At 65.9% G+C, this 45,847-nt stretch carries 41 protein-coding genes, 2 tRNA genes and 1 rRNA gene; 28 read left to right on the top strand and 16 right to left on the bottom strand.

Features of this window, described 5'->3' with window-relative positions:
* Positions 1-97 (top strand): 5S ribosomal RNA (gene rrf / locus CH296_RS18750); the annotation flags it as partial.
* A 388-nt stretch (positions 98-485) separates the two neighbouring features.
* On the opposite strand, the gene CH296_RS18755 is transcribed toward rrf, so the two are convergent.
* Positions 486-2,075, bottom strand: a complete 1,590-nt coding sequence (locus CH296_RS18755; protein ID WP_045199496.1) for an adenylate/guanylate cyclase domain-containing protein — start codon at positions 2,073-2,075, stop codon at positions 486-488.
* A gap of 42 nt (positions 2,076-2,117) precedes the next feature.
* Between CH296_RS18755 and nucS the strand changes: the two genes are divergently transcribed.
* Both nucS and CH296_RS18765 read left to right on the top strand, forming a co-directional pair.
* Entirely contained in the window at positions 2,118-2,789 is a 672-nt protein-coding gene (gene nucS / locus CH296_RS18760) for an endonuclease NucS (protein ID WP_032394670.1), read from the top strand.
* Positions 2,790-2,830: 41 nt separating this feature from the next.
* The gene (locus CH296_RS18765; protein WP_045194504.1) at positions 2,831-3,148 is read left to right on the top strand and encodes a hypothetical protein; all 318 of its coding nucleotides are present in this window, start codon (positions 2,831-2,833) and stop codon (positions 3,146-3,148) included.
* 30 nt (positions 3,149-3,178) lie between these two features.
* Here CH296_RS18765 and CH296_RS18770 read toward each other — a convergent pair whose 3' ends face one another.
* Both CH296_RS18770 and mce read right to left on the bottom strand, forming a co-directional pair.
* The gene (locus CH296_RS18770; RefSeq protein WP_032394669.1) at positions 3,179-4,129 is read right to left on the bottom strand and encodes a hypothetical protein; all 951 of its coding nucleotides are present in this window, start codon (positions 4,127-4,129) and stop codon (positions 3,179-3,181) included.
* 59 nt (positions 4,130-4,188) lie between these two features.
* Positions 4,189-4,671 (bottom strand): methylmalonyl-CoA epimerase, encoded by a 483-nt coding sequence (gene mce, locus CH296_RS18775; RefSeq protein ID WP_373453929.1) that lies wholly within the window; start codon positions 4,669-4,671, stop codon positions 4,189-4,191.
* Positions 4,672-4,776: 105 nt separating this feature from the next.
* On the opposite strand from mce, the gene CH296_RS18780 reads away from it, so the two are divergent.
* The 3 genes from CH296_RS18780 (at position 4,777) to CH296_RS18790 (ending at position 7,409) form a co-directional block, all read left to right on the top strand.
* A complete protein-coding gene (locus tag CH296_RS18780) occupies positions 4,777-5,967 on the top strand; it encodes an acetyl-CoA C-acetyltransferase (protein WP_032394813.1) in 1,191 nt (396 codons plus the stop codon).
* 68 nt (positions 5,968-6,035) lie between these two features.
* Complete coding sequence (locus tag CH296_RS18785) at positions 6,036-6,407, top strand: DUF3817 domain-containing protein (protein ID WP_176459279.1); 372 nt, start codon at positions 6,036-6,038, stop codon at positions 6,405-6,407.
* 114 nt (positions 6,408-6,521) lie between these two features.
* The gene (locus CH296_RS18790) at positions 6,522-7,409 is read left to right on the top strand and encodes a tetratricopeptide repeat protein (protein ID WP_094685507.1); all 888 of its coding nucleotides are present in this window, start codon (positions 6,522-6,524) and stop codon (positions 7,407-7,409) included.
* A gap of 9 nt (positions 7,410-7,418) precedes the next feature.
* Here the strand turns inward: CH296_RS18790 and CH296_RS18795 are convergent, their stop codons facing one another.
* From CH296_RS18795 to CH296_RS18805, 3 genes are read right to left on the bottom strand one after another with little or no spacing between them, the layout of a single operon-like run.
* Positions 7,419-8,867 (bottom strand): metallopeptidase, encoded by a 1,449-nt coding sequence (locus tag CH296_RS18795; RefSeq protein WP_094685498.1) that lies wholly within the window; start codon positions 8,865-8,867, stop codon positions 7,419-7,421.
* Entirely contained in the window at positions 8,868-11,069 is a 2,202-nt protein-coding gene (gene glgB, locus CH296_RS18800; protein ID WP_094685508.1) for a 1,4-alpha-glucan branching protein GlgB, read from the bottom strand.
* A gap of 11 nt (positions 11,070-11,080) precedes the next feature.
* Positions 11,081-13,087, bottom strand: coding sequence for an alpha-1,4-glucan--maltose-1-phosphate maltosyltransferase (locus tag CH296_RS18805; RefSeq protein ID WP_032394666.1), 2,007 nt, complete (start codon positions 13,085-13,087; stop codon positions 11,081-11,083).
* A 205-nt stretch (positions 13,088-13,292) separates the two neighbouring features.
* On the opposite strand from CH296_RS18805, the gene glgP reads away from it, so the two are divergent.
* Positions 13,293-15,815, top strand: a complete 2,523-nt coding sequence (gene glgP / locus CH296_RS18810; protein WP_094685499.1) for an alpha-glucan family phosphorylase — start codon at positions 13,293-13,295, stop codon at positions 15,813-15,815.
* A 9-nt stretch (positions 15,816-15,824) separates the two neighbouring features.
* Here glgP and CH296_RS18815 read toward each other — a convergent pair whose 3' ends face one another.
* Both CH296_RS18815 and CH296_RS18820 read right to left on the bottom strand, forming a co-directional pair.
* Positions 15,825-17,873, bottom strand: coding sequence for an ATP-dependent DNA helicase (locus tag CH296_RS18815; protein WP_032394664.1), 2,049 nt, complete (start codon positions 17,871-17,873; stop codon positions 15,825-15,827).
* A 50-nt stretch (positions 17,874-17,923) separates the two neighbouring features.
* Positions 17,924-19,273: a nicotinate phosphoribosyltransferase gene (locus CH296_RS18820; protein ID WP_045194510.1), complete on the bottom strand. Its 1,350-nt coding sequence runs from the start codon at positions 19,271-19,273 to the stop codon at positions 17,924-17,926.
* A gap of 58 nt (positions 19,274-19,331) precedes the next feature.
* Between CH296_RS18820 and clpS the strand changes: the two genes are divergently transcribed.
* From clpS to CH296_RS18860, 8 genes are all read left to right on the top strand, one after another.
* The gene (clpS, locus tag CH296_RS18825) at positions 19,332-19,691 is read left to right on the top strand and encodes an ATP-dependent Clp protease adapter ClpS (protein ID WP_176459275.1); all 360 of its coding nucleotides are present in this window, start codon (positions 19,332-19,334) and stop codon (positions 19,689-19,691) included.
* A 41-nt stretch (positions 19,692-19,732) separates the two neighbouring features.
* Positions 19,733-20,302, top strand: a complete 570-nt coding sequence (locus tag CH296_RS18830) for a DUF2017 domain-containing protein (protein ID WP_032394662.1) — start codon at positions 19,733-19,735, stop codon at positions 20,300-20,302.
* 9 nt (positions 20,303-20,311) lie between these two features.
* Entirely contained in the window at positions 20,312-21,397 is a 1,086-nt protein-coding gene (locus CH296_RS18835; protein WP_094685500.1) for a P1 family peptidase, read from the top strand.
* Between the two features lie 59 nt (positions 21,398-21,456).
* Complete coding sequence (locus CH296_RS18840) at positions 21,457-22,086, top strand: rhomboid family intramembrane serine protease (RefSeq protein ID WP_094685509.1); 630 nt, start codon at positions 21,457-21,459, stop codon at positions 22,084-22,086.
* Between the two features lie 112 nt (positions 22,087-22,198).
* On the top strand, positions 22,199-22,957 hold the full coding sequence (locus CH296_RS18845; protein WP_179277772.1) for a cyclic nucleotide-degrading phosphodiesterase: 759 nt from the start codon (positions 22,199-22,201) through the stop codon (positions 22,955-22,957).
* 21 nt (positions 22,958-22,978) lie between these two features.
* A complete protein-coding gene (rph, locus tag CH296_RS18850) occupies positions 22,979-23,764 on the top strand; it encodes a ribonuclease PH (protein WP_045194515.1) in 786 nt (261 codons plus the stop codon).
* Positions 23,757-24,371 (top strand): RdgB/HAM1 family non-canonical purine NTP pyrophosphatase, encoded by a 615-nt coding sequence (gene rdgB / locus CH296_RS18855; RefSeq protein ID WP_094631379.1) that lies wholly within the window; start codon positions 23,757-23,759, stop codon positions 24,369-24,371. Before rph ends, rdgB begins: the two co-directional genes overlap by 8 nt.
* Positions 24,372-24,380: 9 nt before the next feature.
* Positions 24,381-25,187, top strand: coding sequence for a triacylglycerol lipase (locus tag CH296_RS18860; RefSeq protein ID WP_094631394.1), 807 nt, complete (start codon positions 24,381-24,383; stop codon positions 25,185-25,187).
* A 2-nt stretch (positions 25,188-25,189) separates the two neighbouring features.
* On the opposite strand, the gene CH296_RS18865 is transcribed toward CH296_RS18860, so the two are convergent.
* The 4 genes from CH296_RS18865 to CH296_RS18880 all read right to left on the bottom strand — a co-directional run bounded on the left by CH296_RS18865 (position 25,190) and on the right by CH296_RS18880 (position 26,837).
* A complete protein-coding gene (locus CH296_RS18865) occupies positions 25,190-25,543 on the bottom strand; it encodes a DUF3817 domain-containing protein (RefSeq protein WP_032394657.1) in 354 nt (117 codons plus the stop codon).
* The gene (locus CH296_RS18870; RefSeq protein ID WP_032394656.1) at positions 25,540-25,941 is read right to left on the bottom strand and encodes a glucitol operon activator; all 402 of its coding nucleotides are present in this window, start codon (positions 25,939-25,941) and stop codon (positions 25,540-25,542) included. Before CH296_RS18870 ends, CH296_RS18865 begins: the two co-directional genes overlap by 4 nt.
* A gap of 89 nt (positions 25,942-26,030) precedes the next feature.
* Positions 26,031-26,690, bottom strand: coding sequence for a maleylpyruvate isomerase family mycothiol-dependent enzyme (locus CH296_RS18875; protein WP_094685511.1), 660 nt, complete (start codon positions 26,688-26,690; stop codon positions 26,031-26,033).
* Between the two features lie 65 nt (positions 26,691-26,755).
* A tRNA-Leu gene (locus CH296_RS18880) sits at positions 26,756-26,837 on the bottom strand.
* A gap of 93 nt (positions 26,838-26,930) precedes the next feature.
* Between CH296_RS18880 and CH296_RS18885 the strand changes: the two genes are divergently transcribed.
* Positions 26,931-27,722 carry a TetR/AcrR family transcriptional regulator gene (locus CH296_RS18885; RefSeq protein WP_094647406.1) on the top strand — a complete coding sequence of 264 codons (792 nt, stop codon included), beginning with the start codon at positions 26,931-26,933 and terminating at the stop codon, positions 27,720-27,722.
* Here CH296_RS18885 and CH296_RS18890 read toward each other — a convergent pair.
* A complete protein-coding gene (locus tag CH296_RS18890; RefSeq protein ID WP_094647407.1) occupies positions 27,689-28,420 on the bottom strand; it encodes a hypothetical protein in 732 nt (243 codons plus the stop codon). The two genes, CH296_RS18885 and CH296_RS18890, sit on opposite strands and share 34 nt — an antisense overlap.
* Before the next feature lie 436 nt (positions 28,421-28,856).
* Here CH296_RS18890 and CH296_RS18895 point away from each other — a divergent pair, with 436 nt between their 5' ends.
* Both CH296_RS18895 and CH296_RS18900 read left to right on the top strand, forming a co-directional pair.
* Positions 28,857-38,162: a type I polyketide synthase gene (locus CH296_RS18895; protein WP_094685501.1), complete on the top strand. Its 9,306-nt coding sequence runs from the start codon at positions 28,857-28,859 to the stop codon at positions 38,160-38,162.
* Positions 38,162-38,554: a holo-ACP synthase gene (locus CH296_RS18900; RefSeq protein ID WP_008715184.1), complete on the top strand. Its 393-nt coding sequence runs from the start codon at positions 38,162-38,164 to the stop codon at positions 38,552-38,554. The genes CH296_RS18895 and CH296_RS18900 overlap by 1 nt, the downstream gene beginning before the upstream one ends.
* A 77-nt stretch (positions 38,555-38,631) precedes the next feature.
* On the opposite strand, the gene CH296_RS18905 is transcribed toward CH296_RS18900, so the two are convergent.
* Positions 38,632-39,273: a TetR/AcrR family transcriptional regulator gene (locus tag CH296_RS18905; protein WP_373453980.1), complete on the bottom strand. Its 642-nt coding sequence runs from the start codon at positions 39,271-39,273 to the stop codon at positions 38,632-38,634.
* Between the two features lie 380 nt (positions 39,274-39,653).
* Here CH296_RS18905 and CH296_RS18910 point away from each other — a divergent pair, with 380 nt between their 5' ends.
* Together CH296_RS18910 and CH296_RS18915 are read left to right on the top strand one after the other, a co-directional pair.
* Positions 39,654-41,015: a hypothetical protein gene (locus CH296_RS18910; RefSeq protein ID WP_254924326.1), complete on the top strand. Its 1,362-nt coding sequence runs from the start codon at positions 39,654-39,656 to the stop codon at positions 41,013-41,015.
* Between the two features lie 75 nt (positions 41,016-41,090).
* A complete protein-coding gene (locus CH296_RS18915; protein ID WP_094682694.1) occupies positions 41,091-42,470 on the top strand; it encodes a dipeptidase in 1,380 nt (459 codons plus the stop codon).
* Here CH296_RS18915 and bcp read toward each other — a convergent pair.
* Positions 42,459-42,932 carry a thioredoxin-dependent thiol peroxidase gene (gene bcp / locus CH296_RS18920; RefSeq protein ID WP_032375973.1) on the bottom strand — a complete coding sequence of 158 codons (474 nt, stop codon included), beginning with the start codon at positions 42,930-42,932 and terminating at the stop codon, positions 42,459-42,461. The genes CH296_RS18915 and bcp overlap by 12 nt on opposite strands.
* 77 nt (positions 42,933-43,009) lie before the next feature.
* Between bcp and CH296_RS18925 the strand changes: the two genes are divergently transcribed.
* Complete coding sequence (locus CH296_RS18925; RefSeq protein WP_032375974.1) at positions 43,010-43,231, top strand: DUF3618 domain-containing protein; 222 nt, start codon at positions 43,010-43,012, stop codon at positions 43,229-43,231.
* 92 nt (positions 43,232-43,323) lie between these two features.
* Positions 43,324-43,397 (top strand) — tRNA-Lys (locus CH296_RS18930).
* Here CH296_RS18930 and CH296_RS18935 read toward each other — a convergent pair.
* Positions 43,363-43,683, bottom strand: coding sequence for a helix-turn-helix transcriptional regulator (locus CH296_RS18935; protein ID WP_094685502.1), 321 nt, complete (start codon positions 43,681-43,683; stop codon positions 43,363-43,365). The genes CH296_RS18930 and CH296_RS18935 overlap by 35 nt on opposite strands.
* Positions 43,684-43,800: 117 nt before the next feature.
* On the opposite strand from CH296_RS18935, the gene CH296_RS18940 reads away from it, so the two are divergent.
* The 6 genes from CH296_RS18940 to CH296_RS18960 all read left to right on the top strand — a co-directional run bounded on the left by CH296_RS18940 (position 43,801) and on the right by CH296_RS18960 (position 45,731).
* Positions 43,801-43,998: a helix-turn-helix domain-containing protein gene (locus tag CH296_RS18940; RefSeq protein ID WP_094685503.1), complete on the top strand. Its 198-nt coding sequence runs from the start codon at positions 43,801-43,803 to the stop codon at positions 43,996-43,998.
* A complete protein-coding gene (locus tag CH296_RS29005; RefSeq protein WP_179277773.1) occupies positions 43,995-44,135 on the top strand; it encodes a hypothetical protein in 141 nt (46 codons plus the stop codon). The genes CH296_RS18940 and CH296_RS29005 overlap by 4 nt, the downstream gene beginning before the upstream one ends.
* Positions 44,132-44,800, top strand: coding sequence for a hypothetical protein (locus CH296_RS18945; RefSeq protein WP_094685504.1), 669 nt, complete (start codon positions 44,132-44,134; stop codon positions 44,798-44,800). Before CH296_RS29005 ends, CH296_RS18945 begins: the two co-directional genes overlap by 4 nt.
* Before the next feature lie 113 nt (positions 44,801-44,913).
* Positions 44,914-45,261 (top strand): hypothetical protein, encoded by a 348-nt coding sequence (locus CH296_RS18950; RefSeq protein ID WP_094685505.1) that lies wholly within the window; start codon positions 44,914-44,916, stop codon positions 45,259-45,261.
* A complete protein-coding gene (locus tag CH296_RS18955) occupies positions 45,254-45,490 on the top strand; it encodes a hypothetical protein (RefSeq protein WP_094650267.1) in 237 nt (78 codons plus the stop codon). Before CH296_RS18950 ends, CH296_RS18955 begins: the two co-directional genes overlap by 8 nt.
* Position 45,491: 1 nt before the next feature.
* The gene (locus CH296_RS18960; protein WP_094685506.1) at positions 45,492-45,731 is read left to right on the top strand and encodes a hypothetical protein; all 240 of its coding nucleotides are present in this window, start codon (positions 45,492-45,494) and stop codon (positions 45,729-45,731) included.
* Positions 45,732-45,847: the final 116 nt, after the last annotated feature.

Here is a 45,847-nt window from a genome sequence, read left to right on the forward strand (position 1 = left end):
GGAAACGCCCGGTCCCATTCCGAACCCGGAAGCTAAGCCCTCCAGCGCCGATGGTACTGCACTCGACAGGGTGTGGGAGAGTAGGACACCGCCGAACACAATTTCCCAGAACACCCCCAGACCACCCGGTCCGGGGGTGTTCTGCATTTCGAAACCACACCACAACAGCCCATATCCCCGCGACAAACGCGCACGCAGTCGTCATACGCGCGCACAACCGCACCCCAACCACCCACCAATCCCCGCACACCCGACGAACGCGCGCGCATTTGCGACGAGCGGGGTCGCGGCCTGAACTCGGGTGCGGGCAGACGACGCGCTGCGGACCGCGAATACGAGCGCAAAGGCGCGCGCAATCGCCAACCGCGCTCACAATCGCACCCCAACCACCCACCAATCCCTGCGCAGCTGACGAACGCGCGCGCATTTGCGAAATGCGGTACCGACGCGACGGGCTGCGGAACTGCAAGGACCGGTAATGCGAGTCAGGCGTGCACGGCAACAGGCTCGTCGGCGGTGACTTTCACATCCTTGGGGTTCGCGAGGACCGTCTCGGCGGATCGACCTCGGAGCGTCACGCGATCGCCGAATTCCCAACGCTGCGCCTCGTCGTCCGAGGCGCCGTCCACGGCGGTCTTCGATGCAAGGATCGCTCCGGGGGAATTTTTCGCCAGCTCGGACAGGCGAGCGGCTTCGTTCACTGGGTCTCCGATGACCGTGTACTCGAATCGGGACTTCGCACCGACGTTGCCGGCGACAGCGCGTCCCGCCGCGACGCCGACCGCGGCGCTGCATTCGGGAACTTCGACCACGAGTCGTCGGGCAATTGCTCGTGCCGCAGCCAGCGCCGAGCCGCAGTGGTCGGGAATTTCGTTGGGGGCTCCGAAGATGGCCAGAGCCGCGTCGCCCTCGAACTTGTTGATGAAGCCGCCGTGCTCGTCCACCTCGTCGACCACCACGGCGAAGAACCGGTTGAGCAGGTCCACGACCTCGGTAGGGGGTCGGGATGCTGCCAGCTCCGTCGATCCCACGAGGTCGATGAAGAACACGGCGATATCGCGTTCCTGTCCGCCGAGCTCGCTCTCGGACTGCAGGGCCTTCTCGGCGACCTCGTGTCCTACGTGTCTTCCGAAGAGGTCTCGAATCTTCTCCCGATCGCGCACTCCGTCGGCCATGCGATTGAACCCACTCTGCAGCTCGCCGAGCTCGGTGCCGTCGTACACCGCAAGGCGGACATCCATGTTGCCCTTCTCCACCTCGGCCATGCCTGCCCGCACATTGTTGATCGGGGACGTCGTCGCGAAACCACCGAGCACGGTCAGCGCAAGGCCGAAAACGATGGTGATTCCTCCGAGGGACAGGATGCAGACCGCGAGCTGTGTCGCTGTCGTTTCGGGGTTGATGAAGCGGAAGATGGCGATGATCATCAATCCGCTGACCGGCACGCCGGTGCCCAACAGCCACGACAGAATCGATCGGCCCATGACTCCGGCAATACGGATTCGACGAGGATCCCCGGCTTCGAGGGCCCGAGCGGCAGCGGGACGAAGCGCAAATTCACTGAGTAGGTAGCTGAACGCGCAGACGACGGTGCCACCTGCCGCGATCGTGAACGCAACCTTGGGAATCGACGCCGCGTCGATGATGCCGTCGATCGTGGTGAGCAGCAGCAAGGCTCCTATCCAGAGCAGAATCTGGATTCGGGTCAGACGCCACGGCATTGCGAGGGTCGCGACCTGCTCCTCGCGGCTGGGTTGACGGTCCTCGATTGCCCACCGCAGGCTTCGCAGAGCGTGCGTGGTGCCCCAGACGGCACCGACGACGAAAGCCACGAACACGTATACCGGGACGACGATGAAATTCACCCACCAGTACTGATCCGTTCGCAGAACGTCCGGTCCGGGCACCACTACGCTGATCAGAACCCCCACGATGACTGCACCGATGAGGTTCGACAGGATCAGAAACACCGTCAGCAACAGCTGGATTCGGATCCGTCGTCGACGCGGCGACTCGGAGGTGTCGCCGAGCAGGCGGGAACCCAGGGGAGCGGCAGATCGTCTCAATTGCGGCATGGTCGTCACAGACTAACGGGGCTCCTGCCTTAAGGTGGTCGAGTGCGTCTAGTTATTGCTCGTTGCCAAGTCGACTACGTCGGCCGCCTCACCGCACATCTCCCGTCCGCTCGTCGCCTGCTTCTCGTCAAGTCCGACGGATCGGTCAGCGTGCATGCGGACGACAGGGCCTACAAGCCGCTGAACTGGATGTCGCCGCCCTGCTGGACGGTAGAAACCACCGAGGGCGAGACGATCAAGTGGGTCGTCACCAACAAGGCCGGCGAAGAACTTCGTATCACCATCGATGACGTCGAACTCGACTCGAGCCACGAGTTGGGCATCGATCCCGGATTGGTGAAAGACGGTGTGGAGGCCCATCTTCAGGAGCTGCTGGCCGAGCATGTCAGTACCTTGGGTGACGGTTACACGCTCGTGCGGCGCGAATACATGACGGCTATCGGACCGGTGGATCTGCTGTGCCGCAACGCTGATGGCGGAACTGTGGCGGTCGAGATCAAGCGACGTGGCGAGATCGACGGCGTCGAGCAGTTGACCCGGTACTTGGAGCTTCTCAACCGTGACCCGCTGCTGGCTCCGGTGAGCGGTGTCTTCGCTGCCCAGGTGATCAAGCCTCAGGCGAAGACGCTCGCCACCGATCGCGGCATTCGTTGTCTCACACTCGACTACGACGTCCTGCGCGGAACCGACAGCACCGAGTTCAGGCTTTTCTGACGACCGTCCGTGTCCGCCGGCGTGTTCTCTACACTGGACGGGTGCCCCGTCGTAATCAGCCCCGCAGAGCGAATCGGAGCGGCCCGAGTGTTCTCGGCCCGCCGACCGATTCCGTGCTGGGCGGCAATCGGGTCGAGGTCGGTCCGGACGGAGACACGTACACGACTCGGATGATCCCCGGTGCCAAGGCGGTCAAGACGTATCGCTGCCCCGGCTGCGATCACGAGGTGCGGCCGGGCGTCGCACACATCGTGGCGTGGCCGTCGGACGATTTCGGCGGTGCCGACAATCGTCGGCATTGGCACACCGGGTGTTGGTCCGGGCGAAACACGCGAGGCCTCACCCGTAGATGGTCGTAGCGGGGGAGGCCAGGCGCAGGATCAGCCGAATCAGGACGAGGAGTCGGCCGATTCCTTCTGTTCCTCGGCCTTCGCGGCCGCTTTCTCTTCTTCCTTCTTCAGGATGGCCGTCGGGTCTGGATTGTCGAGCAGCTCGCTTTCGCGATTGACCGAGGCGAGCATCGCCGGAACCGAATCGAGCTGGCCCCGGATTCCGAGCAGCTGGGCCAGTACGCGGCTGCGCAGCACACGCAGCTCCTCGGCCAGTTCCTTGGAGTGCGCGATCCGCCTTTCGGCCTGTTCACTGGCGGACTGAAGCCGTCGAGCAGCCTCGGTCGTCGCCTCTTCGATGCGTCGGGCGGCATCGGCCTTGCTGGACGCCTCTAGTTCCTCGAGGGCGGTGAGCACCTTGGTTCGGCGCTCGGCCATCGTGATCTCGAAGTCTTCCTGAACCTTGGCGCGCTTGGCCTCGGATTCTGCGGCCAACTTGTCGCGCTCGGCCTGCGCGGCCTCGACCACTCGGGCCGCCTCCGTGCGCGCCTGAGCCATGGTCTGCTCATGTTCGGCTTCGAGTGCCGTTCGGCGCTCTTCGAGTTCGGCCACCAGTGACTCGTGCCGTCCGCGCAGTCGGGCACTCTCCTGCTGCGCAACGGAGATCATTTCCTCGGACTCCGAGTGCGCCTTGGCGCGTACCTCGGATGCCTCGTCCGAGGCCAACCGCAGCATGCGTGAGATTCGATCGCTCATCCCCTCCGCCGTGGTGGGCGGAACCGACAGGCGATCGATGTCCTTGCGCAGTTCGTCGATCTCGTCGCGAGCGTCGTCGAGCTGCTTGGCCAGATCACGAGCCTGCGCTGCGGCCGCATCACGATCTGCAGTCGTCAGCCGTAGTTCGGCGTCGAATCGCTCGAAGTAGTTGGTGACTTCGTCGCGATCGAACCCTTTCCGGACGATGGAAAAGGGAAGTTGCACCGTGGAAGTGCGTTCATGATCGATGGCCATGGCCGTCAATTTACCGGTGAGTCAAGTAGAGGGCCATACGGTTCACTCACCGAGTTCGCTCAGTGCGAATTGTGATCAGGTTCGACGAGTTCGATGAGCACTCCACCGGCGTCCTTGGGATGGACGAAGTTGATCCGAGAATCGGCGGTGCCGCGGCGCGGGGCGTCGTACAGCAACCGAACTCCGCGAGCGCGCAACTCTGTCGAGATCTCTTCGATGTCGGTGACGCGGTAGGCCAACTGCTGCAGTCCCGGGCCGTTGCGGCCGATGAACTTGGCGATGGTGGACGACTCGTCGATCGGTGCCAGCAACTGCAGTGCAGCGGACTTCTCCGTCGCTCCGGGGAAGGAGAGCATCGCCTCGCGGACACCCTGTTCCTCGTTGATCTCCTCGTGCACGGCAATCATGCCGAGGTGGTCTGTGTACCAGGCGATCGCGGCATCGAGATCGGGCACCGCGACACCCACGTGGTCGATAGCCGTCACCAGGTCGGAGCGCAGCGGGGCTCCCGTGTAAGACTGCGTGCTGGAGGTCATGGCCATGACGTTAGCGCCAGCTGCGTTTCGGTGTTCCGCCCGGCCGGTATCGGAAGGGAGCGTCGGAGCGTTGATCTCGACAAGGCCGTCTTCACACTTTCGGAGGAAATCGTGACCACAACAGTCATCGTCGCCGGTGCTCGTACGCCCGTCGGGCGCTTCTCGGGTGCACTCAAGGACTTCTCGGGATCGGACCTCGGCGGTATCGCCATCAAGGGCGCACTCGAGAAGGCCGGTGTTGCTCCGGATCAGGTCGACTACGTCATCATGGGCCAGGTTCTCACCGCCGGTGCGGGCCAGATTCCAGCCCGTCAGGCTGCGGTTGCTGCTGGTATTCCGATGACCGTGCCTGCCCTGACGATCAACAAGGTGTGCCTGTCCGGAGTCGACGCCATCGCATTGGCCGACCAGCTGATTCGTGCCGGTGAATTCGAGATCGTCGTCGCCGGTGGCCAGGAGTCGATGACCCAGGCACCGCACATGCTCGAGAAGTCGCGCGCCGGGTTCAAGTACGGCGATGTCACAATGCGTGACCACCTCGCGTACGACGGTCTGTACGACATCTTCACCGATCAGGCCATGGGTGCGCTGACCGAGCAGCGCAACCAGAGCACCGAGGTCATCACTCGCGAGGAGCAGGACACCTTTGCCGCCGCGTCGCATCAGAAAGCCGCAGCGGCCTGGAAGAACGGCGTCTTCGACGACGAGGTGGTTCCGGTCTCGATCCCGCAGCGCAAGGGTGAGCCGATTCAGTTCACCGCAGACGAAGGCATCCGCGCCGACACCACCGTCGACTCCCTCGGCAAGCTTCGCCCCGCATTCGACAAGGCCGGCACCGTGACCGCCGGATCGGCGTCACAGATTTCCGACGGTGCCGCCGCCGTCGTGGTGATGAGCAAGGAGAAGGCGGAGTCGCTCGGTCTGACCTGGCTCGCCGAGATCGGTGCCCACGGAGTGGTCGCCGGTCCCGACTCCACACTGCAGTCACAGCCGGCTCGCGCGATCGTCAAGGCATGCGAGAAGGACGGCATCGACCCGAAGGATCTCGACGTCGTCGAGATCAACGAGGCGTTCGCAGCGGTCGGAATCGCGTCGACGCGTGAGCTGGGCATCGATCCCGAGATCGTGAACGTCAACGGCGGAGCGATCTCGATCGGGCATCCCCTCGGCATGTCGGGAGCTCGCATCGCCTTGCATCTGGCTCTCGAGCTGCAGCGACGCGGCGGCGGAGTGGGCGCGGCCGCCCTGTGCGGCGGCGGTGGACAGGGCGACGCCCTCATCGTTCGAGTCCCGAAGCAGTAGGCGCGTGGTGGCTCTGGCGCGGGACTGAGACCAGAGCCACTACGTTCCGTCGTAGCAAACCGGGCACAATAGCGGGTATGACCAACTTCTTCGACCTGAGCAGTACAGCCAAACGCTTCCGCTTCGTCGCTGTGCTCGAAGCGTTCACCTGGCTGGGTCTGCTGATCGGAATGGCGTTCAAGTACATCCCTGCCGATGGCAACGAAATCGGCGTGAAGATCTTCGGGCCCATCCACGGCGGCGTGTTCGTCGTGTATCTGGCCGTCGCCGTGTTGACGGCGGTCAAGCTCAAATGGGACATCAAGGCGACCCTGCTGGCGCTCGTCGCGGCGTTCCCCCCGTTCGGCACCGTGATCTTCGAGATCTGGGCCGCGCGCACCGGCCGTCTCGCCGAGTTGAGCACCGGCAGGCCTGCAGCCGATGCCAAGGTTCTGTCCTGACCGACCTGCACCGCCCGCCAGTGGATGACGCATCGCGTTAGTGACAAACTGTAGGGCGTGACTCGACCCGGTTCCCGTCCTCCCGTCCGCCCGTCAGCTGTTGTTCCCGCATCCATCGCCGGTGCCGTCGACCTGTCCGTTCTCAAGGACCGTCCGGCACCTGCACCCGCGGCCGAATCCGCAGGCGACGCGGGAGGACTGGCACCGATCGTGGACGTGACCGCGGCTACGTTCGAGGCCGAGGTTCTGCAACGGTCCACGCAGGTTCCGGTGATCGTCGACCTGGGGTCTGCTCGTTCGCCGCAGTCCCAGGCGTTGACGCGTCAGCTCGGACAGCTGGCAGTCGAGGCCGCGGGAACGTGGGTGCTCGCGCGGGTCGACGTGGACTCCAACCCGCAGATCGCGCAGGCATTCGGCGTTCAGGCCATTCCGACGGTCGTTGCCGTGGCAGCGGGCCAGCCTCTGGCCGACTTCCAGGGCACCCAGTCGGACGAGCAGTTGCGTCAGTGGCTGCAGGCAGTGGAGCAGGCCACGGCCGGCAAGCTCAGTGGCCCGCCCGGAGTCGCGGCTGCCGAACCGGAACCCGATATCGAGGATCCGCGGATCGTCGCAGCCGAAGAGGCCATCGACGAGGGTGATTTCGTGAAGGCAGAAGTTGCCTACCAGGCGATCATCGACGCCGAACCGAAGAACACCGAGGCCGTCGCCGCACTGCGTCAGGTCAAATTCCTTGCGCGTGTGCAGAATCTGGCACCGGACGCGATTGCACTCGCCGACGCCGACGCCGCCAACGTTCAGGCTCGGATCGATGCCGCAGACGCCGAGATGGCCGGTCAACAACCGGAGCAGGCTTTTGCGCGGCTGATCGACGGTATCAAGATCAGCGCCGGCGACGACCGAACTGCGCTGCGCACCCGTCTGCTCGAGCTGTTCGAGTTGTTCGATTCGGCCGATCCGCTGGTGGTTTCTGCGCGACGCAAGCTTGCGTCGGCCCTGTACTGACAGCGGTACTCAGCTGTAGCGTGCGTCGCACCGTTCCTTGCCGCCGAGAACTCCCGAACGGAAGGCATCGACTCGGGAGAAGCCGGACGGCAGGGTCGTACCGTTGACGTCGCTGGCGGCGAGGCCGTCACTGAGCAGTCCGGACACGGCCTCGTCGAGATCGCCGGGGGAGAGCCAGACTTCGAGGTCCGTCGTGCCGCTCTCGAGGCTCATCGCCGAGGTGATCACTCCGGACAGACAGGCCGATCGCAGGGCGGCCTGCGGATCGTCGAGCGACTGGCCTGCTTCCTTCTGCACCGCGAGCGTGTAGCGCGAGGCGAACAGCACGTAGGCGCTGTAGTCGCCGGAAACGTTGAGCGGCAGGATATCTCCGCGTCGGGGTGTCTCGGGCTGTCCGACTTCGGCCAGGTCCTCGACGTCGACACCGATGGTGTTGGTCGACGGGCAGTACGACACCGGCGCGGTGGGCTCGGCGTCGGAGCACCCGGTATCCGAACCGGAATAGTCGATGTTCGGTGGAACGGCGACGGGCAGCACGGTTTCGAAGGACCGAGTGAAGGCTCCGAGGGTGTCCTCGGTGACCGGTAGCTCACCGGAGTCGTCCGGGTCGCTGAACTTCTGCGGCAACGATGCTCGACGCGAATCGATCTCGGCCTCGTCGATACCGGTGCAGATTGCCGCGCCGTCGGTGAAGCCGAGCTGCACTGCGGTGACGCGCTCGAAGGCAGAGCCGTGTACCGATTCCGGATCGTTGGGGTCGACGTCGCGCACGGCGACTGTCGCGGCGAGAACTCCGTTGAGTCCGTCCGAGGTGTTGATGGTGAAGTGCGGTGCATCGTCTTCGGCGACGTGGCGGATGAACGCGCCGGCGAAGCAGTCGGCCTGTTGCTCGGCAACGATGGTCGGGGTGTCGTCGCCGACGAGGCCCGATTGATGCTGAATGGCGTGGCCGTATTCGTGGGCGATCACCATCACCACCGACATCGGTCCGAACGCGTCGACGAGAGCCGGGAGCAGAATGGTGCGATCCCACCCGATCGAGTCGTCGCGAGTGCAGTACGCGGCGTTGGGAATACCGCCGGTGCGGTCTCCGCAGAATCTGATGCCCGATCCCTCGTCCTCGGACGCGTCCCACGAGACGACCTTCGAGACCGGGGTGAACGAGCCCTTGAACAAGTTGGGGTACTGCTCGGCCCAGAACTGCTGGATGTCGTCGATCGCGTTCGTACCGAGAATGTCCGAGTCGGTGCCCTCGGCGTTCTCCACGGTGATCGTCGAATCGGGGACACCGGGACGGGGCCCGCTCGGCCCGTTCGTGACCGGAAGTCCGGCGACGGTGAACGGGTTCTCGTAGATCGATACCGCGTTTCCGCTGACGGTCTGTGCGCACGAGGTCAGCAGGAGCAGCCCTGCAGTGGCGGCCGCGGCCAGAAGTCGGGGTGTGCGGCCGCCACTCATCTATCGCTCCAGTTTTATCCAGATCGCCCCGTTGGCAGGAAGGGCGACCTGGCCTGACGCCGGTCGACCGTGCCACGAGTGCGATGTAGCCGTCACTTCACCCAGGTTGCCCACGCCGGAGCCCCCGTACTCCGTTGCATCGGTGTTGAGGATCTCGATCCAGCGGCCGGGTTCCGGTAGTCCCACACGATAGCTGCCGTGCTCGTTTCCGGAGAAGTTGAAAATACACGCGATGACCGAACCGTCGGATCCGTACCGCAGAAAGCTCAGCACGTTGTTCTCGGTGTCGTTGGCGTCGATCCACGAGTATCCACTCGGCGAGGTGTCGAGCGTCCACAGCGCCGGATGGGTCTTGTACGTCGAGTTCAGATCGGACACAAGGGTTTTCACGCCGTTGTGCAGAGGTTCCTCGTCGATCTGATACCAGTCGAGACCGCGTTCCTCGGACCACTCACGGGTCTGCCCGAACTCCTGTCCCATGAACAGCAGTTGCTTACCGGGGTGCGCCCACATGTAGGCGAGCATTCCGCGCAGCCCTGCTGCCTTGGCGTAGTCGTCTCCGGGCATCCGAGTCCACAAAGTGCCCTTGCCGTGTACCACCTCGTCGTGGCTGATGGGGAGCAGGTAGTTCTCACTCCACGCATAGACCAGGGAGAAGGTGATCTCGTGGTGGTGGTAGCTGCGGTGGATGGGGTCACGCCCGAGGAAGCCGAGGGTGTCGTGCATCCAGCCCATGTTCCACTTCATGTTGAACCCGAGTCCGCCGACGTTCGTCGGGCGGGTGACGCCGGGCCATGCGGTCGACTCCTCTGCCACCGTGACGACACCGCGGTGCTTCTTGTGCACCGTCGCGTTCATCTCCTGCAGGAAGGTCACGGCCTCGAGGTTCTCGCGGCCGCCGTAGATGTTCGGCGACCAGCCGCCCTCGGGACGGGAGTAGTCCAGGTACAGCATCGACGCCACGGCGTCGACGCGCAGTCCGTCGATGTGGAACTCGTCGATCCAGTACAGCGCGTTCGCGACCAGGAAGTTGCGCACCTCGCGCCGCCCGAAGTCGAAGACCAAAGTGCCCCAGTCGAGTTGCTCGCCGCGCTGCGGGTCACCGTGCTCGTAGAGCGGGCCGCCGTCGAACCGAGCCAGGGCCCATTCGTCCTTGGGGAAGTGGGCGGGAACCCAGTCGACGATGACACCGATTCCGGCACTGTGGAGGTGGTCGACGAAGTAGCGGAAATCGTCGGGGCCGCCGAAGCGAGAGGTCGGTGCGTAGTACGAGGTCACCTGATATCCCCAGGACCCGCCGAACGGGTGCTCGGCGACCGGGAGCAGCTCGACGTGGGTGAAGCCGGTTTCGGTGACGTATTCGGCCAACTGCTCGGCGAGTTCGCGGTACCCCAGTCCCGGCCGCCAGGACGCCAGGTGGATCTCGTAGACGCTCATCGGTGCCTGCGTCGGCTCGATGCCGGCCCTCGTATCGAGCCAGGACTCGTCGTTCCAGGTGTACGAGGATGCGGTCACCACCGAGGCCGTCGACGGTGGAACCTCGGTGGCGAAGGCCATCGGGTCGGCCTTGTCCTTGACCGAGCCGTCGGAGCCGTGGACGCGGAACTTGTACAGCGCGCCCGGCGCGATGTCGGGCGCGAAGATCTCCCACACTCCGGTCGAGCCCAGTACGCGCATCGGCCATGTGCGGCCGGTCCAGCCGTCGAAATCGCCGACCAGCGTGACGCCCTGGGCTGCGGGTGCCCAGACCGCGAACGACGTGCCGGTGACGGGGCCGTCGGGTGTCGCGTACGACTGTTGGTGCGCGCCCAGAATGTCCCACAGACGCTCGTGTCTGCCCTCACCGAACAGGTGCAGATCGAGTTCGCCGAGAGTGGGCAGGAAGCGGTATCCGTCGGCGGATTCGGAGACGTGTCCACCGGGCCACGTCACCACGAGGCGGTAGTCGATCAGGTCCTCGAACGGGAGAAGAGCAGAGAAGACTCCGTGCGCGACGTGGGTCAGCTCGTGGTCGACGCCACCGATGCGGGCGACGACCTTCTCGGCGTCGGGCTTGAGGGCCCGGATCGCGGTTCCGCCCGGCACCGGGTGGGCACCGAGGACGGAATGCGGGTTGTAGTGCCGCCCTGCAGCGATGAGTTCGAGATCGTTGTCGGGCGGGGCTGCGACGGTGTCTTCGGGCGTCGTCGGATTCTCGGTCACGTTGAATCCCTTCACTTTCGGTTGCCGCGGTAGGCCAGTTCGATTCGTGCCGGGTACGGGATGTGGGGGAGCGTGAAGATGTGCGCCACCGACGTCCAGGGCTCGAGCCGAACGAAATTGGTGTGGCCCCAGTCGTAGTGAACGCCGCTCACTTCGTCCTTGATCGTGAGGGTGTCCTGCCAGTCGTGACCGAGGGCGGGCATGTCCAGGTGGATCGTGCCTTCCTCGGCTCCGAAGGGATTGAGGTTGATCACCACCAGGATCGAGTCACCGGTCTGCGGGTCGAACTTGGAGTATCCGATCAGCGCCTCGTTGTCGATGGTGTGGAAGTGGATGTTGCGGAGTTGCTGCAGCGCCGGATGCGCACGCCTGATCGCGTTCAGCGTGGTGATCCACGGTTCGAGCGACTCGCCGCGGGCGAGTGCACCCTCGAAGTCGCGCGGACGCAGCTGGTACTTCTCCGAGTCCAGGTACTCCTCGCTGCCCTCTCGCACGGCTTGGTGCTCGAACAGCTCGTAGCCCGAGTAGACGCCCCAGGTGGGAGCCATCGTCGCCGCGAGAGCTGCTCGGAGAGCGAACATTCCGGGCCCGCCGTGCTGCAGGCTCTCGTGCAGGATGTCCGGGGTGTTGACGAACAGGTTCGGCCGCGCGTCGTCGGCGCGTCGAGCGTGTTCCTCGGCGAACTCGGTGAGCTCCCATTTCGCGGTACGCCACGTGAAGTAGGTGTACGACTGCGTGAAACCGCGCTGCGCCAACCCGTACATACGCACCGGGCGGGTGAACGCCTCGGCCAAGAACAGCACGTCCGGGTCGGTCTTCTTCACCTCGGCGATCAACCATTCCCAGAAGTCCGGCGGCTTGGTGTGTGGATTGTCGACTCGGAAGACCTTGACGCCCAGCGAAATCCAGTATCGGACAACGCGGAGCACCTCTTCGTAGATGCCGCGTCGGTCGTTGTCGAAGTTGACCGGGTAGATGTCCTGGTACTTCTTCGGAGGGTTCTCGGCGTAGGCGATGGTGCCGTCCGGAAGGACGGTGAACCACTCGGAATGTGTTGCAGCCCAGGGATGATCGGGAGCAGCCTGGAGAGCGAGATCGAGCGCCACTTCGAGGTTGTGTTCCTGCGCGGCGGCGACGAACGCGCGGAAGTCGTCCTCGGTGCCCAGTTCGGGATGGATGGCGTCGTGCCCGCCGTCCTTCGAGCCGATGGCCCACGGCGACCCGACGTCCTCGGGGCCGGGCGTCAGCGTGTTGTTCGGGCCCTTGCGGTTGATGGTGCCGATCGGGTGGATGGGCGGCAGGTAGACGATGTCGAATCCCATCCGCTCGATGCGGGGCAACTGCTCGATCGACGTCGCGAACGTGCCGTGCCGAGGCGAACCGTCCTCGTTCCACCCACCGGTCGACCGGGGGAAGAACTCGTACCACGCACCGTTGAGCGCGAGATTGCGATCGACCCACACATTGACCGCGCGAGATCGAGTCACCAATTCGCGCAGCGGATGCGCGAACAGCAGTTCGGCGACCGCCGGCGCGAACGCCGAGGACACGCGAGCCGGCAGCGGGCGGTCGGTATCGCGCAGCGCGGCGGCGACATCGGCCAGCATCTGCCTGCTCTCGGCCGGAACTCCGGTGGCGGCCCGCAGGAACAACCGGGCCCCGATCTCGAGATCGTTGGCGAGTTCGTGGGCACTCTGGCCCACTCCGAGCTTGGCTTCGACGGCGTGACGCCAGGTGCTGATCGGATCGCTCCACGCTTCGATGCGGCAGATCCAGTAACCCGGCCGAGAGGGGACGAACACCGCGTCGAACGTGTCGGGTTCGCGGCCCGGTGTCATCGGGATGCGTTCGAGTTTGCCTCCAGGCCCGCGCACCGACAGTGTCGCGGCCACCGCATCGTGACCCTCGCGCCAGACGTCGGCGGAGACTGGAAACGTCTCGCCCACCACCGCTTTCGCGGGGTACTTCCCGGTCGTCGTATCTGGAAGGACATTGTCGATACCAAGTCGACCTGTCACTTCACACTCCATTCTTCGCTAGAGGTATGGCTGCGCGGGCGCAACCTCTGATCGAACCGATATTGGTGTGCTTCTACTCGTCAACCGTAGTGCAGCAATGCAGATGGCGCGTGCGCCGACGCATACTGCCCGCGGTGGGCACTACATCTCGGATTTCGTCCAAGCCGCCCATCGACACAGATGTGCGTGGGTAGGGTTCGACCCTGTGAAAGCTTTGCGTCGATTCACCGTCCGAGCCCACCTTCCCGCCCGCCTGAATGCCCTCGCCGAGCTCTCGACAAACCTCAGGTGGTCGTGGCACCCGTCGACGCAGGATCTGTTCGAGCACATCGATCCACTGTTGTGGACCGAGCTCGAGCGCGATCCGGTGGCCGTATTGGGAGCCGTCGCACCTGCGCGTCTCGAGGAACTCGCGGCCGACGAGCACTTCCTGGCCGAGTTGGACGCCGCCGAGGCCGATCTCCACGACTACCTCGCTCGACGGCTCTGGTACCAGAACGAGCTGGCCGAGGGGCGTGCTCTGCCGTCGGGCATCGGGTATTTCTCGATGGAGTTCGGTGTCACCGAGGTCCTGCCGAACTACTCCGGCGGGCTCGGAATCCTCGCCGGCGACCACCTCAAGGCTGCCTCGGACCTGGGCCTGCCGTTGATCGGTGTCGGGCTGCTCTACCGCTCGGGCTACTTCCGTCAGTCGCTGACGGCCGACGGCTGGCAGGCCGAACGCTATCCGTCCCTCGACCGGCACGGTCTGCCACTGCGGTTGCTCACCGACGACGGCGACTCTCCGGTGCTGATCCACGTCTCGATGCCCGGATCTCGGGTGCTGCGAGCGCGGGTGTGGATCGCCCAGGTGGGACGCGTCCCGCTGCTGCTGCTCGATTCCGATATCGCCGACAACGACCCGGAGCTGCGCGGGGTCACCGACCGGTTGTACGGCGGCGACCAGGATCACCGCATCAAGCAGGAGATACTCGCCGGTATCGGCGGAGTCAGGGCGATCCGGGCCTACACCCGTGCACACGGGCTGCCCGATCCCGAGGTGTTCCACATGAACGAGGGCCACGCCGGATTCCTCGGCGTCGAACGGATACGCGAACTCGTGACCTCGGGAACACTGGACTTCGATGCAGCGCTGGCGGCGGTGCGAGCGGGTACCGTCTTCACCACCCACACCCCGGTCCCCGCCGGAATCGACCGGTTTCCGGCCGATCTGGTGCGGCACTACTTCGCAAGTGCGGACGGCGGCGCGGACTCGGCGCTGCTGCCGGGGTTGCCGATGGATCGAATTCTCGCCCTCGGCGGCGAGGCCGACGCCTCGGTGTTCAACATGGCGCACATGGGACTGCGGCTGGGGCAACGTGCCAACGGGGTGTCGAAGTTGCACGGCATCGTCAGCCGCGAGATGTTCAACGACCTGTGGCCGGGATTCGACGCATCCGAGGTGCCGATCGGATCGGTCACCAACGGCGTTCATGCTCCGACGTGGTCTGCCCGGGAATGGGCGGAGTCGGGACCGATGTCCTCGGACGAGGTGTGGTCCACGCGCAACGCTCTGCGGGCGCAATTGGTGGACGAGGTGCGGCGTCGGGTGCGGCGCTCGGCCCTCGAACGTGGCTCGACCGAGGCCGAGATCAGTTGGACAGCAAACGTTTTCGATCCCAATGTCCTCACCGTCGGATTTGCTCGACGAGTGCCGACGTACAAGCGCCTGACCTTGATGCTCCGCGAACCCGAGCGACTGCGCGCCATGTTGCTCGATCCGGTTCGCCCGGTCCAGTTGGTGGTCGCGGGCAAGTCGCACCCCGCCGACGACGGCGGAAAGGCGCTGATCCAGCAGATCGTCAGATTCGCCGACCAGGCCGACGTACGGCACCGCATCGTGTTCCTGCCCGACTACGACATGTCCATGGCTCGATTCCTGTACTGGGGATGCGACGTGTGGCTGAACAATCCGTTGCGACCGCTCGAAGCCTGCGGTACCTCGGGCATGAAGTCCGCGCTCAACGGCGGCCTGAACCTGTCGATCCGCGACGGGTGGTGGGACGAGATGTACGACGGGGAGAACGGCTGGGCGATCCCCACCGCGGACGGCGTCACCGACGACAATCGGCGGGACGATCTCGAAGCCGCTGCTCTGTACGAACTGCTCGAACAGGCGGTACTACCCAAGTTCTACGACCGCGGTGACGACGGGGTACCGAGTCGCTGGATCGAAATGGTGCGGCACACCCTCGAGCAGCTGGGCCCGAAAGTGCTGGCGTCGAGAATGGTTCAGGACTACACGCTGGGTTACTACGCCCCCGCTGCCGAGTCCGCCCGCGCGGCTTCGGCCGAGAACAACCGCGGTGCCTCGGATGTCGCGTCGTACCGCCGGCGCGTCGAACAGGCGTGGAGCGCAGTCAAAGTCACCCGGGTCGACAGTGACGGTCTGCCGGACACCCCGGTGATCGGCGCGGATCTCTCGCTGCGCGCCGACGTCGATCTCGGCGGACTCGACCCGTCGGACGTCGTGGTGCAGGCGGTCGTGGGACGCGTCGACGAGGAGGAGAACCTCACCGACATCCGCACGACGGCCATGACGCACGTGGGTACCGAGGGTGGTGAGCACATCTACGCGGGCGAGACGCTGCTGCCGCACAGCGGCGCAGTGGGATACACGGTGCGGGTGCTACCTCACCACCACGGTCTCGCCTCGGATGCCGAGCTCGGTCTGGTGGCGACTCCGTAGCCGGGCGCGTTACTTTCCGGCCAGCCGGGTGAGCGCCTTGCGCACTACCTCCGGATCCGAGGTCTCCCAGAACGGCGGCAGCGAGGCGCGTAGGTAGCCGCCGTAGCGGGCAGTGGCAAGTCGTGAATCGAGAACGGCGACAACACCTTTGTCGTCGACGCTGCGGAGCAGTCGGCCGACGCCCTGCGCCAGGAGCAGGGCTGCGTGGTTGGCGGCGACCGCGAGAAAGCCGTTGCCGCCCCGGGATTCGACGGCCTGCTGCCGGGCGACCAACAGCGGATCGTCGGGCCGCGGGAACGGAATGCGGTCCAGGATCACCAGGCTCAGCGATGGGCCGGGGACGTCGACGCCCTGCCACAGCGACAGCGTCCCGAACAGGGAAGTGGCCTCGTCGTCGGCGAACTTCTGGACCAGTGCGCCGGTGGAGTCGTCGCCCTGGCACAGAATCGGGGTGTCGAGGCGCTCGCGCATCTCCTCGGCGGCGGCTTTCGCGGCCCGCATGGACGAGAAGAGTCCGAGCGTGCGACCACCGGCGGCGCTGACCAGCGACTCGATCTCGTCCAGAGAGGACTTCGAGAGGCCGTCGCGTCCGGGCGGAGACAGATGCTTGGCGATGTACATGATGCCTGCCCGGGCATGGTCGAACGGCGAGCCGACGTCGAGCGAATTCCACCGGATCGACCCGGTGTCGGACGGCGGTTCCACACCCGACGCCATCGCGGTGTCACTGCGCGAGGGCTTCTCTGCAGGCAGGCCCCAATTGACGGCCAACCCGTCGAACGATCCGCCGACGGTCAAGGTCGCCGAGGTGAGCACCACGGTGGACTCGGCGAACAGGCGAGCCCGCAGCAGTCCGCCCACCGACAGCGGCGCGATACGGACCGTGCGTTTGACGTTGCCGCGAAAGTCGTCGACGGCATGCCAGACGACGTCCTTGCGCTTGGCCGGATCTGGTTCGTCGAACGCCGTGAGGACACGAACCGCGCTGTCGTGAACCTCGTCGACCGCGACCAGAGCCGCGCTACGAGCCGCGGCAGCCTCGGGATCGCTCGCTGCCATGCCCTGCTTGTTGGGGCCGATCGCGGTGCGCACTGCCCAGGCGGCATCACGAATCGAAGCCAGTGCTGGGCCGACGCCGTCGGGTAGGGACTGCCACCGGCTCGGCGGAAGCTCGTCCAGAATCGCGGCCCAGTTCTCGGCGGCACCCTCGAGCTGATCGACCGTCTCCTCTTCGATCAACTTGGCGCTCCGCCGAGCCGCGGCGGTGACGGTTGCGGCCGACAGCTCCTCCGTGGCCACACCGGTCACCCGGTCGACCAGTTCGTGGGCCTCGTCGACGACCACGACGTCGTGCTCGGGCAGGATCTGGATTCCGGTGATCGCGTCGATCGCGAGCAGCGCGTGATTGGTCACCACGACGTCGACCTGGGCGGCCTCGGTGCGGGCGCGTTCGGCGAAGCAGTCCTCGCCGACGGGGCAGCGGGACTTGCCCAGGCATTCGCGGGCGGTGACGCTGACCTGCCGCCAGGCCTGATCGCTGACCCCGGGCACGACGTCGTCGCGGTCGCCGGTCTCGGTCTCGGACGACCACTTGGTCAGCCGTACCACCTCGCGGCCCATGCGTGAGACGGCGAAGGGGTCGAACAGTTCCGCATCCGGGGCCTCCTGCGCAGCACCGGTGTGGATCTTGTTCATGCACAGATAATTGTTGCGGCCCTTGAGGATTGCGAATTTCGGTCGACGGCCGACAGCCTCGGTCAGGGCGTCGGACAGGCGCGGGAGATCGCGGTCGACCAGCTGCCGTTGCAGTGCGATGGTGGCCGTGGAGACGATGACGGTCCTGCCCGATTCCACAGCGTGCCGGATGCTGGGAACGAGATAGGCAAGAGACTTGCCGGTTCCGGTGCCTGCCTGCACCGCCAGATGCTCACCGGTGTCGATCGAGTGCGCCACCGCCGAGGCCATCGTCAGCTGATTGCTGCGCTCCTTGCCGCCGAGCGAGTGCACCGCGACCTGCAGGAGAGCGGGAACGGTTGGCAACTCGGTCTTCGACGGCACCGAAGCAGACTACTGCCGATCGCCCACTCGCTTCGGTACCGACACCGCTGTCACCCCTCGACGAAGCGGGTGGGTATGGCCGGTTCGCCCTGAGACAGTTTCAGACCCTCCCATGGGAGGCTGACGAGGCGTCGGGCCAGCAGGTCACGGCCGTCGGCGAGCGTGGGGAGGTCGGCGACTCGTTCTCCGCCGCGGACCAACGGCGTGGTCAACGTCTCCACCGTCAGATCGCTCTCGACGGTCGGCGGAGCGTCGAACGGGTGGACGATCTCCTCGACTGCGGTGCCGGTGCTCCGCGCGGTGCGCAGCGCCGCTTTGGTACCGCCGCGCGATTCCTTGTGACTGCTGCGCTTGGCGACGGGGATTCCGTCGACGGTGACCAGTTTGTAGACCATGCCCGCAGTCGGGGCACCGGAACCGGTCACCAGAGACGTTCCGACGCCGTAGGAGTCGACCGGCTCGGCCCGCAGCGCGGCGATGGCGTACTCGTCGAGGTCGCCCGAGACGACGATCCTGGTCTTCGGCGCTCCCAGGGCGTCCAGTTGGTCGCGGACCTGGCGCGCGAGCACGCCGAGGTCGCCGGAGTCGATGCGCACACCGCCGAGTTCGGGTCCGGCGACCTCGATGGCGTTGGCGACACCCTGGGTGATGTCGTAGGTGTCGACGAGCAGGGTGGTGGCCACTCCGAGAGCGCGTATCTGAGCCGCGAATGCGGACCGTTCGTCGGGGCCGTCGGCGGTGGTGTGCAGCAATGTGAAGGCATGCGCCGACGTGCCCGCGCCTGGAACGCCGTGCCTGCGGACGGCTTCGAGGTTGGACGTCGCAGTGAATCCCGCGAGGTACGCCGCGCGCGAGGCGGCGACGGCGGCTTCCTCGTGGGTGCGACGCGATCCCATCTCGATGATCGGACGGGACTTCGCGGACGCCACCATCCGTGCTGCCGCGGATGCGATCGCACTGTCGTGATTGAGGATGGAGAGCACGAGCGTTTCGAGGACGACGCACTCGGCGAAGGTGCCGCGAACGGTCAGAACGGGAGAGCCCGGGAAGTACAGCTCACCCTCGCGGTAGCCGTCGATGTCGCCGGTGAAGCGGTAGTTGCGCAGCCATTCGACGGTCTCGGCGTCGAGGAATTCGGCGACGATCCGCAACTCCTCCTGGCCGAAGCGGAAACGTGCAATCGCATCGAGGATGCGTCCGGTGCCCGCGACGACTCCGTATCGGCGACCGCCGGGCAACCTGCGCGCGAACACCTCGAAGCTGCAGATTCGATCTGCGTAACCGCTGGCCAGGGCCGCCGACAGCATCGTGTACTCGTACTGATCGGTCAGCAGTGCTGTGCTGGCACCGTCGCCGGGATTCGCGTGATCTGTGGTCGCATCGTTGCTCACCTCGCCCACACTACGAGCGAAGGGGCGAGCGTGGGACGCTGGCCCGATACGCCGTACCCTGTTGGGCATGCCTTGGTTGACGGTGGATGGATCGCTTCTGCCCGTGGACGGCTTCTCGGCAGGGGACGTCGTCGCCGCGTCTCCGCAAGCGGTCCCGGCACAGACCGAGGCCGTCGCGGCCGACGAAGCGCACGACACCCCCTGGGTCACCATCGTCTGGGACGATCCGGTCAACCTGATGCACTACGTCACCTATGTGTTCCAGAAGCTGTTCGGCTACAGCAAGGCCAAGGCCACCGAGCTGATGATGCAGGTGCACTCCGAGGGCAAGGCCGTGGTGTCGAGCGGAGAGCGCGACGCGATGGAGAACGATGTTCGACGGCTGCACGCGGCCGGTCTGTGGGCCACCATGCAGCAGGACAAGTAACCAGCTCACCACCTCTTCGTCAGTGAAGGACATCAGCAACAGTGCGCACGTGGACGAGACGGAATTCGTTGTCCGGGGTCAAGATAAAATCCGAGATCGATGCGCGTGAGGCTGCCGTGCTTCGGTCTCTCGTCGGCTCGGTTCTCGGCTTGCTGCGTGACCGTTCCGCCGCCGCTCCCACCGACGAGCTCGCAGCGCTGACCGGTCTGCGGACCGGCCACAACAGTCCGCCCGAGGATGCCGCACTGGCCCGGCTGCTGCCGGACTTCCATCGCGCCGATCCCGACCGCGACGAGGAGGATCCGACCGATCTCAACGGGGCTCTCCGAGGACTTCACGAGCCCGAGATCATCGACGAGAAATTGGCTGCCGGATCGATGATCCTGGCCACTGTTCCCGAGTCGGGTGGCAAGATCGTGCTGACCCAGGAGCAGGCGGACGCATGGTTGACCGGCCTCAACGACGTGAGGCTGGCGCTCGGCACGACGCTGGGGATCAGCGCGGACACGCCCGACGTCCTCGACGAGGGTGATCCTCGCGCTCCGCATCTCGACGTGTATCACTGGCTGACCTGGATGCAGGATTCACTCGTACAGGTCCTCATTCCCTAGGACGCGCGCGTGACCGCTGCATTCCAGACACCCGGACCACGGGACAGCCTGACCGATGTGACAGGTCTGCTGGTTGGTCATCATCACGACCTCGACGACGACGCCACGATGGGGTCCGGTTCGGCGACCGGCTGCACCGTCGTACGCGCTCTCGGAGGTGCCACGGCCGCGGTCGACGTTCGCGGCGGGGGGCCGGGAACGCGCGAGACCGATCTGCTCGATCCGAGCCATTCCGTGCAGCACGTCAACGCGATTCTGCTGACCGCGGGCAGTGCCTACGGGCTGGCGGCCGCGGACGGCGTCATGCGATGGCTGGAAGAGCACGGCCAGGGCATTCCGATGGGCAGTCCCGATCATGTCGTTCCGATCGTGCCGGCCGCAGTGATCTTCGATCTTCCGGTAGGCGACTGGGCGGCGCGTCCGACGGCGGAGTTCGGTTACCTCGCTGCCGCCGCAGCAGCAACCGAATTCGAGACCGGATCGGTCGGAGCAGGAGTCGGTGCTCGCGCCGGAGTGCTCAAGGGCGGCGTCGGTACCGCCAGCACGGTGATCGAGGGTGGCCCTGCCGACGGAGTCACCGTGGCGGCACTGATGGTGGCCAATCCGGTGGGGGCCGTGTTCGATCCGCGCACGGGGCTGTTGTGGGGAACCGGCACGCTCGGGCCCGCGGCGTTCGGTATGCGCAAGCCCGATGTGAACCAGCTGTGGGCCGCGCTCGCCCTCGAACCCAAGGGCACCGCGCTCAACACCACGATCGGTGTTGTCGCCACCGATGCTGCGCTGTCGTCGGCGTCGTGCAAGAGGATCGCCGTCGCCGGTCACGACGGTCTGGCGCGTGCCGTTCGACCGGCACATTCCCCACTCGACGGCGACACGATCTTCGCCGTGTCCACCGGCACCAGACCCGTCGGCCCGGAGTCCTCGGTACCCGCCGCGTTCTCGGTGGAACTTCCGGTACTGGCCGCGGTCACCGAGGCCGCGGCGATCGTCGTCGAGCGCGCCATCGTCCGGGCCCTGCTCGACGCCACCTCGGTGGCCGGCATTCCTACGTATCGCCAGATCTTCACGACCGCGTTCGGTGGCTCGGGAGTCTGAGGGACGCGGGCCTGTCACCTCTGTTCGGTACCGTGGTGGGACCGAATTCGGAGGCGATCATGAGCGAGATCAGTAACCGTCCTGCCCAGCGTGAGCGGCCGGTCTGGATGCAGGCCGCCATGCTGGTGGGAGCATTCACGGTGCTGCTGTGGGTCATCGAGCTCATCGATGTGGCCAGCGGATCGAGACTCGAACGCAACGGTATCGAGCCGCGCTCGGTCGAGGGGTTGTGGGGCATTCTGTTCGCGCCCGTGCTGCACGACGACTGGCAGCATCTGATCGCCAACACCGTGCCCATCGTCGTACTCGGGTTTCTGGTGCTGCTGTCCGGACCGGCGCGTGGGCTGGCGGCCACCGGGGTCATCTGGGTGGTCGGTGGGTTCGGTACCTGGCTCACGGCCTCTTCGTACACCAATACGATCGGTGCCTCGATCCTGATTTTCGGCTTCATCGCCTACCTGCTCGTCCGCGGCTTCTTCACCCGCAGACTCGGCCAACTCGCGATCGGCGTCGTGGTGTTCGTCCTGTACGGCAGCGCCCTGTGGGGCATCCTTCCGAGCGAGCCGAACGTCTCGTGGCAGGGACATCTGTTCGGCGCGGTGGGCGGAGTGGTTGCCGCTCGACTGTTGTCCGCCGATGCGCGGGCCGAGCGGGCGCGGATGAAGTCGCTCGACCGGCCCACTCCGTAGGCGCTGGGTAACTACGGACACAGCTGTCGCCTACGGTGAATTTCGCCGACTCGCGCTGTGAATACTGCCCGAACGTTTCGAGCGATGCGCTCGGCGTGGCAGCATGGCTTTCATGCGAATTACCGTCCTGGGATGTTCGGGCAGTGTGTCCGGACCCGATTCGCCCGCGTCGGGCTACTTGCTGGAAGAAGAGGAGACCTCCCCGGTCGTCCTCGACTTAGGTCCCGGCATCCTCGGGGCATTGCAGCGCTACGCCGATCCGGGAGATGTGAGTGTTCTGCTCTCACATCTGCATGCCGATCACTGCCTCGACGTTCCGGGGCTGCTGGTGTGGCGGCGCTACCATCCCACTCCGCCGGAGGGACGAGCGATCGTCTACGGACCGAAGGACACGGCGTTCCGGCTCGGCGTCGCCTCGGCCGAGTGCGGTGGGCAGATCGACGACATGTCGGACACCATCGACCTGCGTCGCTGGGTGGACGGCCGCACCGTGGAGTTCGGAAAGTTGTCGATTCTGGCTCGGCAGGTGTTCCATCCGCCGGAGTCCTACGGCATGCGTGTCACCACCGCGCAAGGCCGCACGTTCGCGTACAGCGGAGACACGGGAATGTGCCAGGCGGTGCGAGAACTGGCGGACGGAGCCGACGTGTTCCTGTGCGAGGCGTCCTGGACCGACAGTCCCGAGCGGCCGGAGGGAGTGCACCTGTCCGGAACCGAGGCCGGCCGAATCGCGCGAGATGCAGGGGTGGGGGAGCTGCTGCTCACGCATATTCCGCCGTGGACCTCACGGGAGGATGTCATCGCCGAGGCGAAGGCAGAGTTCAGCGGACCGGTGCACGCGGTACTGCCAGGGGACGTCTTCACCGTCTGACGACGCGCTAGGCTTCGAGTCGTGTCCAGACGAGAAGACGGCAGGGCGGACGACGAGCTCCGCACCATCAAGATCACCCGCGGATTCACCAGCCACCCGGCAGGGTCGGTGCTGGTCGAGTTCGGCAACACCAGGGTGATGTGCACGGCCAGTGTCGAGGAGGGTGTGCCGCGCTGGCGAAAGGGATCCGGTCTCGGCTGGCTCACTGCCGAATACGCGATGCTCCCCGCTGCAACCCACACCCGTAACGGCCGCGAGTCCGTCAAGGGCAAGGTCGGCGGCCGCACCCAGGAAATCTCTCGATTGGTCGGACGCTCACTGCGAGCATGCATCGATCTCGCTGCGATCGGCGAGAACACCATCGCCCTCGACTGCGATGTACTCCAAGCCGACGGTGGTACCCGCACCGCGGCTGTGACCGGCGCGTTCGTCGCTCTCAACGACGCAGTCACCTATCTGCGCGCCGCGGGACGACTGGCCGATCCGCAGCCGATCTCGTGCATGATCGCCGCGGTCAGCGTCGGCGTCGTCGACGGCCGAGTGCGCCTCGATCTGCCCTACGAAGAAGATTCGCGCGCCGAGGTCGACATGAACGTCGTCGCCACCGACACCGGCACGCTGGTGGAAATCCAGGGAACCGGGGAGGGCGCGACGTTCCCGCGCACCACACTCGACAAGTTGCTCGACTCCGCGTTCGTCGGTATCGAGAAATTGTTCGAGGTGCAGAAGGAAGCCTTGGCGTTGCCGTATCCCGGCGAACTGCCCGAGCCTGCAGCCGCGGAATCGAAGAAGAAGTTCGGTGCCTGAGTCGAAGCTTCTGGTAGCGAGCCGGAACGCGAAGAAATTGCGCGAACTCCGGCGGGTGCTCGACGCCGCCGGAGTGGCCGGAATCGAACTGGTGGGCCTGGACGAGGTGCCGCCGTTCCCGGAGGCTCCCGAGACCGGAGCGACCTTCGAGGAGAATGCGCTCGCCAAGGCGCGTGACGGCGCGGCGGCCACCGGAATGCCTTGTGTGGCAGACGATTCCGGGATCGAGATCGATGCCCTGAACGCGATGCCCGGGGTGCTCTCGGCGCGCTGGTCCGGTACGCACGGGCAGGACGAGGCCAACACCGCACTGGTTCTGGCGCAGTTGAGTGACACCCCGGACGAGCGTCGCGGAGCCGCATTCGTCTCGGCGTGTGCCCTGGTGATTCCGGGCGGCACCGAGACGGTGGTCCGGGGCGAATGGCGCGGGGTAGTGGGCCGAGAGCCAATGGGGGAGAACGGCTTCGGCTACGACCCCATCTTCGTGCCCGAGGGCGACGGCCGCAGCGCCGCGCAGCTGAGCCCGGAAGAGAAGGACGCCGCCTCGCATCGTGGTCGCGCGCTTCGCATGCTCGTTCCGAGCCTCGGCGAGCTGGCGAGGCGGTAGCTCGTGGCGATGCGAACCGTTTCGATGCGGACGTCGGTTGTGTTCGCCGCCGCAGCCGCACTGTGCCTGGCGGGCACCCCGGCCGACGCGGCACCCGCAGCCGGCTCCTTCGCCGAGGCTCTCGCCTATTCGATCGCGCATCCTGGCGTGACGCCTCCGGGCGCGAACGATTTCTCGTGTGTTCCGAGTGCGCAGCATCCCGAGCCGGTGGTGCTGGTGCACGGATTCCTGGAGAATTCCTACGACAACTGGGCATCGCTGTCGCCGACGCTGGCCGAGGCCGGATACTGCGTGTTCGCCATCGACTACGGCAACACCGGGCCGGTTCGGGCGTTCGGTGCGCTCGAACCCATTCCCGAGAGTGCCGCGGAACTGTCGATGTTCGTCGATTCCGTACTGGAGGCGACGGGCGCGCAGAAGGTGTCGATCGTGGGGCACTCGAAGGGCGGCACCGTGCCGCGCTACTACGCCCGCTTCCTCGGCGGAGATCGAACGGTGGCACGGATCGTGGCGTTGTCTCCACCGAACCACCCGACGGCGGGCCCGCCGACGCAGGACGACGTGCTCGAGCGTCTGAACGAGGGCAGCGACACCGTCTCGGGTATCGACTACACCACCATCGTCACCCGGTACGACCAGATCGTCGTTCCGTACACGGCCTCGCTGCTCAGCGGCGCGGGAAACACCAACGTGGTGTTGCAGGACCTGTGCCCGGCCAACGTCGTCGAGCACACGGGAATCTCGTACGATCCGCTGGCTCAGCGGCTGGTGCAGAACGCATTGGATCCGGAGAACGCGCAGCCGGTCGACTGCTGACGTCAGACGCCGAAGTCGGCTTTGACCTGCTTGGTGCGCTTGTGCTCGACGTAGAAGGACAGGAACGGGATGGTCCCGGCGAGCAGTGTGCCGATCGTGCGGGCGGCGGGCCACCGCACCTTGATGGCGAGATCCACCGTGAGCACGAGGTACACGAGGTAGACCCAACCGTGCACGACGGCAATCCAATTGGGCACGTTCTCGACCTTGAAAACGTACTTGGCGACCATCTCGGTCACGAGAACGAGCAGCCAGATTCCCGTGGCGTAGGCCAGAACGCGATAGCGCAGCAACGCGGAAGCGATCTTCTGGGTCTTGTTCGCAGACGCCTGCGTCTTGTCCGGTGCCGAACTCACGTGGTGCTCCTGTCGGTCCCGCGGGATTCGTTCAGCTCCGCGAGGTAGCTGTTGTATTCGAGCAGTTGCCTGGCTTCGGGATCGTCGAGGTCCCTGGCGTCGGCCGCCGGGGCCTGCCGCTGGGGGAGCAGGTCGAGGGGCACCTCGGTGGGTCCGTCGGGCCGCACTGCCGCCGCCTCGTCGGAGTCCTCGTCCTCGAGGCGGACGAACTTGCGGTAGGCGTAGACCACGAACACTGCGAACAGGGGCCATTGGAACGCGTATCCGAGGTTCTGACCGTTGCCGCCTACTGCCTCGAAGCGTTCCCACTGCCACCAGCCGAGTCCCAGGCAAACCGCCGCGGACACGATGACCAGCGCAATCAATGCTGGCCGACGGTTCGGGCGGGAAGAAGTCACCCTTCGACGGTACCGGAGGTACTACTACTGGAGGTAGTCGCGTGCTGCGGCCCGGCGGTGATTCTCACCATGGACGGCTCGGATGCGACTCATGCCCGACGACGGTTGGCCCGTGCCTGGGCGAGTTGCTCGGCCCCGGGCCCGGCCACGTCGGCGAGCGCGCTGCTCCGTCCGGTCAGAACCAGTGCCAGGGTGCCGGCCGTTCCTTCGATGACCGGGCCCTCGCCTCGGCTCCAGTCGAGATCGGTCGCGCGCCATTGCATCCGAAGTTCGGGGCCTTTGAACGGTGCCGCGCCGGTTGCGGGTACCAGGGAGTCGAGCATGGTGATCATGCGTTGCTCGGGGACGTGGTGTTCGATGCCCAGCGGCCTGCACACGTCGAGTCCGTGCACGATGACGTCGGACAAGGGGGCAAGCGGACCGTGGCCGGGCGGGGTGAATTTCTTGTCTGCGTGAGCGGTGAGCAAGGCGGGCAAGTCGTCCTCGTGCTCGCGACGAACGCGCGTGGTCATCAGTTGATTGGCGCGGTCGAAGTTGCCGCGCGTACGCACCATGACCAGTCCGAACTGCCAGAGCGGGACGATCAGCGGCACCACCAGATGGGCGGCGACGTCGCGGACCGTCCAGGCCTCGCACAGCGAGGGTGTGTCCCATTGTTCGGGAGTGAGAGTCTCGAGAGTCGTTGCGAGAGAACGTCGTTCGTCGGAAATCTCGGCGAAGATCGCGTCGTCGTCGGGGTTGCTGGACATTCGAGCCGCCTTCACACGTCGGAACCTGCAGAAGTCTCGAGAAAATCCGGGTCGAACGACCGTCGTGCGCGAGGGGGGACTTGAACCCCCACGTCCGAAGACACTGGAACCTAAATCCAGCGCGTCTGCCAATTCCGCCACTCGCGCGTGCCGATGAAGTCTACAACCTGGGCGGTCACCGTCGCCGGTGCGGGCGAACGTTGCAGGTGTACACCGTACGGCGCCCGCTACACTCGGCGAGTGGCATCGAAAAAGGACGTCCCCTTCGACCCGGCCCGGACCCTCGGGCTGCTGTGGCGAGTCGACGCCAAGCCGAGTCGCACCGGACTGAGCGTGGATGCGATCGTCGACGCCGCCATCGAACTGGCCGATGCGAACGGCCTCGAGTCGGTATCGATGCGGAACGTGGCCGAGCATCTCGGGGTCGGCGCGATGTCGCTCTACACGCATGTGCCGGGTCGGGAGGACCTGGCCGACCTGATGATCGATCGAGCGCTTGCAGGTCTCTACTCTCGCGTCGACGAGCCGTCCTCCGTAGCCGGCGGATGGCGTCCCGCGATGCACTTCGTCGCCGAGCGCAATTGGACTCTTTACCAACGGCATTCGTGGCTCCTCGAAGCGGAGGGTGCACGCCCCGTGCTCGGTCCGCACACCAACGACAAATACGAGGCCGAGTTGCGTCCCCTGGTCGGCATCGGCCTGAGCGACGTCGAGATCGACTCCGTTCTCACGCTGGTACTCACTCACGTCTCCGGAACCGCGCGAGCCCTCGCCGGCGTGGCGCGTGTCAAGGAACAGTCGGGCATGTCCGACGCCCAGTGGTGGGCGGCTACCGCGCCGATCCTCGAACGGGTCATGGAGCGCGAACGATTTCCGGTGTCGTCTCGGGTCGGGACGGCCGCGGCGACGTCGTACGACGCCGCCAGCGACCCCGTGCACGCCTACCGGTTCGGGTTGGAGTGCATTCTCGACGGCGTGGAGGCACTGGTGTCTCGCGGTCAGGATGCCGATCGCAGTTCCGCTTCGGAGTGACGCTGCTTCGGCTTGCGTGATTTGTGCTGGTATCGCCACACGGCATGCTCGAGCGAGGCGAGATCGGTGCCGAGTGCGTTCGCTGCCGCTGTGAGGATCACGGGGGAGCGGTCCTCGGCGATTCCGGCGGCGAGGTTCCGGTGGAGGGGTTCGAGAGCGTCGGCGACGAACGAGTTCGAATGGGCGGTCGCCTTGTCGGTACGCACGCCGAGATTGACGAGCATGCACTCCCAGGTGGTCTCGCCGAGACCGGGGATCGCGCGGAACGCCTCGAATTGTTCTTTCGTGTGCTGCTCGAAGTCGGTCGAACAGCTCAACCCCACCGAGATCAACGTCTGTGCCGCTACGGCTGCAGCAGCTGCCTTGGTTCGACTGTTTCCCGGAACCAGTTGACGGTTGGACAGAATCTCCACGGGTAGATCCGGAGTAGTGGTCAGTTCGGCGAGGGTTGTCAAGTCGTCGAGTCGGTTATCGCCGCGATGCGATCTCCATCGTTGGACCACCGCGCGGACCCCGCTGGTCGGGCTCCCGTACGGAGCCCGTGCGGAGAAGATCGCATCCAGCAACGCCGCCTCGCTCTCGCCGCGCCATCCCGGTGTCCAATGCGGCGAACGCGATTGCGGCACATGCGATTCGATGTGCAGAATCATCGCGTCGAGTTCGTCCACGGTGCAGATGTCCGTTACCGATGAATACATGAATTCCCCCCGGAGTTCGTCGACCGCTCTCGGCGATGAGCGGCTCGTTCGCACAAGGTAGAGGACCGCACCGACAAGGTCGCGTGGCGCTCGTCTGTGCTCGAGATCACATCACGAAAAGATAACGAAAAATGCGAGGCTTTCCTCATGTTCTGACGTCGCGCCCGGTGCTCTCGCCAGCGTGGATGTGGGTTACCGACGAGTCGGGTAAACAAAAAGTAAAGCCGGTTCGAGCGACGTACTCGCTGGTAGCACTCGGACGTCCGAGCAAACCTGAGGATTTCCTCATGATTTTGTGTCAACCTTGAGCAGCGCGGAGAAGACCTGTCGACGAGGACCGGCTCACCGCTTCGACCCTGTTGCCCACGACGCGCCAGGGCAGTCACCACAGCGAACGCCCCGACCCCCGAGGCGTCCACGAGAGGAATCTTCAGCCTTGACGATCAACGAGAGCACACCATCACACGGACGAGGTTCGCGAAGCACCGGCAACGCAGACAAATCCCCTAGAAGCAATGGCGGCTCTCGGACTCTGGCAGATCGTTTCGCCGCGGGCGAGCCGTACGCACTGGCCTTCGGTGGCCAGGGTGCACCGTGGCTCAGCTCCCTCGAAGAACTGGCTCGCGACTCCGCGCTCGAACCCGAACTGACCGATCTCGTCAACGAGGCTGCAGTCACTCTCGCACCCGTTGCCGACGAGCTGCTGGTCGTACGCTCGGTCGGCTTCGACCCGATCGGCTGGATGCTCGAACAGGACCTCGCCGACGACGACACCGCCGGCTCGTACGGACCCTCCGAGGCTGCACTGACCTCCGGTGCCGTCTCGCTGCCCGGAGTGTTCCTCACTCAAGTCGCGGCACTGCGCGCACTGAAGTTGCAGGGACTCGATCCCGCCCAGACCCCGCCGGTCAAGGTCGTCGGACACTCGCAGGGTCTCATCGCCGCCGAATCCGTCGCAGCGGACGGCGCGAAGGACGCGAGCTTCCTCGCGATCGCCCAGCTCGTGGGTGCCGCTGCAGGTCTCGTCGGCCGCCGCCGCGGCATCATCGGTGCCGGAGACCGCGCGCCGATGGTCTCGGTTGCCAACGTCGAACCCGCACGACTGCAGTCGATCATCGCCGAGCTCGCGATCGCCGGAGCGCCGGAGCGATCCGCAGCCCTCGCCATCCGCAACGGCCGCCGTCGCGTCGTGCTCTCGGGACCTCCCGCCCAGCTGGCCCGCGTGCAGGAGAAGTGCGAGCAGATCGCTGCCGAGGAAGAGCGCGACCGCGACGCCAAGAAGCGTGGCGGTGCCGTGTTCGCCCCGGTCTTCGAGCAGCTTCCCGTCGAGATCGGCTTCCATCATCCCGCCCTGGCAGACGCTGTCGAACTCGTCAGCGCCTGGGCACAGCGTTGTGGACTCGATGTCGAGCTCGCACGCGACCTCGCGCAGAAGATCCTCGTGGACTCCGTCGATTGGGTCGACGCCATCGACGGTGTCGTCGACGCCGGTGCCGACTGGATTCTCGATCTCGGCCCAGGCGACCTGCTCACCCGCATGACCACTCCGGCACTGCGCGGACAGGGCGTCGGCATCATCGCCGCGTCCTCACGCGGAGGCCACCGCAACCTGCTCACCCCGGGAGCTGCTCCCGAGGTCCAGCCCGCATGGTCTGCCTACGCCCCCACGCCGGTCACGCTGCCCGACGGCCGAGTCGTGGTCGAGACCTCGTTCACCAAGATGACCGGACGTTCGCCGATCCTGCTCGCAGGCATGACGCCGACGACGGTCGACGCGAAGATCGTTGCCGCAGCCGCCAATGCAGGCCACTGGGCCGAGCTGGCCGGTGGCGGCCAGGTCACCGAGGACATCTTCACCGATCGTGTCGCCGAGCTCTCCACCCTCCTCGAGCCCGGCCGCGCCATCCAGTTCAACTCTCTCTTCCTCGACCCGTACCTGTGGAAGCTGCAGCTCGGCGGACGCCGCATCGTGCAGCGCGCTCGCGCAGCGGGTGCGGCCATCGACGGCGTCGTCGTCACCGCAGGCATCCCTGAGCTCGACGAGGCCGTGGCTCTCATCGAAGAGCTGTCCGAGGCCGGAATCAGCTACGTCTCGTTCAAGCCCGGCACCGTCGCGCAGATTCGCGCCGTCATCCGCATCGCCAACGAGGTTCCGTCCTACCAGGTCAACGTTCACATCGAGGGTGGCCGCGCAGGCGGACACCACTCGTGGGAGGACCTCGACGACCTGCTGCTGACCACCTACGCCGAGCTGCGGTCACGGCCCAACCTCGTCGTCTGCGTCGGCGGCGGCATCGGCACCCCCGAGCGGGCAGCGGAGTACCTCACCGGTACCTGGTCGGCCGTGCACGGCTACCCGAAGATGCCGCTCGACGGAATCCTCGTCGGCACCGCAGCGATGGCGACCCTGGAGGCCACCACGGCTCCCGAGGTCAAGCAGCTTCTGGTCGACACCCCCGGAACCCCCGACTGGGTCGGTGCCGGTACCGCCACCGGCGGAATGGCCTCGGGCCGAAGCCAGCTCGGTGCCGACATCCACGAGATCGACAATGCGGCATCTCGGTGCGGCCGACTGCTCGACGAGGTCGCCGGCAACGCCGACGCCGTGGCCGAGCGTCGTGACGAGATCATCGCCGCACTCGACGGCACCGCGAAGCCCTTCTTCGGTGACGTCGCCGACATGACGTACCAGCAGTGGCTCGTTCGCTACCTCGACCTGGCTGTCGGAACCGACTCGCGCAGCGAATTCGACTGCGGCGGTGAGTTCACCGATGCCGTGACCGAGGCACGCGAATCCGTGTGGCTCGACATCACCTGGCGGACACGCTTCCTGGAGATGCTGCAGCGTGCCGAGGCTCGCCTGCATCCGGTCGATCGCGGACCCATCCCCACCCTGTTCGCCGACGCCGAGGTTCTCGAACGCCCACGCGCCGCACTGAAGTCGCTGCTCGCGCAGTTCCCCGACGCCGCCGACGTGGTTCTGCACCCGGCCGACATCACCTTCTTCACCTCGCTGTGCCGCATGCCCGGCAAGCCGGTCAACTTCGTCCCCGTCGTCGACGGCGATGTGCGTCGTTGGTGGCGCAGTGACTCGCTGTGGCAGGCACACGACGCCCGCTACTCGGCCGATCAGGTCTGCATCATCCCCGGTACCGTCGCCGTCGCGGGCATCACTCGCGTCGACGAGCCCGTGGGCGAGCTGCTCGATCGCTTCGAGAAGGCCACCGCAGATCAGCTGCTCGCCGAGGGCATCGAGCCCACGGCCGTCGCCAGCCGTCGCCACGCCGAGATCGCACCCGGACTGCTGGGTATCGTGCTGGCTGCTCCCGACGTCACCTGGGCCTCTCGCATGACGCAGAACCCCGTTGCACGCCTGGGTGATCCGGCCGACTGGACCGTGGAATCCGAGACCGTCGCGGCGCACCCGCAGACCGGCTCGTCTCTCACCGTGCTCGATTCCGAGCACGTGGAGCTGCTGGTTCCGCTCGCTCCGGGCAAGGAAGTTCGCATCCGCCTGACGGTTCCGGCCTCGACGATCGACGGCGGCGCGCCCGTCGTCACCGCACAGGACGCCCAGCAGGCCATGTCGGCTCTGCTCGGAGTTGCTGCAGGCCAGGAACTTCCGGCTGTCAAGAGCGGCGTTGCCCGGCTGAACATCGCGTGGATCCCCGATCTGATCGCCGACCACGCAGGCGTCACCGGATCCGGACTGCCGGACTCGCTGACCGTCAGCGGCAAGGCCGTTCCCGACGTCCTCGTCGGTGCCTGCTGGCCCGCCGTCTTCGCCGTCCTGGGTGCCACTCGCAACGCCGAAGGCATCGACGTCATCGAAGGCATGCTCGACCTGGTGCACCTCGATCACAGCGTCGCCCTGGTCGGCGAATTGCCCACCGACACCTCCATTCTCGTGGTCAAGGCCGCGGCCGGAGAGGTGCTCGACACCGATCTCGGCCGCGTCGTCGAGGTCACCGTCGAGATCGGTGCCATGCTCGGTGAGGGGCTCGACGCTCCCGCCGTCGCAACTCTGGTGGAGCGCTTCGCCATTCGCGGACGCACCGGCAAGGGCGAGCTCGTAGACCCGGCTCGCGCCGGCGGCTCGGTGAGCGCCGACGCACAGGACACCCCGCGTCGTCGCCGTCGTCAGGCCACCATCGTCGCCCCTCGCAACATGGCCGCGTTCGCTCAGGTCTCGGGCGACCACAACCCGATTCACACCTCCGACGCCGCGGCTCTGCTCGCCGGTCTCGGCAGCCCGATCGTGCACGGCATGTGGCTCTCGGCCGCTGCCCAGCAGACGGTCACCGCAGTCGACCACGCGGACACCAAGACTCCGCCGCGTCGCCTCACCGCATGGACCGCACGCTTCCTCGGCATGGTTCGACCCGGAGCCGAGATCGACGTTCGCGTCGACCGCACCGGATTCGACCAGGGTGCCGAACTGATCGAGGTCTCCTGCCGTGTCGCAGGAGAACTGGTCATGGTCGCCACCGCTCGCACCGCGCCGCCGAAGACCGTCTACGCCTTCCCGGGCCAGGGCATCCAGCGTGCGGGCATGGGCTTGGACGCACGGTCTCGCTCGAAGGCCGCACGTGAGGTGTGGGAGCGTGCCGACAAGCACACCCGCAGCGCGCTCGGCTTCTCCATTCTCGCTGTGGTGCGCGACAACCCGACGTCGCTCAAGGCGCGGGGCATCACGCACAAGCATCCCGACGGTGTGCTGCACCTGACCCAGTTCACCCAGGTCGCGATGGCCGTTCTCGGCGTCGCACAGGTGGCCGAACTGCGTGAATCCGGTGCGTTCGTGGAGAACTCGATCCTCGCCGGCCACTCCGTCGGTGAGTACAACGCCCTCGCAGCCGTCGCCGGTGTGCTCCCGCTCGAAGCCGTCCTCGAGGTCGTCTTCCAGCGTGGATCGGCCATGCACGCGCTCGTTCCGCGTGATGCCAGCGGCCGCAGCGACTACCGCATGGCAGCGATCCGCCCGTCGCAGATCGGCCTGGCCGACGAGGACGTACAGGGCTTCGTCGCCGGTGTCGCGGCAGAATCCGGTGAATTCCTCGAGATCGTCAACCTCAACCTGCGCGGCTCGCAGTACGCCATCGCAGGTACGGTTGCCGGCCTCGGCGAGCTGGAGAAGAAGATCGCGATCCGCCGTGCCGAGTTCGGTGGCAAGGCCGCCTACATCATGGTTCCCGGCATCGACGTGCCGTTTCACTCCACGGTGCTGCGTGGCGGAGTCGACGACTTCCGCAATCGCCTCCAGACTCTGCTCCCCGAGCAGATCGATCCGGCGATCCTGGTGGGTCGCTACATCCCGAACCTGGTGCCCAAGCCGTTCTCGCTCGAGCGCGAGTTCGTTCAGGAGATCGCCGATCTGGTTCCGTCCGAGCCGTTGAACGCCGTTCTCGCGGAGTTCGATTCGTGGGCTGCTCGGCCGAGCGACCTATGCCGCGTGATTCTGACCGAGCTGCTTGCTTGGCAGTTCGCCAGCCCGGTGCGCTGGATCGAGACCCAGGACCTGCTGTTCGCAGACGAGTCCGACGGCGGTATGGGCGTCGAGCGCTTCGTCGAGATCGGCCTCGGTGCAACTCCGACCGTGGCGAACCTCGCGTCGCAGACCCTCAAGCTGCCGGGCCGCTTCGGCCACCCGGTCGAGGTACTGAACCTCGAGCGCGAGGCTGCGATCATCTACGGCACCGACACCGACCCGGCTCCGGCCGACGAGGAAGAGTCGGCACCGGTGGAGGCCGCTGCTCCGGCAGCAGCTTCGGCCCCTGCCGCGGCACCCGCGCCCGCTCCGGCCGCAGCACCGTCCGGCGGACCTCGTCCGGACGACATCGCGTTCGTCGCGGCCGATGCGACCAAGATCCTCATCGGTCTGTGGACCAAGCTGCAGCTCGATCAAATCGGGCCCGCCGACACCATCGAGGCACTGTGCGACGGCGTGTCCTCGCGTCGTAACCAGCTGCTCGTCGACCTCGGTTCCGAGCTCTCGCTCGGTGCCATCGACGGCGCAGCCGATGCCGACATGGGTGCGCTCTCGGGCACGGTGAACAAGCTGGCTCGTACCTACAAGCCGTTCGGTCCGGTGCTCAGCGACTCCATCAACGACCACCTCCGCAAGGTCTTCGGCCCCTCGGGTCGACGCCCGGCCTCGATCGCCGATCGCGTCAAGAAGACCTGGGAACTGGGCGACGGCTGGGCGCACCACGTCACCGCCGAGGTCGCTCTCGGTACCCGTGACGGTGCCTCGGTTCGTGGTGGCGCACTCGGCGGCCTGGCCGACGGCGCTCTCGCCGACGGCAACGCAGTCGACAACGTCATCGACGCGGCCGTGGCCGCGGTGGCCGCACGCCGCGGCGTCGCAGTCTCGATGCCGCAGGCAGGCGGCGGGGCCGGCGGAACCGTCGACGCTGCTGCTCTCGGTGAGTTCACCGAGCACATCACCGGCCGCGACGGCGTCCTCGCCTCCGCAGCCCGGCTGGTGCTCGAGCAGCTCGGACTCGCCGATGCTCCCAACGCAGTGCTGGCCGAGGATCCCGATGCCGCTCTGGTCGAGCTGGTCTCGGCCGAGCTGGGATCCGACTGGCCTCGCCTCGTCGCCCCGGCGTTCGACGCCAAGCGCGCCGTCCTGATCGACGACCGATGGGCAACCGCCCGTGAGGATCTGGCCCGGTTGTGGCTCGGTACCGCAGGCGATGTCGCCGTCGAGTCCTTTGCGGGCGCAGGCAATGCCGTTGCAGCTCAAGCACAGTGGTGGAAGGCCAAGGCCGACTACGAGAACAAGACAGTGTTGGCCGAGACCTTCGGACGCATCGCGGATATTGCGGTCGCATCCGAGGACAAGGGCCAGTGGGCCGACGAGGTCGCAGTGGTCACCGGCGGCAGCAAGGGATCCATCGCAGCAGCGGTGACCGCCAAGCTGCTGGCCGGGGGAGCGACGGTCTTCGTCACCACCTCCAGGCTCGACGACGAGCGACTCGGCTTCTACCGCAGCCTCTACCGCGACAACGCACGCAGCGGAGCATCGCTGTGGGTGGTTCCGGCCAACATCGCGTCGTACACCGACGTCGATGCGCTCATCGAGTGGATCGGCAGCGACTTCGTCGACACTGCCGGTGGCGCGAAGACCCTGGTCAAGGCCGCAGCGACGCCGACGATGCTGTTCCCGTTCGCCGCACCGCGGGTCATGGGCGAGATGTCCGACGCCGGAGCTCGCGCCGAGATGGAAATGCGCGTGCTGCTCTGGTCGGTCGAACGGTTGATCGGCGGACTGTCCAAGGTCGGTCACGACACCGACATCGACACCCACCTGCACGTGGTGCTGCCGGGATCGCCGAACCGCGGAATGTTCGGTGGCGACGGTGCCTACGGTGAGTCGAAGGCGGCACTCGATGCAGTTGTCGCCAAGTGGGGCTCGGAGAAGAACTGGGCCGAGCGGGTGTCCATCGCCCACGCACACATCGGGTGGGTGCGCGGCACCGGCTTGATGGGTGGCAACGATCCCATCGTCGAGGCCGTCGAGGCCGAGGGTGTGCGCACCTGGTCGACCGACGAGATGGCGACCGAGCTGCTCGAACTGTGCACGCCTGCCGCCCGCCGACAGGCTGCGCAGGAGCCGATCGTCGCCGATCTCACGGGCGGGCTGGCCAACACCAAGCTCAACCTCGTCGAACTCGCTCGAGACGCAGCTGCGGCCGTGGCCGAGAAGACCGAGGAGGTCGTTAACAGTTCGGTTATCGCGGCACTGCCCGCACCGCCGCGGCTGTCGACGACGACCACCGCTCCGGCGTGGCCGACACTCGATGTCGACCCGAAGGACCTCGTCGTCATCGTCGGTGCGGGCGAGCTCGGACCGTACGGTTCGGCACGTACCCGCTTCGAGATGGAGGTCGACGAGCAGCTCTCTGCCGCAGGCGTTCTCGAACTCGCGTGGAACACCGGTCTGATCGCCTGGGAGAACGATCCCAAGCCGGGTTGGTACGACATCGAGTCCGGTGACCTGGTGCCCGAGGAGGACATCGCCGACAAGTACCACGACATCGTGGTCGAGAAGTGCGGTATCCGCACCTACGGCGACGACGGCGCGATGGTCGGCAACACCGCTCCGCTGATGACCTCGATCTTCCTCGACAACGACCTGACGTTCGTGGTCGGAACCGAGATCGATGCCCGGTCGTTCGCAGCAGCGGATCCCGAGCACACGCTGATCACGCCGGTCCCGGATTCGAGCGACTGGCAGGTCACCCGCAAGGCGGGCACCGAAATTCGCGTCCCGCGCAAGATGAAGCTCACTCGCACCGTGGGTGGGCAGATTCCGACCGGATTCGATCCGACCAAGTGGGGCATCTCGCCCGACATGGCCAGCTCGGTCGACCGTGTCGCACTGTGGAACATCGTCACGACGGTCGACGCGTTCATCTCCTCGGGCTTCAACCCGTCGGAATTGATGCGCTGGGTGCACCCCACGCTGGTGGCCAACACACAGGGCACCGGCATGGGCGGCATGGAGTCCATGCGCTCGCTGTACATCGATACCCTGCTCGGTGATGCTCGTGCGAACGACATCCTGCAGGAGGCTCTGCCGAATGTCGTTGCTGCGCATGTGGTCCAGTCGTACATCGGTAGCTACGGCGCGATGGTTCACCCCGTCGCCGCCTGCGCCACCGCGGCCGTCTCCGTCGAGGAAGGCGTCGACAAGATCAAGCTGGGCAAGGCGCAGCTCGTGGTCGCCGGCGGCTTCGACGACCTGAGCAACGAAGGCATCATCGGCTTCGGTGACATGTCGGCCACCGCGGACTCGGCAGCGATGACAGCCAAGGGCATCAGCGATCGGCGGTTCTCGCGGGCGAACGACCGCAGGCGCGGTGGATTCGTCGAATCCCACGGCGGCGGAACGATTCTGCTCGCTCGCGGCGACCTGGCACTCGAGATGGGCCTGCCGGTCCTCGGAGTGGTGGCCTACGCACAGTCGTACGGCGACGGAGTGCACACCTCCATCCCGGCTCCGGGACTCGGTGCGCTCAGTGCCGGTCGCGGCGGCAAGGATTCGGCGCTCGCACTCTCGCTCAACGCACTCGGCGTCAGCGCAGACGACGTGGCCGTGATCTCCAAGCACGACACCTCCACCGCAGCCAACGACCCCAACGAGGCGGAACTGCACACCCGCCTCGCCAAGGCCATCGGCCGTTCCGACGGCGCTCCGCTGTTCGTCGTCTCGCAGAAGAGCCTCACCGGACACTCGAAGGGTGGAGCGGCTGCCTGGCAGCTGATCGGCCTGTGCCAGGTGCTGGCGAACGGTGTCATCCCGCCGAACCGCAGCCTCGACTGCGTCGACGACAAGATGACCGCGTTCGAGCATCTGGTGTGGGCACGGGAGCCGCTGCGCTTCGGTGACTCGGTGCCGCTCAAGGCAGGTCTGCTCACGTCCCTCGGATTCGGCCACGTGTCCGGACTCATCGCCCTGGTGCACCCGCAGGCATTCGTCGAGGCCGTTCCGGCGGACCGGCGTGCGGAGTACATCGCGAAGGCGAACGAGCGCCGGATCGCCGGTCAGCGCAGGCTGATCTCCGCGATGGTGGGGGGAGACTCCCTCTACGAGCGGCCCGACGATCGACGGCTCGGACATGACGGGACGCCGGCCAAGACGTCACGTGAACTGGAGGCGAACGTGTTGCTCAACGAGTCCGCTCGCCTCGGCGAGGACGACGTCTACTCCTCCGGTCTGCCGGGTGCCATCTGATGGCGATCCTGGGAGTGGGTTTCGACCTGGTGACGGTGTCCGACTTCGCCGAGCAGATGGAGAAGGTCGGCACGACGATGATCCGCGACAGCTTCACCGCGGGCGAGCGCCGTCATGCCGCGACGAAGAGTTCCGATCCGACCCGCCACTACGCAGCACGGTGGGCGGCCAAGGAAGCAGTGCTGAAGGCATGGGCGACATCGCGATTCGCTCGGCCGCCGCAGATCGGTGACAACCCGTATCCGCTGATCGAGGTCGTCAACGATGCGTGGGGCCGGCCGTCCATCAAGTTGCACGGGATGGCGCAGGAGTTCCTGCCGACGGTGAAGATTCATCTGTCGCTGACGCACGACGGTGACATCGCCGCTGCCGTGGCCATTCTGGAGGAGTGAGTTCGCTCCGACAACGAGTCAGGCCCGTCCGATCCAGGTGATCGGGCGGGCCTTTCGTCTGTGCGGGCTCGGGTTGCTCAGGCTTGGTCGGTGTCGCTCGCCGAGCCGCCGGAGCGCCTGCTCTCCTTCTCGGCGACGAGCAGGTACGCCATCATGATGCGTTTGAGCTCTGCGACGGCGTCCTCGTGGCTCTGGCCGTCCTGCACGGAGAAGTTGAGCATCGAGTAGACGATGTGCACCAGCACCTGAGCCATGAGGTTGCGGCGATGCCGAGGCGTGCGCGGAGTGAGCGGTCCGAGCATGCGCGAGACCTGCTCGGCGAACTCCCGCTCGTGGATCACCCCGGTTGCGCGGGTCGACGGTGTCGACTGCATGGCGAGCCACACTTCGCGGCGCGACGGATCGGTCATCCACATGCCGGCCATGTGGTCGACGAAGTTGTTGAGGAAGCGCACCCAGTCCAGGGACGGCACCTCGCCGTCGAACTCGGCGAGCTCCTGTTGCACCCCGACGAGGTCCTGGCGGTTGAGCTCGCAGACGATGACGTACTTGTTGGCGAAGAACTGGTACAGCGTGCCGATCGGGAGTTCGGCGCGCGACGCGACTTCCTCGCAGGTGAACGACTCGAAACCGACGTCACTGAGCAACTCGCGTGAGGCTTGCAGTAGCGCGTCGAACTTGCGCTGGCTGCGTTCCTGGGTAGGACGCCGTCGCGGCATGAGCTCCTGAGTCTGTGCCGTCGACTCGAGCGCGGCGTCGAGACGGCGCGAGGACTGGGCACGAGCAGAGGATTCCACCCGGTCAGGCTATCCGGCGCGGGTGCTCGATATCCACAACGGTCCGCGAGGTCACGCCCGCAGGCTGCGCATCTGGCTCGAACAGGCGGGTTCCAGCCTAGGGTTTCGAAGAATCCTGGGGTCGATTACAAACGCCGGATCCTCATACTGTGACAAACTCCAAGACCGATCTGGGCCAATTTAACCGTCAACAGGTATGGTTTAGGTAACAGAATCAAATTCCGTGCAGGGTGATCGTCATTCAGAACCGCTGAACGACGTTCATGGTCGGGTGCCTCCACCCTGAGCACAGGGAGACTGCCATGGCAATTATTGGTATAGCGATCGAATCTGGCTCGATGCAGACAGTGCTGTTGGAGCCGACCTCGGGCGAGGTTCTCGCCGACCGGACGACCCCGCTCGATCCCGACGCCGCCTCGGTTCTCACCGCCGCGATCGAGACGATGCGCAGCGAGGCGGCGACGCTCGACGAAGACGTGGACGCAGTGGGAGTGGTGTATCGAACCGAGGAGGAGCGCGCGGAGTTCGCGGATGCCCTCGGCGACGAACCGGCAGTGCTGTCGTCGGTGACCGAGTCGTTCCTCGGCTGGCTGGCAACCTCGGAAGAATTCGCCGACGCGAAGACCGTGCTTCTGTACTACATGGGCGACACGGGCGTCTCCATTTCTCTCGCCGACGCAGCCGACGCCTCGATCACGCCGGCGAAGACTGCTGCGCTGGACTCGATGTCGCCCGAGCGCATCGGCAGCACCATCCCCCTGGCGTGGGAAGTGGTCGATCAATCCGGCAAGAAGCCCGAGTTCGTTGCGTTGTTCGGCGACCGGTCCAGTAGTCGAGACCTGGTCGACATCCTGTCCCTCGGACTCGGCGTTCCCGTGGTGCGCGTGGGTGATGCGGACCAGGTCGCAGCGCGGGGAGCTGCGCTGCTGGCACATCAGGAGGAGCCGACAGCAGTGGCCGCACCGCCGGTGGCGACCGAGGAGTCGGAGCAGGTCGAGGCCGTCGAGACCGAGGTCGTGGAAGCGGAAGAGATCGACGCCCGGATCGCCGTCGTCGAGGCCGCGGAGTCCGATCCAGAGGTAGCGGCGGACGCGGATGTCGACAGGGTGGTAGCGCCGCTTCCGGTGCCTGCCGTGCGGTCGGTCGTCGGGGCCGAGCCGGTCCGGTCGGCAGGCTCCGGGCGCAAGCTCGTGTTCGCCGCAGTGCTGCTGGCCGGGGTGCTCTCTGCAGGTGTCGCGGTCGCTGCGACGTTGCCGGATGAATCCGAGACGACTGCCGAACAGAGCGTCGATCGACGCGACGCCGGTACGGATCTGGTGGGGGCGACTCGGCAGGCGGGCCCCACCACGTCCGACCCGGTTGCGGCCGTCGTTCCACCGGCACCGGATATTGCTCCCCCGACCGAGGCGATTCCCCCGACAGTGGACCCGTGGGCGGTTGTCGAGCCCGCACCGACCACTGAGCCTTGGGTGCCACAGGATCCGCCACGTCAGGCCGTGGCGGCTCCGCAGCCGGCAACGACCACGGTGGCCCCTCCGCAATTCACCGTTCCCGTTCCCATTCCGGAGCCGGGTAAGTCGCCCGAACAGCTCGAACAGGAAGCGTGGGATCGGCACTGGCAGCAAACCGGTGAGTGGATTCATCAGGAGCTCTCCGGCGGCTGACGGTGAACGGTTTCGTATGACGAGTGATGACAGACTGGCTACGGCCCGTCTGTCATTTTCTCGTTTGGAGGATTCATGCCCGCCGATTCGCGACCCGTCGACGTTCGATCTGCAATCGCATCGCAGATGCCCCGAGCGAAATCGGAGCTGGCAGAGTTGGTCCGGTTCGCCTCGGTGCACGATCCTCGGCAGTTTCCGGTCGAGGAATGCACCGGTGCGGCGCAGTGGGTGCAACGGGCATTCGTCGACGCGGGAATTCCCGACGTCCAACTGATCGAGACGGTCGACGGCTCACTGGCGGTCGTCGGTTCGCGGCCGGCTCGCGCGGGAGCGCCGACCGTTCTGCTGTACTCGCACTACGACGTTCAACCTCCGGGTGACCGAACACTGTGGAACAGTGAACCTTTCGAGCTGACCGAACGGGACGGCCGTTGGTACGGGCGGGGTTCGGCGGACTGCAAGGGCAACGTGATCATGCATCTGCTGGCGCTACGGGCACTGGGGGAGTCACTCGACGTCGGCGTGCGCATCATCTGCGAGGGTTCGGAAGAGATGGGCACGGGCGGGTTGGAAGCGCTCGTGGAGCAGCGACCCGAACTGTTCGTCGCAGACATGGTCGTCATCGGCGATACCGGGAACACGAAGGTGGGATCGCCGACGGTGACGACCACGCTTCGCGGTATCGCGAATGTAGTAGTGCACGTGGAAACGCTTGCAGGAGAAGTGCATTCCGGAATGTACGGCGGTCCTGCTCCCGATGCGCTCGCAGCCTTGGTGCAGGTGCTCTCCACGTTGCGGAACGAGCAGGGAGACACCGTGGTCGACGGTCTGGACGGAACGCAGACCTGGGACGGGGTCCAGTACGACGCCGAGCAGTTCCGTGCCGATGCCGGGGTACTCGACGGCGTCGGGCTGGCCGGCTCGGGCTCGGTAGCGGAGGCGGTGTGGGCGCGGCCCGCTCTGACGATTCTGGGGATCGACTGTCCACCGGTGGTGGGGTCTGCTGCTGCGATCTCGCCTCGTGCGTCGGCACGGCTCAATCTGCGGGTACCGCCTGGAACGGATCCGCAGCGGGCTCAGGATGCCCTGGTGGCTCATCTGGAGGCGCGTACGCCGTGGAATGCGCGCGTCACCGTCGAGCGTGAAGCGATCGGATCGCCGTTTCGAGCCGGGACCGACGGGCCGGGATATGCGGCGCTGTCCGAGGCGTTGGAGGAGGCATTCGGGCATCCCATGGGGACGGCCGGCCAAGGTGGGTCGATTCCGCTGTGCAACGCGCTGGCTCAGGTGTTGCCGGACGCCGAGATCGTGCTGATGGGCGTCGAGGAACCTCGGTGTCGGATCCACGCTCCCAACGAGAGCGTGGATCCGTCGGAAATCGAGAAGATGGCCGTCGCCGAGGCGTTGTTCCTGCAGCGACTGGCCGGGTCCGGCAGTGAGGACTCAGACAGCTAGATCGCGGCGAAGCTTGGCGACGTGGCCGGTGGCCCGGACGTTGTACTGCGCCACCTCGATCTTGCCTGCCTCGTCGACGAGGAACGTGGAGCGAATGACGCCCTCGTAGACCTTGCCGTAGTTCTTCTTCTCCCCGAATGCGCCCCACGCCTGCAACGTCGTCTTCTCCTCGTCGGAGAGCAGGGGGAACGTCAGCTCTTCCTTGTCGCGGAACTTGGCGAGCTTGGCTGGCTTGTCGGGGGAGATGCCGATGACTTCCAGGCCTTCTCCGTTGAGCTCGGCAAGGCTGTCCCGGAAGTCGCAGGCCTGCTTGGTGCAGCCGGGGGTGCTCGCGGCGGGGTAGAAGTACACGATCACCTTCTTGCCTGCATAGTCGGCGAGAGAGACGTCGTTGCCGTCGGCATCGGGCAGGGTGAACGCCGGAGCGGTGTCGCCCGGCTCGAGCTTGCTGTATTCGGTCACCGCACGAGACTATCGAAATGTCGTCGTGCTCTAGGCTCGACTGCGACCGAGACTATTTGCAACAAGTTGGAGGACACGTGGCCAAGGACACCGACCGGATCGAGCGCGAGATCGAGGCCGCTCGCAATCAGCTCGCCAGCACCCTGGACGAGCTGAGCGTCCGTGCCAGCCCCAAGAACATCGTCGCCAATACCAAGCAGTCCGTGGTGGCCAAGCTCAACGAGCCGGCAGTGAAGTTCACTCTCCTCGGAGTCGGCGCAGTGGTGGCAGTTCTCGTGGTTCGCCGGATCTTCAACTGAGTCAGCAGGCGCTCCGACCAGCCGATTTCACATCTGGCGGTATCTGCTGTTAATGTTTCTCCCGCACCGCAGAGAACACGCGGTGCGGATCGGCGCCATTAGCTCAGTTGGTTAGAGCAGCTGACTCTTAATCAGCGGGTCCGGGGTTCGAATCCCTGATGGCGCACCGTCAAGCCCCCGTTCGGATCTCCATCCGGACGGGGGCTTTGTCGTCCGGTGATGAGCCAGTACTCGTCACAGCCGGTGGTCGCGGCGATCTTGCTCGCCGCTCCGGCGAAGTCTCGTGGAAGGCGCTCGCGCAACTCCCACTCACGCCAGCTGCCCTGAGGTACGCCGCACGCGAGCGCGGCCTCTTTGGCGTTCCACTTCATTCGGTGACGAACCAACGCAAGCCGAGCGCCGAAGGTATCGGCTTCGGGGACCCAGCCCATGTCACTCATCTGTGTGCTCATGCCAATCAGTATCTAGTAGTCGTGCATTGCGTGCAACACGTGACGATTGTGACTTACACCAACACTTGAGCGTGACTCACGCTTGACGCGATTCGCACTATGTGCGACTGTTCCCACATGCCGCAAAACGATCTCGTGACTACTTCCGAAGTTGCGCAGGCACTCCACGTCGATTCGTCGGCAGTCCGTAGGTGGGTTGCGCAGAACAAACTTCATCCGGCCGTGACGACCCCCGGCGGACACTATCGATTCAATCGATCGGACATCGAACAGCTACGCACGCAACCGAGCGCGACGCCAGAGGTGATCGCGTGATTGCCATGCAGCGCAACCGATCTCCGCGCAGCCTCGCGCTGTGGTTGCTCGGGACCTGTACGGCAGGCGCGGTGTTGTGCGTGCTGATCCTCGACGTCTTCATGCTCGCTGGTGCGGCACTGCGGAGCTGGGTGTGAGCGCGCCGGAGCGGGACGGCCTGCGGTTCCTGCTGTCGCCGGACAAGCGAAAGCGCCGGCCATTCAGGCCTGAAGCCAGCCAGGCGCAGCCTGAGATGCAAGACGAGATGGCACGCCGCGACGACGAACGCCAGCGTGCGCAGGACGTTCGGGACGCGGCTCGCCTGGCGACGTTGTGGATGCGGGACGCGATCCGCGCGATCGAGGACCTGGATTACGTCGACCGCGTCGGATTCCTCTCCGAAGGTGCCGACCGTCTCGATGCCGTTGCGGTCGAACTGGATCAGCGAATCGAACGCCTGCAGACGGCGCTCCGCATTGTGCTCGATACGGCAGACGACTTGTCTGCGCGGGTGGGTTGGTCGAAGCTCGCGGAAGTAGACGTGCTCCCGCTCGAACCGCTGAAAATCGCCGCTGACACGGCGCACGAGATGTCGCCGGTACAGCGTGGAAATGCCGCCATGCAGAGGATCCAGCAGATAGTCCAGCAGTCCCACCCTCTCTACGGCAACGATGCGCTGCGCACGGAGCCGGAGATTCCGAAGCCTGGCCAGCATCTAAAGAGCCGCTCGTCGGGGAAACCTGCCGGGCCGTCTGACCGTCACGGTGGCGCGCTGAATCCCACTGCGGCCCCCGATGGTTCAGGCCCCGGTGGTGGCGGCTGACCGAGACCCGGGTCGCCGCCACCACCGGTCACCACCTACCTCGACCGACAAGTAACGGGCCCCGCATTGCCCGCGAGGCCCGTCTACTCACCAGAAGAATCGAGTGAATCCTGATGAGCACCAGCAACAATACCCCCGACTGGTCGCAGCAGCTCTCCGACGCGATGGCCGCCGACGCGCAGCTCGCGTACGACCGCTACATCCCGGCCGCCGCGACACCGACGGACCGACCACACGGCGTCGAACTTCTCGTCCCGCATATCAACGAGAAGGGCAAGACCGTCTACACGGTGTACCCGTGCCGAGTGGTGTACCGCGGTGAGCTCGACGGCCTGCACCTGTGGCAGGCAGTCAACGACCGATGGATGCAGCCCGGCGACAAACTCCGCGTCGCATACCTGCCCCCGCACTCGGAGGTCACCGGGCCACCTGTCGCAGCGCCGGCGGTGGCTCATGGCTGACACCGCTTGCGTCGGCGTCATCAACGGCCGCCGCGCAGTCCGAATGGCTCGCGAGGCGAAGCGCGCGCAGCTGATCGACAACGCCGATCTGATCCGCCGGGCAGCGAAGTCCGCCGTCGACCAGCTCGCCGACACCGACGTCGACCGTGATCAACACAAGCTGATCACCCACATCGCATACCAACTCAGCCTGCTCGAGGGTGTCCTCGAAAACGTAGCGGAGGCATGACATGTCCGACATGAAAGTGATCGTGTCCGAGGTCAACGCGAAGCGTGGCCTGGTCAACGAGCGGTACTTCATCCAGATCGATGCTGTCGACAAGAAGTCGCCACTCGGCAAGGCGGTCGTCGAGCAATCACCGCAGGGCAGCAGTGACACACCGATCAGCGAGGTCACCGCCGACGCACTCCCGAAGCACGTCCGCGACGCCCTGTACCTGTGGCTGGCATCGGTCGAGGTGACCGCGTGATGACCGACGAGCGGGTGGCCTACGTCCTGATCGCGGCCGCCGCTGTCTGCGGCTACTTCGCGATGCGTCTGATCTGCACCCTCGTGATCGCAGCTGGGTGGTACGTCTCATGAACC

The organism is Rhodococcus sp. 14-2496-1d, assembly GCF_002259365.1.
Taxonomy (GTDB): Bacteria; Actinomycetota; Actinomycetes; order Mycobacteriales; family Mycobacteriaceae; genus Rhodococcoides.

Coding starts and splice junctions, on each gene's coding strand:
- clpS (WP_176459275.1), top strand. CDS start 19,332: ATGCCTTGGTTGACGGTGGATGGATCGCTTCTGCCCGTGGACGGCTTC.
- CH296_RS18955 (WP_094650267.1), top strand. CDS start 45,254: ATGGCTGACACCGCTTGCGTCGGCGTCATCAACGGCCGCCGCGCAGTC.
- CH296_RS18860 (WP_094631394.1), top strand. CDS start 24,381: ATGCGAACCGTTTCGATGCGGACGTCGGTTGTGTTCGCCGCCGCAGCC.
- CH296_RS18875 (WP_094685511.1), bottom strand. CDS start 26,690: ATGTCCAGCAACCCCGACGACGACGCGATCTTCGCCGAGATTTCCGAC.
- CH296_RS18900 (WP_008715184.1), top strand. CDS start 38,162: ATGGCGATCCTGGGAGTGGGTTTCGACCTGGTGACGGTGTCCGACTTC.
- CH296_RS18890 (WP_094647407.1), bottom strand. CDS start 28,420: ATGTATTCATCGGTAACGGACATCTGCACCGTGGACGAACTCGACGCG.
- CH296_RS18910 (WP_254924326.1), top strand. CDS start 39,654: ATGGCAATTATTGGTATAGCGATCGAATCTGGCTCGATGCAGACAGTG.
- CH296_RS18935 (WP_094685502.1), bottom strand. CDS start 43,683: ATGAGCACACAGATGAGTGACATGGGCTGGGTCCCCGAAGCCGATACC.
- CH296_RS18940 (WP_094685503.1), top strand. CDS start 43,801: ATGCCGCAAAACGATCTCGTGACTACTTCCGAAGTTGCGCAGGCACTC.
- mce (WP_373453929.1), bottom strand. CDS start 4,671: ATGGCCATGACCTCCAGCACGCAGTCTTACACGGGAGCCCCGCTGCGC.
- CH296_RS18840 (WP_094685509.1), top strand. CDS start 21,457: ATGAGCGAGATCAGTAACCGTCCTGCCCAGCGTGAGCGGCCGGTCTGG.
- CH296_RS18755 (WP_045199496.1), bottom strand. CDS start 2,075: ATGCCGCAATTGAGACGATCTGCCGCTCCCCTGGGTTCCCGCCTGCTC.
- CH296_RS18960 (WP_094685506.1), top strand. CDS start 45,492: ATGTCCGACATGAAAGTGATCGTGTCCGAGGTCAACGCGAAGCGTGGC.
- CH296_RS18915 (WP_094682694.1), top strand. CDS start 41,091: ATGCCCGCCGATTCGCGACCCGTCGACGTTCGATCTGCAATCGCATCG.
- CH296_RS18950 (WP_094685505.1), top strand. CDS start 44,914: ATGAGCACCAGCAACAATACCCCCGACTGGTCGCAGCAGCTCTCCGAC.
- CH296_RS18845 (WP_179277772.1), top strand. CDS start 22,199: ATGCGAATTACCGTCCTGGGATGTTCGGGCAGTGTGTCCGGACCCGAT.
- CH296_RS18905 (WP_373453980.1), bottom strand. CDS start 39,273: ATGCCGCGACGGCGTCCTACCCAGGAACGCAGCCAGCGCAAGTTCGAC.
- CH296_RS18795 (WP_094685498.1), bottom strand. CDS start 8,867: ATGAGTGGCGGCCGCACACCCCGACTTCTGGCCGCGGCCGCCACTGCA.
- CH296_RS18770 (WP_032394669.1), bottom strand. CDS start 4,129: ATGGCCATCGATCATGAACGCACTTCCACGGTGCAACTTCCCTTTTCC.